The sequence below is a fragment of the Paraburkholderia sp. WS6 genome (assembly GCF_030464835.1).
Classification (GTDB): domain Bacteria; phylum Pseudomonadota; class Gammaproteobacteria; order Burkholderiales; family Burkholderiaceae; genus Paraburkholderia; species Paraburkholderia madseniana.
The window spans coordinates 343,760-399,885 of the sequence record NZ_JALQCK010000002.1 but is presented as its reverse complement, the minus strand read 5'-3'; the positions used below and the strand labels follow the sequence as shown (position 1 = coordinate 399,885).

At 59.8% G+C, this 56,126-nt stretch carries 55 protein-coding genes and 2 pseudogenes (2 of these 57 running past the window's edge); 39 read left to right on the top strand and 18 right to left on the bottom strand.

Annotated elements, in window-relative coordinates:
- The 4 genes from M0D64_RS04310 to M0D64_RS04295 all read left to right on the top strand — a co-directional run.
- Nucleotides 1-996, top strand: partial view of a DUF1479 domain-containing protein gene (locus M0D64_RS04310; RefSeq protein ID WP_266256746.1) — the 3' portion only. It extends 249 nt beyond the left edge of the window; only the last 996 of its 1,245 coding nucleotides appear in the window; its start codon lies beyond the left edge, outside the window; its stop codon occupies nucleotides 994-996.
- Nucleotides 997-1,144: 148 nt separating this feature from the next.
- Nucleotides 1,145-2,347, top strand: a complete 1,203-nt coding sequence (locus tag M0D64_RS04305) for an ABC transporter substrate-binding protein (protein ID WP_266256778.1) — start codon at nucleotides 1,145-1,147, stop codon at nucleotides 2,345-2,347.
- Nucleotides 2,348-2,412: 65 nt separating this feature from the next.
- Nucleotides 2,413-3,441: an aldo/keto reductase gene (locus M0D64_RS04300; RefSeq protein ID WP_266256744.1), complete on the top strand. Its 1,029-nt coding sequence runs from the start codon at nucleotides 2,413-2,415 to the stop codon at nucleotides 3,439-3,441.
- Complete coding sequence (locus M0D64_RS04295; protein ID WP_266256743.1) at nucleotides 3,428-3,679, top strand: hypothetical protein; 252 nt, start codon at nucleotides 3,428-3,430, stop codon at nucleotides 3,677-3,679. Before M0D64_RS04300 ends, M0D64_RS04295 begins: the two co-directional genes overlap by 14 nt.
- 286 nt (nucleotides 3,680-3,965) lie before the next feature.
- Here M0D64_RS04295 and M0D64_RS04290 read toward each other — a convergent pair whose 3' ends face one another.
- Entirely contained in the window at nucleotides 3,966-4,517 is a 552-nt protein-coding gene (locus tag M0D64_RS04290; RefSeq protein ID WP_266256742.1) for an NYN domain-containing protein, read from the bottom strand.
- 46 nt (nucleotides 4,518-4,563) lie between these two features.
- Here M0D64_RS04290 and M0D64_RS04285 point away from each other — a divergent pair, with 46 nt between their 5' ends.
- The 13 genes and pseudogenes from M0D64_RS04285 to M0D64_RS04225 all read left to right on the top strand — a co-directional run bounded on the left by M0D64_RS04285 (nucleotide 4,564) and on the right by M0D64_RS04225 (nucleotide 19,280).
- Nucleotides 4,564-5,577 carry an Ldh family oxidoreductase gene (locus tag M0D64_RS04285; protein ID WP_266256777.1) on the top strand — a complete coding sequence of 338 codons (1,014 nt, stop codon included), beginning with the start codon at nucleotides 4,564-4,566 and terminating at the stop codon, nucleotides 5,575-5,577.
- A 248-nt stretch (nucleotides 5,578-5,825) separates the two neighbouring features.
- Nucleotides 5,826-6,962 carry a porin gene (locus tag M0D64_RS04280; protein ID WP_266256741.1) on the top strand — a complete coding sequence of 379 codons (1,137 nt, stop codon included), beginning with the start codon at nucleotides 5,826-5,828 and terminating at the stop codon, nucleotides 6,960-6,962.
- Nucleotides 6,963-7,123: 161 nt separating this feature from the next.
- Nucleotides 7,124-8,533 (top strand): MFS transporter, encoded by a 1,410-nt coding sequence (locus tag M0D64_RS04275; protein ID WP_266256739.1) that lies wholly within the window; start codon nucleotides 7,124-7,126, stop codon nucleotides 8,531-8,533.
- A gap of 9 nt (nucleotides 8,534-8,542) precedes the next feature.
- Entirely contained in the window at nucleotides 8,543-9,088 is a 546-nt protein-coding gene (locus tag M0D64_RS04270) for a GAF domain-containing protein (RefSeq protein WP_266256738.1), read from the top strand.
- Between the two features lie 164 nt (nucleotides 9,089-9,252).
- Nucleotides 9,253-10,401 (top strand): branched-chain amino acid ABC transporter substrate-binding protein, encoded by a 1,149-nt coding sequence (locus M0D64_RS04265; protein WP_266256737.1) that lies wholly within the window; start codon nucleotides 9,253-9,255, stop codon nucleotides 10,399-10,401.
- Nucleotides 10,402-10,461: 60 nt separating this feature from the next.
- A complete protein-coding gene (locus tag M0D64_RS04260; protein WP_266256736.1) occupies nucleotides 10,462-11,736 on the top strand; it encodes an FAD-binding oxidoreductase in 1,275 nt (424 codons plus the stop codon).
- Between the two features lie 72 nt (nucleotides 11,737-11,808).
- On the top strand, nucleotides 11,809-12,711 hold the full coding sequence (locus tag M0D64_RS04255) for a dihydrodipicolinate synthase family protein (protein ID WP_266256735.1): 903 nt from the start codon (nucleotides 11,809-11,811) through the stop codon (nucleotides 12,709-12,711).
- A gap of 46 nt (nucleotides 12,712-12,757) precedes the next feature.
- Entirely contained in the window at nucleotides 12,758-13,756 is a 999-nt protein-coding gene (locus M0D64_RS04250; protein ID WP_266256734.1) for a 4-hydroxyproline epimerase, read from the top strand.
- A gap of 46 nt (nucleotides 13,757-13,802) precedes the next feature.
- Nucleotides 13,803-15,038: an amidohydrolase family protein gene (locus M0D64_RS04245; protein ID WP_266256733.1), complete on the top strand. Its 1,236-nt coding sequence runs from the start codon at nucleotides 13,803-13,805 to the stop codon at nucleotides 15,036-15,038.
- An 88-nt stretch (nucleotides 15,039-15,126) separates the two neighbouring features.
- Nucleotides 15,127-15,849 carry a GntR family transcriptional regulator gene (locus M0D64_RS04240; RefSeq protein ID WP_266256732.1) on the top strand — a complete coding sequence of 241 codons (723 nt, stop codon included), beginning with the start codon at nucleotides 15,127-15,129 and terminating at the stop codon, nucleotides 15,847-15,849.
- Nucleotides 15,850-16,220: 371 nt separating this feature from the next.
- Nucleotides 16,221-17,123, top strand: a complete 903-nt coding sequence (locus M0D64_RS04235) for a dihydrodipicolinate synthase family protein (protein WP_266256731.1) — start codon at nucleotides 16,221-16,223, stop codon at nucleotides 17,121-17,123.
- Nucleotides 17,124-17,156: 33 nt separating this feature from the next.
- Nucleotides 17,157-18,725, top strand: a pseudogene (locus tag M0D64_RS04230) (aldehyde dehydrogenase (NADP(+))); the annotation flags it as partial.
- A gap of 168 nt (nucleotides 18,726-18,893) precedes the next feature.
- Nucleotides 18,894-19,280 carry a cupin domain-containing protein gene (locus M0D64_RS04225; protein WP_266256776.1) on the top strand — a complete coding sequence of 129 codons (387 nt, stop codon included), beginning with the start codon at nucleotides 18,894-18,896 and terminating at the stop codon, nucleotides 19,278-19,280.
- A gap of 80 nt (nucleotides 19,281-19,360) precedes the next feature.
- Here M0D64_RS04225 and M0D64_RS04220 read toward each other — a convergent pair whose 3' ends face one another.
- The 3 genes from M0D64_RS04220 to M0D64_RS04210 form a co-directional block, all read right to left on the bottom strand.
- Nucleotides 19,361-19,831, bottom strand: coding sequence for a DUF126 domain-containing protein (locus M0D64_RS04220; RefSeq protein WP_266256730.1), 471 nt, complete (start codon nucleotides 19,829-19,831; stop codon nucleotides 19,361-19,363).
- A 10-nt stretch (nucleotides 19,832-19,841) separates the two neighbouring features.
- Nucleotides 19,842-21,098 carry an aconitase X catalytic domain-containing protein gene (locus M0D64_RS04215; protein ID WP_266256729.1) on the bottom strand — a complete coding sequence of 419 codons (1,257 nt, stop codon included), beginning with the start codon at nucleotides 21,096-21,098 and terminating at the stop codon, nucleotides 19,842-19,844.
- A gap of 211 nt (nucleotides 21,099-21,309) precedes the next feature.
- Nucleotides 21,310-21,750, bottom strand: a complete 441-nt coding sequence (locus M0D64_RS04210) for a MarR family winged helix-turn-helix transcriptional regulator (protein WP_266256728.1) — start codon at nucleotides 21,748-21,750, stop codon at nucleotides 21,310-21,312.
- Between the two features lie 48 nt (nucleotides 21,751-21,798).
- On the opposite strand from M0D64_RS04210, the gene M0D64_RS04205 reads away from it, so the two are divergent.
- Both M0D64_RS04205 and M0D64_RS04200 read left to right on the top strand, forming a co-directional pair.
- Nucleotides 21,799-22,164, top strand: a complete 366-nt coding sequence (locus M0D64_RS04205) for a hypothetical protein (protein WP_266256727.1) — start codon at nucleotides 21,799-21,801, stop codon at nucleotides 22,162-22,164.
- A gap of 164 nt (nucleotides 22,165-22,328) precedes the next feature.
- Nucleotides 22,329-22,781 carry a GNAT family N-acetyltransferase gene (locus tag M0D64_RS04200; protein WP_266256726.1) on the top strand — a complete coding sequence of 151 codons (453 nt, stop codon included), beginning with the start codon at nucleotides 22,329-22,331 and terminating at the stop codon, nucleotides 22,779-22,781.
- A gap of 184 nt (nucleotides 22,782-22,965) precedes the next feature.
- Here M0D64_RS04200 and M0D64_RS04195 read toward each other — a convergent pair whose 3' ends face one another.
- Nucleotides 22,966-23,805, bottom strand: coding sequence for an SDR family oxidoreductase (locus M0D64_RS04195; protein WP_266256725.1), 840 nt, complete (start codon nucleotides 23,803-23,805; stop codon nucleotides 22,966-22,968).
- Nucleotides 23,806-23,943: 138 nt separating this feature from the next.
- Between M0D64_RS04195 and M0D64_RS04190 the strand changes: the two genes are divergently transcribed.
- Entirely contained in the window at nucleotides 23,944-24,891 is a 948-nt protein-coding gene (locus M0D64_RS04190; RefSeq protein WP_266256724.1) for an AraC family transcriptional regulator, read from the top strand.
- Between the two features lie 381 nt (nucleotides 24,892-25,272).
- On the opposite strand, the gene M0D64_RS04185 is transcribed toward M0D64_RS04190, so the two are convergent.
- Nucleotides 25,273-25,557 (bottom strand): cupin domain-containing protein, encoded by a 285-nt coding sequence (locus tag M0D64_RS04185; RefSeq protein WP_266256723.1) that lies wholly within the window; start codon nucleotides 25,555-25,557, stop codon nucleotides 25,273-25,275.
- Between the two features lie 263 nt (nucleotides 25,558-25,820).
- The gene (locus M0D64_RS04180) at nucleotides 25,821-27,038 is read right to left on the bottom strand and encodes an FAD-dependent monooxygenase (RefSeq protein ID WP_266256722.1); all 1,218 of its coding nucleotides are present in this window, start codon (nucleotides 27,036-27,038) and stop codon (nucleotides 25,821-25,823) included.
- 173 nt (nucleotides 27,039-27,211) lie between these two features.
- Between M0D64_RS04180 and M0D64_RS04175 the strand changes: the two genes are divergently transcribed.
- The gene (locus tag M0D64_RS04175; protein WP_266256721.1) at nucleotides 27,212-28,156 is read left to right on the top strand and encodes a LysR family transcriptional regulator; all 945 of its coding nucleotides are present in this window, start codon (nucleotides 27,212-27,214) and stop codon (nucleotides 28,154-28,156) included.
- Between the two features lie 54 nt (nucleotides 28,157-28,210).
- Here M0D64_RS04175 and M0D64_RS04170 read toward each other — a convergent pair whose 3' ends face one another.
- Entirely contained in the window at nucleotides 28,211-28,828 is a 618-nt protein-coding gene (locus tag M0D64_RS04170) for a glutathione S-transferase family protein (RefSeq protein ID WP_266256720.1), read from the bottom strand.
- Between the two features lie 39 nt (nucleotides 28,829-28,867).
- On the bottom strand, nucleotides 28,868-29,635 hold the full coding sequence (locus tag M0D64_RS04165; RefSeq protein ID WP_154560240.1) for an SDR family NAD(P)-dependent oxidoreductase: 768 nt from the start codon (nucleotides 29,633-29,635) through the stop codon (nucleotides 28,868-28,870).
- Between M0D64_RS04165 and M0D64_RS04160 the strand changes: the two genes are divergently transcribed.
- The gene (locus tag M0D64_RS04160; RefSeq protein ID WP_266256719.1) at nucleotides 29,634-29,825 is read left to right on the top strand and encodes a hypothetical protein; all 192 of its coding nucleotides are present in this window, start codon (nucleotides 29,634-29,636) and stop codon (nucleotides 29,823-29,825) included. The two genes, M0D64_RS04165 and M0D64_RS04160, sit on opposite strands and share 2 nt — an antisense overlap.
- 19 nt (nucleotides 29,826-29,844) lie before the next feature.
- Complete coding sequence (locus tag M0D64_RS04155; protein ID WP_266256718.1) at nucleotides 29,845-30,777, top strand: LysR family transcriptional regulator; 933 nt, start codon at nucleotides 29,845-29,847, stop codon at nucleotides 30,775-30,777.
- 35 nt (nucleotides 30,778-30,812) lie between these two features.
- Here M0D64_RS04155 and M0D64_RS04150 read toward each other — a convergent pair whose 3' ends face one another.
- Nucleotides 30,813-31,769, bottom strand: a complete 957-nt coding sequence (locus tag M0D64_RS04150) for a LysR family transcriptional regulator (protein WP_266238739.1) — start codon at nucleotides 31,767-31,769, stop codon at nucleotides 30,813-30,815.
- Nucleotides 31,770-31,900: 131 nt separating this feature from the next.
- On the opposite strand from M0D64_RS04150, the gene M0D64_RS04145 reads away from it, so the two are divergent.
- Together M0D64_RS04145 and M0D64_RS04140 are read left to right on the top strand one after the other, a co-directional pair.
- Nucleotides 31,901-32,731 (top strand): class I SAM-dependent methyltransferase, encoded by an 831-nt coding sequence (locus M0D64_RS04145; protein WP_266256775.1) that lies wholly within the window; start codon nucleotides 31,901-31,903, stop codon nucleotides 32,729-32,731.
- A 152-nt stretch (nucleotides 32,732-32,883) separates the two neighbouring features.
- Nucleotides 32,884-33,408: a hypothetical protein gene (locus M0D64_RS04140; protein WP_154560242.1), complete on the top strand. Its 525-nt coding sequence runs from the start codon at nucleotides 32,884-32,886 to the stop codon at nucleotides 33,406-33,408.
- Between the two features lie 22 nt (nucleotides 33,409-33,430).
- Here the strand turns inward: M0D64_RS04140 and M0D64_RS04135 are convergent, their stop codons facing one another.
- Nucleotides 33,431-34,204, bottom strand: a complete 774-nt coding sequence (locus M0D64_RS04135) for an SDR family oxidoreductase (RefSeq protein ID WP_171926501.1) — start codon at nucleotides 34,202-34,204, stop codon at nucleotides 33,431-33,433.
- A gap of 130 nt (nucleotides 34,205-34,334) precedes the next feature.
- Here M0D64_RS04135 and M0D64_RS04130 point away from each other — a divergent pair, with 130 nt between their 5' ends.
- Nucleotides 34,335-35,255 carry a LysR family transcriptional regulator gene (locus M0D64_RS04130; RefSeq protein WP_266256717.1) on the top strand — a complete coding sequence of 307 codons (921 nt, stop codon included), beginning with the start codon at nucleotides 34,335-34,337 and terminating at the stop codon, nucleotides 35,253-35,255.
- Between the two features lie 64 nt (nucleotides 35,256-35,319).
- Here M0D64_RS04130 and M0D64_RS04125 read toward each other — a convergent pair whose 3' ends face one another.
- A complete protein-coding gene (locus tag M0D64_RS04125) occupies nucleotides 35,320-37,005 on the bottom strand; it encodes a phospholipase C (protein ID WP_266256716.1) in 1,686 nt (561 codons plus the stop codon).
- 505 nt (nucleotides 37,006-37,510) lie between these two features.
- On the opposite strand from M0D64_RS04125, the gene M0D64_RS04120 reads away from it, so the two are divergent.
- The gene (locus tag M0D64_RS04120) at nucleotides 37,511-38,191 is read left to right on the top strand and encodes a MarR family winged helix-turn-helix transcriptional regulator (protein ID WP_233464844.1); all 681 of its coding nucleotides are present in this window, start codon (nucleotides 37,511-37,513) and stop codon (nucleotides 38,189-38,191) included.
- Nucleotides 38,192-38,319: 128 nt separating this feature from the next.
- Here M0D64_RS04120 and M0D64_RS04115 read toward each other — a convergent pair whose 3' ends face one another.
- Nucleotides 38,320-39,471: a porin gene (locus M0D64_RS04115; RefSeq protein WP_266256715.1), complete on the bottom strand. Its 1,152-nt coding sequence runs from the start codon at nucleotides 39,469-39,471 to the stop codon at nucleotides 38,320-38,322.
- Between the two features lie 276 nt (nucleotides 39,472-39,747).
- On the opposite strand from M0D64_RS04115, the gene M0D64_RS04110 reads away from it, so the two are divergent.
- The 8 genes from M0D64_RS04110 to M0D64_RS04075 all read left to right on the top strand — a co-directional run bounded on the left by M0D64_RS04110 (nucleotide 39,748) and on the right by M0D64_RS04075 (nucleotide 46,765).
- Nucleotides 39,748-40,302, top strand: a complete 555-nt coding sequence (locus M0D64_RS04110; protein ID WP_266238745.1) for a bacteriohemerythrin — start codon at nucleotides 39,748-39,750, stop codon at nucleotides 40,300-40,302.
- 32 nt (nucleotides 40,303-40,334) lie between these two features.
- On the top strand, nucleotides 40,335-41,327 hold the full coding sequence (locus M0D64_RS04105; RefSeq protein ID WP_266256714.1) for a PDR/VanB family oxidoreductase: 993 nt from the start codon (nucleotides 40,335-40,337) through the stop codon (nucleotides 41,325-41,327).
- Between the two features lie 44 nt (nucleotides 41,328-41,371).
- A complete protein-coding gene (locus M0D64_RS04100; RefSeq protein WP_266256713.1) occupies nucleotides 41,372-42,673 on the top strand; it encodes a Rieske 2Fe-2S domain-containing protein in 1,302 nt (433 codons plus the stop codon).
- Nucleotides 42,674-42,697: 24 nt separating this feature from the next.
- Nucleotides 42,698-43,969 carry a Rieske 2Fe-2S domain-containing protein gene (locus M0D64_RS04095; RefSeq protein WP_266256712.1) on the top strand — a complete coding sequence of 424 codons (1,272 nt, stop codon included), beginning with the start codon at nucleotides 42,698-42,700 and terminating at the stop codon, nucleotides 43,967-43,969.
- 10 nt (nucleotides 43,970-43,979) lie between these two features.
- Nucleotides 43,980-44,804, top strand: a complete 825-nt coding sequence (locus M0D64_RS04090; RefSeq protein ID WP_266256711.1) for an SDR family NAD(P)-dependent oxidoreductase — start codon at nucleotides 43,980-43,982, stop codon at nucleotides 44,802-44,804.
- A gap of 84 nt (nucleotides 44,805-44,888) precedes the next feature.
- On the top strand, nucleotides 44,889-45,758 hold the full coding sequence (locus M0D64_RS04085) for an alpha/beta hydrolase (protein ID WP_266256710.1): 870 nt from the start codon (nucleotides 44,889-44,891) through the stop codon (nucleotides 45,756-45,758).
- 108 nt (nucleotides 45,759-45,866) lie between these two features.
- Entirely contained in the window at nucleotides 45,867-46,478 is a 612-nt protein-coding gene (locus tag M0D64_RS04080) for a MarR family winged helix-turn-helix transcriptional regulator (protein ID WP_266256709.1), read from the top strand.
- 29 nt (nucleotides 46,479-46,507) lie between these two features.
- Nucleotides 46,508-46,765: a hypothetical protein gene (locus tag M0D64_RS04075; protein WP_233468820.1), complete on the top strand. Its 258-nt coding sequence runs from the start codon at nucleotides 46,508-46,510 to the stop codon at nucleotides 46,763-46,765.
- A gap of 2 nt (nucleotides 46,766-46,767) precedes the next feature.
- On the opposite strand, the gene M0D64_RS04070 is transcribed toward M0D64_RS04075, so the two are convergent.
- Nucleotides 46,768-48,972, bottom strand: a complete 2,205-nt coding sequence (locus tag M0D64_RS04070; protein ID WP_266256708.1) for an OsmC domain/YcaO domain-containing protein — start codon at nucleotides 48,970-48,972, stop codon at nucleotides 46,768-46,770.
- Nucleotides 48,973-49,224: 252 nt separating this feature from the next.
- On the opposite strand from M0D64_RS04070, the gene M0D64_RS04065 reads away from it, so the two are divergent.
- Both M0D64_RS04065 and M0D64_RS04060 read left to right on the top strand, forming a co-directional pair.
- Nucleotides 49,225-49,710 carry a hypothetical protein gene (locus M0D64_RS04065; protein ID WP_266256774.1) on the top strand — a complete coding sequence of 162 codons (486 nt, stop codon included), beginning with the start codon at nucleotides 49,225-49,227 and terminating at the stop codon, nucleotides 49,708-49,710.
- A gap of 338 nt (nucleotides 49,711-50,048) precedes the next feature.
- Nucleotides 50,049-50,279 (top strand): annotated as a pseudogene (locus M0D64_RS04060) (DinB family protein); the annotation flags it as partial.
- Between the two features lie 199 nt (nucleotides 50,280-50,478).
- Here M0D64_RS04060 and M0D64_RS04055 read toward each other — a convergent pair.
- The 3 genes from M0D64_RS04055 to M0D64_RS04045 all read right to left on the bottom strand — a co-directional run bounded on the left by M0D64_RS04055 (nucleotide 50,479) and on the right by M0D64_RS04045 (nucleotide 53,855).
- Nucleotides 50,479-51,744, bottom strand: coding sequence for an MFS transporter (locus tag M0D64_RS04055; protein WP_266256707.1), 1,266 nt, complete (start codon nucleotides 51,742-51,744; stop codon nucleotides 50,479-50,481).
- Between the two features lie 196 nt (nucleotides 51,745-51,940).
- Nucleotides 51,941-52,867: a LysR family transcriptional regulator gene (locus M0D64_RS04050; RefSeq protein ID WP_266256706.1), complete on the bottom strand. Its 927-nt coding sequence runs from the start codon at nucleotides 52,865-52,867 to the stop codon at nucleotides 51,941-51,943.
- Between the two features lie 13 nt (nucleotides 52,868-52,880).
- Complete coding sequence (locus M0D64_RS04045) at nucleotides 52,881-53,855, bottom strand: LysR family transcriptional regulator (RefSeq protein ID WP_266256705.1); 975 nt, start codon at nucleotides 53,853-53,855, stop codon at nucleotides 52,881-52,883.
- A 183-nt stretch (nucleotides 53,856-54,038) separates the two neighbouring features.
- Between M0D64_RS04045 and M0D64_RS04040 the strand changes: the two genes are divergently transcribed.
- A complete protein-coding gene (locus tag M0D64_RS04040) occupies nucleotides 54,039-54,242 on the top strand; it encodes a 4-oxalocrotonate tautomerase family protein (protein ID WP_171926473.1) in 204 nt (67 codons plus the stop codon).
- Between the two features lie 29 nt (nucleotides 54,243-54,271).
- Nucleotides 54,272-55,345, top strand: coding sequence for a nitronate monooxygenase family protein (locus M0D64_RS04035; RefSeq protein ID WP_266256704.1), 1,074 nt, complete (start codon nucleotides 54,272-54,274; stop codon nucleotides 55,343-55,345).
- Nucleotides 55,346-55,386: 41 nt separating this feature from the next.
- Here M0D64_RS04035 and M0D64_RS04030 read toward each other — a convergent pair whose 3' ends face one another.
- Nucleotides 55,387-56,126, bottom strand: partial view of a TolC family protein gene (locus tag M0D64_RS04030; protein WP_266256703.1) — the final stretch only. 844 nt of this gene lie beyond the right edge of the window; only the last 740 of its 1,584 coding nucleotides appear in the window; its start codon lies off the right edge, out of view; it ends in the stop codon at nucleotides 55,387-55,389.

Genomic DNA, 56,126 nt, shown 5'->3' with positions numbered 1-56,126 from the left:
ATCCGTAATGTCTTCCCCCGTGCGCTGGTGCAGAGCTGGGACGAGGATATTGCCAACTATGTCGAGCGCAATAATCTCGACAAGCACCTGGAAAACCGCGCTGAAGACAAATACTTTGGCCAGCTCGCGTCCAGCAAACCGCAGATCTATGGGGTGTACTGGTCGAAGCCGCAAGTGCTGGCCCGTCAGTCGGCGTCGCTGACCGAGGCACGTGTGTTCCTGAACCGGCTGTGGCGCAATGAGAGCGGCGGCCAGGTGCACTTCGATCCGGAGCGCGTGCCTGTCTATGCCGATCGTCTGCGTCGCCGGCCGCCAGGCTCTGCGTCGCTTGGCCTGTCGGCGCATTGCGACGGCGGGTCGGTCGAGCGCTGGATCGAAAGCAATTTTCGGAAGGTGTACCGCCACGTGTTTGCCGGGAACTGGCGTGACTACGACGCGTTCGACGCGGCTTTCCGACCTGACGTGCAGGAGATCGCGTCGCCGGCCGTATGTTCGATGTTTCGTACGTTCCAGGGCTGGACTGCCTTGACGCCGCAAGGCCCGGGCGACGGCACGCTGCAACTCGTGCCCATCGCCAATTCGATGGTGTACATCCTGCTGCGCGCGCTTCAGGACGATGTCGCAGAGGACGACCTGTGCGGTGCAATGCCCGGACGGGCGCTGTCGATCAAGCCGGAATTTCATGCGCCATTGTTCGAGGCACTGTCATCGATTCCCAAAATGGAAGCGGGTGACACCGTATTCTGGCACAGCGATGTCATCCATGCGGTCGAAGACGAGCACAAGGGGGCGGGCTACAGCAACGTGATGTACATCGCCTCGGCGCCCGCGTGCGCCAAAAACGACGCTTATCTGAAGCGCCAGTTGCCGAGCTTCCTCAAGGGTGAAAGCCCGCCCGATTTTCCTGCTGACCATTTCGAAGTGGATTTCAGCGGACGCGCCACGGCCGACGATCTGACACCGCTCGGCAAGGCGCAACTTGGGTTTGACCTGTAGATCGGTAAAGACGTTTGACACGTATGAAAACGGGCACGCATGCGCGTTCGACCTGGCCTCGAACGCGTCGCTCGATCAAATAACGAAAACTTCGGAGACTGCAATGAAACGATCACTCACGTCGGTTGCGACGGGTATTACGCTGCTCATGGCTGGAACTCATGCTGGTTTGGCCGCCGAACAGCTTTCGGTACTGCACTGGTGGACCTCTGGTGGCGAATCGAAAGCGATCCGGGTGCTGAAGGACGATATGACCAAACAGGGCTACGAGTGGAAGGACTTCGCCATAGCGGGAGGCGCGGGCGCGGCGGCCATGACGGCGCTGAAGACCCAGGTCATCTCGGGCAACGCACCATCGGCCGCGCAGATCAAGGGCCCTCTGATTCAGGATTGGGCCGATCAGGACATGTTGGTCAATGTCGATCAGTCCGCTACCGATTGGAAAGCGCATTCGCCGTCGCAGATAGATAGCTCCATGAAGGCAGGCGGTCACTATGTGGCTGCGCCCTTCTCGGTACACCGAATCAACTGGTTGTGGATCAACAAGGCCGACCTCGAAAAAGTCGGGGGCACGGCGCCCACGACGTGGCCGGAATTCTTCGCGCTCGCCGACAAATTTCGCGCAGCGGGCATCACGCCTGTTGCGCATGGTGGCCAGCCCTGGCAAGACATGACCATCTGGGAGACGGTCGTGCTTTCCCAAGGTCCGGATTTCTACCGGAAAGCCCTTGTTGACCTTGACCAGAAAACGCTGACTTCGCCGCAGATGGTGCAGGTGTTCGAGGTCGTCCAGAAGATCCGGAGTTACTTCGATAAGGGCTACCACGGCCGTGACTGGAATCTCGCGACGGCAATGGTCATTTCCGGCTCGGGCGGCATGCAGTTCATGGGCGACTGGGCGAAGGGCGAATTCGCCAATGCGAACAAGAAGCCAGACGCCGACTATATTTGCGCGGCCGCGCCGGGGACGTCGAATGCCTACACGTACACCGTGGATTCGTTCGCGTTCTTTCAGCAGAACGGTAAGAAGCAGGCGTCGCCCGGGCAGCTTGCGCTTGCCAAGACGATCATGTCCGTCGATTTCCAGCAGCAGTTCAGTCTCTACAAGGGTTCAATTCCTGTTCGGCTGGACGTTCCCATGGACAAGTTCGATAGCTGCGCCAGGAAATCATTCGCCGACGAGCAGGCCACGATTAAATCTGGCGCGTTCCTGCCTTCGTTGGCCTTCGGCAATCTTCAGTCGCCGGTTACTGCTGGCGCGATTACCGACGTCGTCACGAATTTCATGAACTCGAACGAGGACCCGAAAGAGGGGGTGCGCAAGCTTGCGGCTGCAGCGAAGATCAAGTAGACGGGCGTTGCGTGTCAATCAGTCTGGAACGAATGGCTTCACTCCCATCGACAAAGGAGATAAAAATGAATCCGGTAGCAAAGCGTAAATGGCCGCGTTCAGGGCTCGAGACAAGCGTGATGGGTTTCGGCGCCGCGCCGATCGGCAACATCTTCAGGCCGATCAGTGAAGAGGATTCGGCTGCCTTGATCAAGGCAGCGTGGGACGCGGGCGTGCGCTACTTCGACACCGCGCCGATGTACGGGCACGGGTTGAGCGAGGCGCGCTGTGGTCAGGGGCTGCGCTGGTATCCGCGCGACCAGTTTGTGCTGTCCACCAAGGTTGGGCGTCTGCTGAAGCCGCGCAAACGCGCCGAGATCAACTTTGAGCCATGGGTTGACGGGTTGCCTTTCGAACCCGTTTTCGACTACAGCTATGACGGCACGATGCGTTCGATCGAAGACAGTCTGCAGCGTCTGGCGCTGGAGCACATCGATATCGCGCTGATTCACGACATCGACGTCTTTACGCACGGCGAGCGTCAGCCCGAGATGTTCGACGCGGCGATGGCTGGTGCGGCGAAAGCACTGCTGAAACTCCGTGACGAAGGGGTCGTGAAAGCGGTGGGGCTCGGCGTCAACGAATGGCAGGTCGCACACGAAGCCATTCGCCGGCAGGATTTCGATTGCCTGCTGCTGGCCGGTCGCTACACGCTGCTCGAGCAGGACGCGCTGGACGGTTTCCTGCCGCTGTGCGAAGAGCAGCAGGTGTCGGTCATTCTCGGTGGCGGCTACAACAGCGGCATTCTCGCGACGGGTGCGGTGCCAGGCGCGAAATACAACTATTCGCTCGCGCGGGAGCCCATTCTTGAACGCGTGCGCAAGATCGAGCAGGTATGTCAGGAATACTCGGTGCCGCTCAAAGCGGCGGCGCTGCAATTCGTTCTCGCCCATCCCGCGATCTCGACCAACATTCCCGGCGTGCGTACGGTTGCACAACTGGAAGACAACCTGCAAACCTTCCGGGCTGAAATTCCGCCGGCGTTCTGGGCCGAGTTGAAGCGCCGGGAGCTGATCCGGCAGGATGCGCCGACTTCTCCTGTTGACGGTGATTAAGTCGCAACTCGTCGAAGTCGATGCGCAGCACCTGTTCGCAGACGAAACGATGCTTGGCGACATTGTGGTTCGCGTGGTGCATGAAATCGAACCGCTACCTGGCGGGGGCAATCGCATCACCTACAAGATCGACGTAGTCGGAGAAAATGCTCACGATATTTGTGCTGGCGTTTCTTCCGATTTCCCTGAAGTCTTGTTGGCGCTGGTCGCTCAAGCGGAAAGTCGGACAACGAAATGAGTCAAGCATGGCTTGGCGTTGGCTGGTTCATCCGAATGTGCGAAACGTACTCCCGCACACCTGCATGAACTGTTCGACCAGCGCTGACCGCTCGCCGTTAATGGCCACGCTCGCGACTACTGGAATCGCGATTTCTGGCGCAAGCGGCACAACATTCAGCCCTTGAGCGCGTGCGGAAAGTGCCGCGATCTCGTCGACGATGGGAGGGTATGGCTGTCGATGCGTTGCGGCTTGCTGTTCAAAGCCGAGAGCCTTTCTGTACGCATAAGGTGGTGTAGCGGCGGTTTCAACTGTCGAGCCATATCACTCTGTCCGCGAATGATTCCAGTATCGCTGCGCGTTCGCTGTGCGCAATGTAGAGCCAGAGTTCTTTCGAATACCGGAGCCGGACAGCCGAAATTGCCGGCTCCAAGGCCGCGTCGGCAGCAGTCAAGACAAGACGATCACAATCACTTTCCGCGGCGAACCGTATGGCTTCGACCGCCGTTTCGACTGCGAGCAGCCTGCGAGCGTCGCAGCAGGCCGCCTCGTTTGCTGCCACTGGCAGAGGAACCAGACGCACATCAAACGGAGTTCGCAATCTGTTCGATCGCAGACAACTGAACAATGGGCCCGCCAGATCCTGATCGACGTCGCGAGACAGATCGAAATATAACGAGTGTTTCATGGGGGCGCTTTGCGCCGCGACCAGTTCCCGCTCCATGTTCGCGATCATCTCGATGGATGCGCCTTCGCTCAGGGCGGCCGCCAGGTAGGTTCCGTCGACGATCCATACTGAATTCATATGATGGTCCTTGGACGCTCGCAAAGTGTCTTTGTTTGACGACGATAGCCACAACGATTATCCTCGGCATCTGAATATTGTATCCAATAAAGGGTTGCATATGGAAAAAGTCCGCTTGTCTCTCGAAGAAGTGAACGCGTTGTCCATGCGCGTGCTCACGTCCAATGGCATGGCCGAAGATCATGCTCGCGCGATCGCGCGGGTGATTACGGCAGGTCAACGGGACGAGTGCCACTCGCACGGAATTTACCGTCTGCTTGTTTGCGTCAGGTCTCTTCGGGAAGGCAAGCTCGTGGGCGACGCGAGACCTCAGCTCAGTGAGCTCTCGCCCGCGATTGTTCGAGTCGACGCCGGATTCGGATACTCACAGCTAGCCTTCGAATTGGGCAGCAAGGTCCTTGTTGAAAAGGCTCGGAACGTTGGCATCGCGGCACTCTCGATCAACAACTGCTTCCACTTTTCGGCTCTCTGGCCCGAGGTGGAGGCTATTGCGAGCGAGGGACTCGCCGCTGTAGCGATGACCCCTAGTCATAGCTGGGTTGCACCGGCGGGTGGCACCAAGCCGGTGTTCGGGACCAATCCGATTGCCTTTGCGTGGCCACGGCCGGGCAGGTTTCCATTCGTTTTCGATTTTGCGACAAGCGGGATCGCCCGTGGCGATATCGAGTTGCACAGAAGAACAGGAAAGGAAATCCCCCTTGGCTGGGCCGTCGACGAGGCGGGGCAGCCGACGACGGACCCGGCTGCGGCGATGCGAGGCGCAATGCTCACATTCGGTGGCCATAAAGGCTCTGCCCTGTCGGCGATGGTCGAACTGCTTGCTGGCCCTCTGCTCGGGGATCTGACCAGCCTCGAATCGCAGAAATTCGACGAAGGTGTGGGTGCCACGCCTTGCCATGGCGAACTTGTGCTCGCCTTCAATCCTGACATATTCGCCGCTGGAAAGCGCGCGCAGGGTGACCAGTACGCAGAAGCCATGTTCGATGCGATTGCGGGGCAGGGTGCGCGGCTGCCGTCGCAACGGCGATTTGAGGCAAGGGTTCGAAGCGAAGCAAATGGCGTCGAGGTCAGCGCCCAGCTCTACGCGGACGTCAAGGCGTTGATCCGAAACTAACCGCGCTCTTGTGGTCGCATACAGCATATTTTGGCAGTTCCCGCCATAGGCGCACGCCCGAGCCCCCCAACATAACTAGAAATGCTGCGGGAACTGCTTGACCGATTATATTGGATCCAGGATATTGTCGACGAATAAGGGTCGTGGCGGAAACTTTCACGGGCCGCGCAGACATGTCTGATCCCGGGGGATTCGACAGGAGATCTCGTTTTCCATTCGTAGCATTACTTACTAAAAAGGAGATCAAGATGAAGAAGGCGGGTATGGCGGCGGCGATCATGTCCACCGCGGTCGTGTGTCATGCGCAGAGTTCCGTCACGTTGTACGGCGCGCTGGACGATGGGATCACCTATACAAACAATCAGGGTGGCCATTACAACGTTCAGGCCTCCAATGGCGCATTAGGCAGCACCAAATGGGGGTTTCTGATCAACGAGGATCTCGGTGGTGGATACTGTACGGTGGCCCGTCTGGAAAGCGGCGTCGATATCAATACCGGAAAGATGAATAACGGCGGGCGTCTGTTCGGCCGTCAAGCCTACGTTGGCCTCGGGTCGCCCTTCGGTACCGTGCTGATGGGACGCCAGTACGACCTGGTGCTCGATTCGCTGATTGGTCTTTCAGCGTCTGGCCGGTTCAATGGAATTCTGGCCACGCACGCAGCAGACGTCGATAACGTTTGGGGCAACTACTCACTGAGCAATTCCATCAAGTACATCTCGCCCACGTACGCCGGGTTCAAACTGTCGGGGCTTTTCAGTCTGGGGGGTGTGGCGGGTGACTTTTCCAACGGCAAGAAGGAATCAATCAGCCTCAGTTACTCGAACAACGCGCTCAGCGCGAGCGCTGTATTTTCGCGAATCAATAGTCCCGCGACGTCCATCTACGATGCGACGGCAAACCCTGTGGCCGGTGGCACGTTTGTGAACCCCATCACCAATCCGACTTACAGCGGGTACACGTCAGCCCGGACCCTGCAGGTTGCAGGCGCTGGCATTAACTACCGTCTCGGCGCGGCGCTGCTGGGTTTCACCTACACGAATACGCGCTTCGAAGACGTGGTGCGGACTTCGTCGACGCCATTTTCGGGGACGGCCACCTTCAATAACTACGAAGCGCTGGCAACGTACAACGTCACGCCGGCAGTTCTGCTGGGTGCCTCGTACGACTATACGAAGGCCGAGTCGGCGAAATATCTGCAGCTCAACGTGGGAACCCAATTCAGCTTGTCGAAGCGGACATTGCTCTACGCGACGACCTCCTGGGAGCGGGCGACAGGCATCGATTCGACGGGCAAGTCTGCTGTTGCTGCGTTGTCCTTCCTGACGCCGTCGTCCACGAATAGCCAGGTCGCCGTCCGCGCGGGCATTCGCCATACGTTTTAAGACTTCCGAGTCCTGATTCCGGCTGCCGCGTCCCGGGCGGACACAAGCGCACGCAAAGGTTTACCCGGCCTTGACTCTGGATTTTGGATACAGGATATTGTGACCACACTTCGATCCGGAACATTCTGGATCGGTCGATCCCTCATTTTGGGAGCAATGACATGTCACCGATTGCAGCCCGGCTCGAACGCCTTCCGTTCAGCCGCTTTCACTTCAAGCTGCTCCTCATGGGCGGTCTGGGCTTCATGTTCGAGGCCATCGATGCAGCCATCATCGCGTTTATCCTGCCCGTCGTTCGTACCAAATGGCATCTGACTAGCTTCGAAACCGGGCTGCTTGGCAGCAGCACCTACGTTGGCTTTCTCGTCGGCGCACTATTCGCCGGCCTGCTGGGCGATCGCTTTGGCCGCCGCGTCGTCATGATGTGGGCGCTGACCTTCTTCTGCGTGCTTACGTTTGCCAACGCGTTTGTGAACGACTGGCACACGTTTGCTCTGTTGCGCGCAATAGCAGGTATCGGGATGGGCGCTGAGGGCGCGATCATTGCGCCGTTCCTGGTGGAGTTCGTCAGTAACCGCTATCGGGGCGCCTTTACCGGCGCACTGGCCGGCTTCTTCTCGTTTGGTTTTGTAGCGGCGGCGTTGATCGGCTACTTTGTGATCCCGCTGAACCCGGAAGGTTGGCGCATCGCGCTGGTGATCGTCTCCGTACCTGTCGTTGTGCTGCTCTGGTGGCGGCGTTCGCTGCACGAGTCCCCGCGGTGGCTGGAGACTCGCGGTCGTCATGCGGAAGCCGAAGCCGTCGTGGCCGATATTGAGCGGCAGGTCGAGCGTACAGGCGTAACGCTATCTCCCGTCGTGCCTGTGGCAGGCGCAGCGGCCAGCTATGAGCACTCGGGCTCCTTCTTCGGAAACCTGAAGCTGCTGTGGAAACCGCCGCTCGCCAGGACGACGCTGATGACCTGGTGTCTGTGGCTGTCGGTGACGTTCTGCTCGTACGCATTCTTCGTCTGGATCCCCGGCTTGCTCGTGCAGCATGGCATGACCATCACGAAGAGTTTTTCTGTCTCAATCTTTATCTACCTCGCGCAGATTCCGGGCTACTACTCGTCGGCATACTTTTGCGAGAAACTGGGCCGCAAGACGACGATCGTTACTTACATGGGATTGGCCTGCCTTGCAGGTATCTGGCTGGCCAATGCGGGCAGCGATACAACGATCGTCCTTGCTTCAATCTTCATGTCATTTGCGATGAACGGCGTCAACGCAGGCGAGTACGCCTATACGCCTGAAGTGTTCCCGACGCATCTGCGCGCGACGGGAATGGGCACGGCGTCAGCGTTCGGCCGTATCGGCGCAATCTGTTCGCCGATGCTGGTCGGCTACGTTTATCCGTTGTGGGGTTTCGCCGGCGTGTTCGGCATGACCACTGTCATCCTGCTGATCGGCGCTCTCGCTGTGATTTTCCTGGGCGTCTCGACGACCGGAAAGACGCTAGAGGAAATTTCCGAGGCGGAGTATGGCTCCATGCGTCCCGACGCGCAAAGCGCCGAGCTTCGGACCGCGAAATAAGGAGTTTTCGTGACGAACACAAACCGCGCACTCATTTTCCGGGCGATCGAGCGTCTGGCCGCGATTCAACAGAAAGATGGCAACGCCGACATCGTGTGGTCCGAGTTCGAGCGCTCCCTCACGGAGGTATTCGGCCAGCGGCTCTTCACGGTGCTGGCATATGACGAGGCGTCGAGCCGCCTGGGACGTCTGCATAGCAATCGCCTGGATATCAATCCGGTAGGCGGACTCAAGCGGGTGACGCAAAGTCGCTGGTCGGATGAGGTTCTTCGCCGCGGTGAGATCTTTATCGGCTCAACGCGCGAGGACATCAAGGCAGTGTTCTCGGAATACGAGGTGTTGTGGTCGATTGGGTGTGAGAGTGTGCTGAACATCCCCGTGCGCAAGAACGGTGTCACGCTGGGCACAATGAATCTGCTTGGCGAAGCTGGGCTGTATGACCATGCTGATATCGGACTGGCGCTGGTGTTCGCACAACTAGCGGTTTCGCCGCTCGAAGATCAGGTTCAAAGGCAGTGTGGGCTTGAGGATCCTGACGTTATGGAACAGGTGTAGGACTTGAGGCGGGGTGGCAGAAAACCGCGCTCCGCCAATTTTTTCGAACGCATTTGACAGACCCGCTGAAGGCGCGCATTATACGCAAAACATTTGGATATTGGATCCAACATAATGTTTTCGGCGCTCCCAACGCGGCTTTTATGGGTAGTAAGGAGACTGATATGAAAGTTCGCACCATCGCTTTTGCAGCCGTTGCTTCGGGATTTCTGCTTCTGTCCCTCGAAGCCGCACAGGCCGCCGAAACACAAACGGTCAAGCTGGGTCTGGCCGCTCCGATGACGGGCGCGCAGGCTCAGTATGGCAAGGATTTCGAGTCGGGCGTGCAACTCGCCATTGACGACTTCAATGCCACGAAGCCCAAGATTGACGGCAAGGAAACAAAGTTCGTGCTGGAAGCGCTCGACGATCAGGCAGACCCGAAGACGGGTACCGTCGTCGCCCAGAAGCTGGTCGATGACGGCATCAAGGGCATGCTCGGTCACTTCAACTCCGGGGTGACGATCCCCGCTTCGGCGATCTATTCGCACGCAGGCATTCCGCAGATTTCGACGGCAACCGCACCCGCCTATACGCGTCAGGGTTTCAAGACTACGTTCCGGATGATGACGTCTGATACGCAGCAGGGCAGTGTGATGGGCAAGTACGTCGTCGAGACGCTCCATGCGAAGCGCATTGCAATCATCGACGATCGCACGGCATACGGCCAGGGTCTTGCGGAGCAGTTCGAGACGGCAGTGAAGGCGGCCGGCGGTAACCTCATCGACCATCAGTTCACGTCCGACAAAGCGGTTGACTTCAAGGCGATTCTGACCGGTATCAAGTCGAAGAATCCTGATTTCATCTATTACGCAGGCGCCGACGCGCAATCCGCACCCATGGTGAAGCAGGCGCGCACGCTGGCGATGAAGGCGACGTTTGCCTCGGGTGAAATGTCGAAAACGGAAGACTTCATCAAGATTGCCGGACCGGCGGCGGATGGCGCGATTGTCTCGCTCGCGGGACTGCCGCTCGACAAGATGCCGGGTGGCGCGGGTTTTACGCAGCGCTACAAGGCCAAGTTCGGCTATCAACCGACGACCTATGCACCGTACACGTACGACGGCGCCATGGCCATGATGCAGGCGATGCAGAAGGCCAATTCGTCAGATCCGTCCGTCTACCTGCCGGTGCTCGCGAAGACTGACATGAAGGGTGTCACGAGCGACCACTTCGCATACGACCAGTTCGGTGATCTGCGCGACGCAATCATCACTGTCTACAAGTGTGAAAACGGACAGTGGAAGCCGATAACGGTACTCGGATCCAAGTAACCGAAACCACGGTGGACGACAGGTTTGCCGTCCACCTACGCAATACCTCGACTCACGGAAATGACTCAGCAAGCTCAAAACTCCCGGACGACCCCGGACGTTGTGGTTATCGGTAGCGGAATCGTCGGTCTCGCCTGTGCGTGGTCTGCACTGCGCGACGGCGCTACCGTCACCATCATCGATCGCGACTTCGAAGGCGACCGTACGTCGCACGGAAACGCGGGCGGTATCGCCGTGACGGAGAGCACCCCCATTTCGGTGAACGGGTTGTACATGAAGGCTCTGAAATGGCTGTTTGATCCTCTGGGGCCGCTGGCGCTTGACTGGAAACATGTGCCGAGCGCCTTGCCCTGGTTCATGGAATTTCAGCGCTCGGGCAACAAGGACCGCTTCCGCGAAATTTCCCTGGCTTTGGCCCAGCTGAACAACCGCGTCTACGACGACATCGTCCCGATGTTTGAGGACATCGGCGCGATGGACAGTTTTTATCGGCGCGGCGCATTGACGGTCTACGAGACAGACGAAGCCTTCGTCGCGGATCAGCATGAATGGGAATTCAAACGGGATCTGGGTGTGCGCTGGCACGCCATGTCTGCCGACGAGGTTCGCGATTGCGAACCCTCCCTCGCGCCGGTTTTTCGTCATGGTGTGTTTCTCGACGACTGGTCGCACATCGGCGACCCGAAGCGTCTCGTGACGCAACTGCGTGAGCGCGTGAAGCAACTCGGCGCCACGTTTGTTGTCGGCGCGGTGAAGGCACTTGATCTCGCGGATGCACTTGCGCCAGCAGCCGTCACCGAGACAGGCGAACGGGTGAAGGGGCGCCGCCTCGTTGTGGCGACGGGTGCATGGTCCGCCGCGCTTGCCGGATCGATCGGGGACCGCGTCCTGCTGGACAGCGAGCGGGGTTACAACACGACGCTTCCCGCGCATGGCATCAGCCTGTCGCGCGAAGTGATTTTTGCCGAACGCAAATTTGTCGCCACGCCACTTGATATCGGTGTGCGCATTGGCGGTGCAGCCGAGTTCGCCGGTCTCAAGGCGCCACCGAATTACAAACGCAGTGACGCGCTGCTCGCGCTCGGAAAGCGTTTCCTGCCTGGTATCAACGATAAGGGAGCCGTGAAATGGATGGGGCACCGTCCGGCCACGCCGGATTCGCTTCCGGTCATTGGCCAATCGCCGCGTGCGCCGTCCGTCATTTATGCATTCGGCCACGGTCACCTTGGTCTGACGCAATCGGCAACAACAGGTGCGCTTGTCGCGGACCTGCTTGCCAATCGAACGCCCGGAATCGGACTTGAGCCGTACTCGATCAGCCGCTTCCGCAATTAACGGGGCCCCCGCGACCTCGATCGACCCGCGGGACATCCCGCCTCTGATTATCATTTTTGGGAAGGTATAGCCATGCAAGTCAACTGGAAAGGTGTGTTCCCCGCTGTCACGACGAAGCTGAAGGACGACGGTTCTCTTGATCACGAAGCGATCAAGGCAGGTCTGAACCGCCTCATCGACAGCGGCGTCGGTGGCGTCGTCATGATGGGTATGGTCGGTGAGAGCGCCCAGCTCACGCCGGAAGAGAAGCGCACGGTAATCAAGCTTGCCGTTGAAACCGTGAGCGGACGCGTGCCGGTCATTGCAGGCCTCGCCGAAACCACCACGGCAAACGCAGTCCAGTACGCGAAGGACGCGGAAGCGCTCGGCGTTCAGGGCCTGATGGTTTTTCCTGGTCTCACGTACAAGTCCGACGCCCGGGAAACGATTGCCTTCTACAGGACCGTCGCTCAGGCGTCCACGCTCGCGATCCTGCTCTATAACAACCCGCGCGGATATGGCGTGGACCTGACGCCGGATGTGGTGGCGCAACTGCTGGAAGAGCCGACGATCGAAGCCCTCAAGGAAGAGTCGTATGACACAACGCGCGTCACCGATCTGATCAGCCGTTTCGGCGACCGCCTTGCCGTCGTGTGCGGTGTCGACGATCTGGTGCTCGAGTCGGTTGCACTGGGCGTGACTTGCTGGGTCTCTGGCATGGCCAACGCTGTTCCGAAGGAATCGGTTGAATTACTGAATCTGGCCGTTGCTGGCGACTATGAATGGGCCCGTAAGCTGTACCGTGCACTGATCGACCTGTTCCATCTGGATACGCACGTGAAGCTCGTTCAGTACATCAAGCTGGCTGAGAACATCACGGCTGGATATTCGGAAACCGTGAAGGCCCCGCGACTGAAGCTCGAAGGCGAAGAGCGGCAGAAGGTCATTGCAATCGTAGAGAAGACGCTTGCCAACGTACGTGCCCTGTCGAAGTAATGCGGATGGGCCTGATTTTGCATGAAATTCTGGATGGAGCAGGGTGATGAAATCGACATTCTTTTGCATCGACGGACATACGTGTGGCAATCCGGTCCGGGTCGTCGCAGGAGGCGCGCCGCGGCTGGAAGGAGCGAACATGATCGAGCGACGTGCACATTTTGAGCGCGAGTTCGACTGGATCCGGACGTCGCTCATGTTCGAACCTCGCGGTCATGAAGTGATGTCGGGCAGCATTCTCTATCCGCCGACCCGTTCCGACTGTGACGTTGCCATCCTGTTTATTGAGGTCAGCGGCTGTCTGCCGATGTGTGGCCACGGCACCATTGGGACGGTAACAACAGCCATCGAGCACGGTCTGGTGCGTCCGCGTGACCCTGGTGTGCTGCGTCTGGACACGCCGGCTGGTCTCGTGGTTGCGCGCTACAAGGTGGACGGAGACAACGTCGATTCCGTGCAGCTCATCAATGTTCCGTCATTCCTTCACTCGACGGACCTGACGGTTGACGTTGAGGGGCTCGGCGAAATCCGCTTCGATGTCGCCTACGGCGGAAATTTCTACGCGATCGTCGAAGCGCAGAAAAACTTCGGTGGCCTCCACACACTCAGGCCTTCGGATATCCAGCGTCTGAGTCCGATCCTGCGTCAGAAAGCAAACGAGAAGTATCAGTTCGTTCACCCCGAGAAGGCAGAAATCCGTGGTCTGAGCCACGTGATGTGGACAGGCGAACCGACGGTCGAAGGCGCAAGCGCACGCAATGCTGTGTTCTACGGTGACAAGGCCATCGACCGGTCGCCTTGTGGCACCGGGACGTCGGCCCGAATGGCGCATCTGGTCGGCAAGGGCAAACTTAAGATCGGTGAACGTTTTGTTCACGAAAGCATTATTGGAACGCTCTTCAATGGTGTGCCTGAAGAAGCGACCAGGGTGGGTGAATTCGACGCGATTATTCCGAGCATTGAAGGGTGGGCGCGGGTGACGGGACACAACACGATCTTTGTCGATGACCGTGATCCGCTCGCCAAAGGCTTTTTGCTGAAGTGATCTGCCGCGGCCCGTGGGTTGCTCAAAAATCAGCTGGGGAATTGAAATGTTGATCCTGAAAAACGCGCGCGTCCTGGACGTGAATCACGAAAACGACACGGCCCACTATTCGATTGTCGTGGACGGGGAGGTCATCAAGGACGTCACCCGCGAACCGGTGTCGATAGATGGCGCGCAGGTTATTGACGTTGGGGGCAAGACGGTCATGCCCGGTATGATTGACTGCCATGCGCACGTTATTGCATCGGTTGCGCACCTCGGTAACAACGGGCGTTTGCCGAACACCTTTGCCGTCTTGCGGGCAGTACCGATCCTGAGCGGTATGCTTAACCGGGGCTTCACAACCGTGCGGGATGCCGGCGGCGCCGACTACGCGCTCTCGCGTGCAATCGAGGAGGGAGTGATCGCCGGGCCGCGCTTATTCGTGGCTGGTAAGGCGCTGTCGCAGACGGGCGGTCACGGCGACTTCCGCGAGCGCTTCGACAACTCCGATCCCGACCCCTGCGGCTGTCACCGCAATCTCGGGGCAATCGGGCGTATCGTCGATGGCGTGGACGACGTACGCAAGGCCGTCCGCGAAGAGATGCGCGCCGGTGCGCACCACATCAAGATCATGGCGTCGGGTGGCGTTGCGTCGCCCACGGATCCGATTGGGAACCTGCAGTTTTCCGTCGACGAGGTCAAGGCGATCGTCGAGGAAGCCGCGTCGCACCAGACCTATGTCATGGCGCATGCCTACACAGGCAAGGCGATCGCTCGCGTCGTGAAGCTCGGTGTGCGCACGATTGAGCACGGCAACCTGATCGATGACGAGGCCGCGGCTGTCATGGCAGAGTTTGGAGCGTTTGCGGTGCCAACGCTTGTTACCTATGACGCGATGAACAAGGTCGGTGTGAAGGCCGGCGTGTCAGAAAGTGCTCTTGCGAAAAACGAGAACGTTCGTATTCAGGGCCTGAAGGCACTCGAGCTACTCAAACGTAACGGGGTAAAAATGGGTCTCGGCACGGATCTGCTGGGCGACATGCACGAGTATCAAAGCGATGAACTGACGATCCGTTCAGAAATTCTTGGTGCTTTCGAGACGATCTGTCAGGCCACGGCGGTGGGTGCCGAAATCGTTGGACAGCAGGGCCGTCTGGGGGTCGTCGCCCCGGGGGCCTTCGCTGACCTGCTCGTTGTTGACGGTGATCCGCTAAGAGATATCAGTGTTCTTACCGGGCAGGGTGAGCGCATCGCTGGCGTGATGAAAAACGGCGCGTGGGTAAGGAAAGCGTTGCAGTGACGCAGCGCCGGCCATTGGATTTTGTATCCGAAAGCCGGTGCCGTGGTAGCATGCTCACAGTATCCTGAATCCTTTACTGAAACTGATCATGCCCCCGGTAGCTGCCAAACGTCGTACCAAAGAGGCGTCCACGATAAGCGAAGTTGTCGCGGACGAAAGCACGCGCAAGATTGTCCGGCCAACTACAGTCGAACTCGTCACAACGGCGGTTCGGCAGCGAATCCTGAGCGGCGACCTGGCTCCGGGTGAGGCATTGCGGCAGGAAGCGCTCGCCGAGGAACTCGGCGTCAGCCGCGTTCCTATCCGTGAGGCCATCACCCGTTTGACGGCAGAGGGGTTGCTGACCAATGTCCCGCACAAGGGCGCATATGTCTCCGAACTGTCGATAGACGAGGTGAGGGAGACGTTCGACATCAGGCTACGTCTTGAACCGTGGATCTTTTCCGAAGCTATCCCGCGCATCAGCGAGGCCGAGATGGGCAAGGCGGAACGGCTTGTCAAGGAAATGGACAAGGCAGACTCGGGTGTGTGGGGGCAACTGAACTGGCGTTTGCACGAAACGCTTTATCTGCCTGCGCAGCGGGATATTACGCTGCAGATGTTGCGGGTGTTGCATGACCGCTGCGACCGTTATTTCCGCTTTCAGGCCGTGCAGGTGCCGATCCGCGAACAGTCGCATGACGAGCACATGGGCTTGGTCCAGGCATGCAGGAAGCGCGACGCGAAGCTTGGGGCCAAACTGCTGGAGCAGCACGTCAAGACGGCCGCGCAGCAGATCATGTCGGTTGTTGACGCGGTGGTGACGCGCTGATTCCGCTAGCCATCGTCTGTAATTCTTCATCCCGTCTACCTTAAGGCAAGCTGAGAGCGCGCATAAATTACAGAACGCGCTCTCTTCGCTTGTACGATTTATGGTTAGTTATCCATATTGAAAACGACTCACAGAACAGGCTTACGTTTTGAAGTCCATGCGTCGCAAACGCAGCGTGCCGTATAGGGTAAACCTCTAGAATTCTCGGCTTTGTTTCGTGCTTTAATTCTGCAGATTGGATCCAGGATACCATATCACTTTTCTTAAATGCTGCAGGTGTCGCAGCATTTTTTTAAGCGCCTTCTTTGGTTCCAATATACACAATTTACGCGAGGCGTCACGGACCCTCGACTTTAGAGAAGGAATGGATCATGGCTATCAATTGGCAAGGCGTCTTCCCCGCAGTTACCACCAAACTGAAATCCGACTTCACGCTCGATATCGAGGCTATCCGGGCTGGGCTTGAACGCCTGATCGTGAATGGTGTCAGCGGCGTGGTGATGATGGGCATGGTGGGCGAGAACGCACAACTCACACCGGAAGAAAAGCTGACGGTCCTGCGTACGGCGAAAGAGGTGATCAAAGGCCGCGTGCCCATCATCTCGGGCCTGGCGGAAACGAACACCGAGAACGCCGTGGCGTATGCCAAGGAAGCCGAAAAGATCGGCATCGATGGCTTGATGGTCTTCCCGGGCTTGACCTACAAGTCGGATGTTCGTGAAACGGTGGCTTTTTACAAGACCGTTGCGAAGGCATCCAGCCTTGATATCCTGCTGTACAACAATCCGCGCGGCTATGGGGTGGACCTGACGCCTGATGTCGTCGAGCAACTGCTCGCGGAGCCCACCATTGTGGCAATCAAGGAAGAATCGTACGAAACCACGCGTGTGACCGATCTGATCAGCCGGTTCGACGGTCGCCTTGCGGTGGTCTGCGGTGTGGACGATCTGATTCTTGAAAGTGCCGCACTGGGCGTAACGGCATGGGTCTCAGGGATGGCGAACGCGCTGCCCAAGGAATCGGTCAACCTTCTGAATCTTGCAGTCAAGGGTGATTTCGCGACGGCACGCAAACTGTATGCCGCCCTGACCCCGCTGTTCCACCTCGACACGGTGGTGAAGCTAGTCCAGCACATCAAGCTCGCTGAGCACATCATCACGGGTTCGGCGGAAACCGTGAAGCCGCCGCGCCTCGATCTGGTAGGCGAAGAGCGCGAGACCACCATCGCCATCACGCACAAGACGCTGGAAGACCTCAAGGCACTCGGTTATTAACGAGGTCTCCGGTCCTTTTTTGAGGATATCGACATGACCATTACTGGCGAAATGCTGATCGGCTTTTCCGCGGTGCGTGGCACCGAAGGCAGCCAGAGCGCGTTCAATCCCGCAAGCAACTCGGAGATTTCGGAGCCATCTTTCGGTATGGGCGGTGCCGCGGAGGTGGAGCGCGCAGCCTCTCTGGCGGCTCAGGCATTCGACGTTTTCCGGAACGTCACGCTAGCGGAACGTGCCGCGTTTCTGGACGCAATTGCCGACAACATCCTCGGCATCGGAGATGAACTGATCGAACGGGCACATGCGGAGACCGGCCTTCCGATTGCGCGTTTGCAGGGTGAGCGCGGCCGGACCGTCGGTCAGCTACGCCTTTTTGCGAAGGTCGTACGGGATGGGCACTTTCTCGGTTCGACGATCGATCACGCACAGCCTGAGCGGCAGCCGCTGCCTCGTGCAGACCTGCGCCTTGCGAAAGTGCCGGTCGGTCCCGTCGCGGTGTTTGGCGCGAGTAACTTTCCGCTTGCCTTCTCGGTTGCGGGAGGCGACACCGCTTCGGCACTCGCAGCGGGCGCACCGGTTATCGTGAAAGCACACGGCGCGCATCTTGGAACGTCAGAATTGGTAGGGCGCGCAATCCAGAAAGCAGTCAGGGAGCATGGATTTCCGGAGGGCGTGTTTTCGCTGCTTTTTGGCGCTGGCCGCAAAATCGGGGAAGCGTTGGTCGCGCATCCGGTCATCAAGGCAGTTGGGTTCACGGGTTCCCGTCAGGGAGGCCTCGCGCTTGTGCGAATCGCGAACGCTAGAGCCGAACCTATTCCCGTCTACGCCGAAATGAGCAGTATCAACCCGGTGTTTCTGTTCCCCGGTGCACTCGCGAGCCGCGCCGAGTCGATCGGGAAGGCCTTCGCGGATTCGTTGACGCTGGGTGCCGGGCAGTTCTGCACAAATCCTGGACTGGTTCTGGCGATTGAAGGTCCGGACCTCGATCGATTCATTAAGGCGGCAGGTGAATCATTGGCAACAAAACCGGCGCAGACGATGTTGACACCCGGAATCTTCGATGCCTTCCGCAGTGGAGCGCAGAAGGTCGATGGGGTTCAGGGCGTGACGAAGGTGGCACAGGGCGTGTCGGCGGGCGAACTTCCGAATGCCGCGCAGGCTGCCCTGTATGTGACCGATGCTCAACGCCTGCTGGCTACGCCCGAACTCGAAGCAGAGATGTTTGGTCCGGCGTCTGTGGTGATTCGTGCACGTGACTTTGATGAATTGCTGTCGGTTGCGGAACACGTGGAAGGGCAGCTTACCGTCACTCTGCAGATCGACGCTGTGGATCATGCAGACGCGCAGCGCCTGTTGCCGGTTCTTGAGCGAAAGGCCGGCCGTATCCTCGCCAACGGTTTCCCGACGGGCGTGGAAGTCTGCCACGCGATGGTTCACGGCGGTCCCTTTCCGTCCACATCGAATCCGATGTTCACGTCGGTGGGCGCGACGGCGATCGACCGATTTCTGCGACCTGTGTGTTATCAGGATCTGCCGGATGCTTTGCTGCCCGCAGCGCTAAAGGAGGCCAATCCATTGGCCGTTTGGCGTCTGGTTGACGGCGAACTGACAGGCGAAGCACGCGACAACGAAGACTCCGTGGCAGGTCCAAACGACTGTGATAGCAAGCCTCAGTTCCTGATCGTCCATCCGCACAACGAGGAGAGCTATTGGCAACCTGTGCCGGCAAATGGCTATGCCGCCGTTCACGTTGCGCCCCATCTTGTATCGATGCAACGCCCGTTTTCGGCTGGCACGCAGACCGTGCCGCCGGGTGGCTTTGTTCGCCTGCACGCGCACGCCGAGTCTGAAGAGGTGCTTCACTTCATACGTGGCAAGGGCAAGGCGGTCGTGGAAGGGCGCGATTACCCGATCGAGCCAGGTATGACAGTTTTTCTGGGTCCGCAGCAATCGCATACGTTGATAAACGACGGAACCGAAGATTTGCACTGGGCGTGGTTCTTCCTGCCATCAGGTCTCGAGACCTTTTTCAAGGCCATCGGACGGCAGCGTAGTCCCGGCGACGACGCTCCTGATGCGTTCGAGAGACCTGAAAACGTCAGCGCGATTGAAGCGAGCACAGGGTTTTCGCCGGTGACCCCGAAGCGCCTGGGGTAGGGTGCTCGCGTCGACTGTTTTCTCTTACTTCTCGGGTACAACTAGTTTCGTTTATACGACCGAGCCGCATGCCGGAATCCCTATGGCTTGCGGCTCCCATCACGTTCACTGTCGGTGACGTAAATTCTTGCGGGGCGCGACGTATCGCCGGCGTCAATCTCCAGTGTTGCGGTGAAAGACGCAATTTGCGCGAACACGTCTTCGCCAACACTCACGACGGGTACGTTCAGGGCATAGAGTTCGTTGGCGGCAATAACACCTATGGCAAGAATCAGGTCGCGTTCTGCCAGTACGATGCCGCTGGGGCCAGTGCCGTTGCGCAACGCTTCAGCCAGCACGCTGCTGCTGGAGCTGGACCCGCGCGCCCGCGGCATCACAAGTATCCGGTCTTTCAGACTTTGTCCGTAGCCCGCATGTGTCTTGTCGATGATCATCCCGTTTTCAGCGTCGTAGCCGCCCCAGAAGCTCAGCGGGGGAAGCGCGATTGTGAGGCCGCGTGCTCGCCCCGGCACGAGGACCTGGCCGTCAAGCGCGAGAGTGGGTGGGATCATGGTCGTAGCTCTAGCCGGCCAGTTCATCAATGCAAACTCTCCCTTCGAAGGCGGAACGAACACATTCGGTCATGCTCCCGAACGCGACTGTGACGCCGATGTTCGCAGGCGCATAGTGAGCCCACTTCCCTGAGTTGGTCATTACCAGTCCGTTGATCTGTTTCATCACGGGAGTGATGTAGGTACATGTGTCCACCACAATCTGAACGCCGCGCGAGGCCAGTTGCTGGGCGAGTCCTTCCTCTTCGATCTGCCAGAGAACATAACGGCTCGTATTGACATAGAAGTCGCATCGGAGCGGCCCTGTGTGTGATTCGAACAGTTTGGCGAGCCGGTGGAACTCGTCGACCGAAAAATGCGGCGTTCCCAGACTGATCGCGGCGAGTGGCCCGCTGGAGCGAGCATCGTTCCACTTACGATGGAGCGCAACAAGGTCCGCCTCGCTGACAATAATTGTCTGTTCCGGCTCGCCGCCCTGTAGCGCGGCGTCAAGCGTCGGAGCTTCCGGGGTAATTCCTACGGCGTGGAAGAGCGCCACTGAGCCGCTGGATGCGGCCGCAGCGCCAAGAGATTTCAATTCGTCTTCTGTCGTGTCCGCAGGTAATCCAGTGATCGCGGCTACCGTTGCTCCGGCTTTAAGGCCGAGGAGAAAGCCGAGAGCGGCGAAATAGGCGTCGCGCCGCGGTGAATCACTGAGGTTGGGCGCGGCGAGCACAAGATGGGCTGCCCGGTTTTCAGTGACATGCAATCCGGCATACGGGACGCGGCCAGTAATTGCCGCCGCGAGATCAAGAAAATCGCCGTAGCGACTCGTCCGGGCGCCCAAAACTGAGTTGGCGAAAACGATCGCATTCGATTCAGCCCACGCGATCTGGTCGCCCAGGCGTGGGCGGTGCTTTAGCTGGTACGGTGCGCATGTGAAGGTAGCTTCGCACCCGAGTTCGAGATGTGCCTCCATAAGGCGCTTTGCTGCGTTCGCAGTTTCCGGTTTGCCGCGATACAACTCCGGGTGTATGAGGTCGAGCGATCCGACATTAAGTGTGGTCGGAACGGCGACCCGCGTTCCGGATGCGACAAAGCGCTCGACGAAATCGAGACTCACGGATCCGTGGTACAGACATCCGTCGATATGAGCGGAGGAAATGTCGACAAGTCTTTGAGCGTTCATCACATGCGCCGTCGCGACGACTATACGCATCGCAAGCGCTGCACCATCACCCAATTTACCGTTCAGCATCGCTTTGTCACGAACCGATAGTTCAAGCACTGTCGCCTCTTTGTTGTGGTCACTCGCAACAGGAATCAGGATACCCCACGTTCGCATTGACGAGCGCGTATGGCCAGATGGGCGTTCACCGAATTTGATGCCGCGTATCGAGCTTCCGGGTTCGGACAGGAACGAACGCTCCCTGGCGGTTTCATACGACAACTCGAATGGCAGAGATGCTCAAAAAAGCGGACTGTGGCGGACAAGGATGTCAGCTTTGCTGCGACGAGCGAGTGGCCAGCTTTTTCAACAGTTGATGCAGCACATCTCGCTCGTTTTTCCCAAGAGAATCGAGTATTGCGTCATCTACCTGTTGGGCGAGTGCTGTCGCTTGCTGCAGCATCGTCGCGCCTTTTTCTGTAAGTTCGATCGCGTATCGACGCCGGTCCGTTTCATCCGCGATCCGATTGATTGCACCTAGCGCTTCCAGATCGTCGATCATTGTGACGATCGCGCTCGGCACGAGGTTCAAAGCCTGCCCGAGCGCCAGTTGCGATGTCATCGGCATGCTGCGGATGGCTGCGAGCAGGCCGCAATGCTTCGGACGAATCCCTATCGAACGCAACCGTTGGGCGAACTGCTCGGTCACTGCCTGTCCGAGCTTGCTTAACATGTATCCCGAAGTATCGGTCAGGTGGCTTGACGGTTTCATCTGTGCATATTACATTGCCCATATAATTCACAGAGAGAACTATTCTTTATGAGCACAAAATTCGCGTTCTGTGTTTGCGCAACCATAACCTGTGTCAACGCGCCGGTCAGCGCAGCGTTCTCGCTGGCAATGGTCATCGGGCAACCGGCGGTTCAAATTGCAGCAATGTACGGCGTCGCCCGTAGCGTACCTCTTGCTATTGCAGCGCTGATTGCGTTTGCCATCCGCTCTCGCTCAGGTGTCACCGTTCTGGCGCTGCTGTTGGGATCCATACAGATCTGCGATGCACTAGTCGGATGGTTTTCACATGACGTCATGAAAACGATCGGGCCGGTGACGCTTACGGTATTGACCATCTTGTCAGTGATAATTCTCGTTCGCACGATCCGGCAGAATTCCAGTGTGCCGGGGTGAGACCCGCGAATCTGCCTGGACTTAGAAAGGGATAAGGTGATCGAACTTCGCAGACTCCGTTCGGAGTGCCATCAATTGCGTAACGCTGGATCGGTGCTTTGGCTCATGAAAGAGCTACTATATTCACGACCGCACCTTCGGTCGAATACTTGCGAAATATGACAATGCATCCCGATCCTCGCCTCGCCGTTCTTGCCGACCTTGAAGCTGTCGAGGAAATCGTTCGACAGGCCTACTCGCCTTATATCTCTCGTATCGGGCGGCCGCCGGGACCGATGCTGGATGACTATGAAGTCTTGATCGGCAAGGGCACGGTCTATGTTGCAGAGCTGGAAGGCGCCATACAAGGCATTGTCGTGCTCATCCCGGAGCAGGACGCGATGCTACTGGACAACGTGGCCGTAGCACCTTCCGCCAAGGGAACAGGACTGGGCCGCAGCCTGCTGGAATTCGCTGAACGCTCGGCCAGAGCGGCCGGCTATCGCGTTATCAGGCTCTACACGCACGAGGCCATGACGGAAAATATCGCGCTTTACTCGCGCATCGGCTATGCCGAGACGCACCGGGCGGAGGAGAAAGGTTTAAAGCGGGTATTCATGGTTAAGCACCTGGCCTGATCATTGATGACGTTGGTCCCACGTGAATACTTCGGGAACCTGTGAGCGGGTGGCCCGAAGCGAACGGTCGTTGGGACCGGTGACCGCCGCGCCGCCCGACGTGCATACTCCTAAACGTCGATTTAGCCGTTTCCCCCTGGCGCTGAAGTGCCGTGACGACCCCCAGTCCCGTCGCGCTGCGATGCTACATGCCCGCCGGAAAGTCGGTCGAGAAGGCGAGTTCTTTCTGTGTTTCCAGCGCAGCAAGACGATCGCTCAATTGCTTGCGCATGACGTTATAAGCGTCGCTACCCAGCGCTAAACGCCTGGGGGCCGGCTGTTGGTCGACGCTGTCAATCATGATCGCTGCCATCTTCGCCGCATCGCCGATCGGCATGTTGGTTCCGTCCTCGATCATCCGATGCGCCATGCGCGCAGGCGACGCATCGTAGACATCGAGCTTTGACGAGAGCCTGGCGCTTTGATAGCGAAAGTTGGTTCGCGCCCCGCCCGGTTCGACCAGCGTGCAACCAATGTTGAACACGGCCACCTCCTGCGCGAGTGCGTCAATGAATCCCTCGATACCCCATTTGCTCGCGTGGTACAGCGATCCGCCCGGAAACACCGCCTGTCCACCCATCGTGGACAACTGGATAATCCGTCCGCCGCCTTGGCTTCGCAAATGCGGAAGCGCGGCGCGGACAGTTTGAATGGAGCCAAGCAGATTCGTGTCGATCTGATGTGCGATCTGCTCATCGGTCATTTCTTCGGCCGCGCCGAACAGCCCATAGCCTGCGTTGCTCACGACGACATCGACATGCTCAAGTTCGCCGAACGCCAGGTCGACGACCCGGCGAATGGCGGGCGTGTCTGTCAAATCGAGCTTTGCGAGCCAGAGCGCATCGCCATGACGAGCCTTGAGATCGGCCATCGACTCCAGATCACGTACCGTACCGGCGATGCGGTCTCCTCGAGCAAGGAGTTGCTCTGTCATGTGGCGGCCGAAACCACTATTAACTCCAGTAATAAACCAGGTGCGCTTCATGATGTTGAGATCCTCTCCGATCTGATCGGGTTACGGTTCTATCCGGCAGCGAGCCAGGCAGTGAACGCAGCTTAAGACGGCGTGCTCAGATTTTGAATGCTTGAAAGTCAGTATTTCTTGCGTCAGAATCTGGCGATCATGCTCGATCCCTTCTCCGACTTTCTGAGCCTCATGAGTGCGCGGTCCATCATTTCGGGTGGACTTGTTGCCGGCGGCGCCTGGGCAATCAATTTTCCGCGCGCGGACACTGTCAAGTTCTGGGGTGTGGTGCGGGGAGGCTGCTGGCTGCTGTTTGAAGACGACAAGGCGCCCATTCGCATCGAATGCGGTGACGTATTTTTGCTCTGCGCGCCGCGCGCACATGTCCTCGGCAGCGACCTGGAAGCGAAGCGCGTCGATCTCGCAGACGTCCTCGAAGGGCGCGTCGGCGCGGTGGTTCATCATGGAGAGGGCGACGAATTTTTCATGATTGGCGGCAAGGTCGAATTGAGCGCCGCCTCCAGCCAGTTTCTGCTAGATGCGTTACCGCCCCTCATTCACGTGCGCGCGACATCTCAGCAGGCGCAGCCCCTTGGCTGGCTGCTCAATCAACTCGTTCAGGAGCGCAATGAGGCGCTTCCCGGAGCGCACATTGCATCGAATCAGCTCGCGCATCTGATGTTTATCCAGATACTGCGGGCCCACTTCGCGACAGGCGAATTCCAGCCTGCCGGGTGGCTGCGCGCCCTGAGCGACAGGCGTCTCGTGCCGGTACTCCAGCTTATGCATGGGGACCCGGGTCGCGCCTGGCAACTTCGAGAACTCGCACAAGCAGCGGCGATGTCACGTGCGACGTTTGCTGCTTACTTCAAGACGGTCGCCGGAATGTCACCTCTTTCGTATCTGACGAAATGGCGGATGCACCTTGCGCAGCGCGCTCTTCTGGAGAGCCGGACGCACGTCAATGTGCTTGCGCGCTCACTTGGCTACTCTTCCGAGAGCGCATTCAGTAATGCCTTCAGGCGGATCGTCGGACGCTCGCCGAAGGACTTCCGGCTACAAGCGGTGAAGGAAGTTGCGATTGAGCGTGAGGTCGAAAACCAGTGATCTGCGATAGAGTATTTCATTGCGTACATAGCTCCTTAGACAAGGACAAAAAACCGGCATCCCCGTTTTGCTGATCTACTGTATGGAATCAACCAGGAAAAAGGACGAATGATGCTCAAGTTCCTCAAGCGCCTGTTCAGCAACAACAAGCGGAATCGGTTGGGGCCGTCGCAGACTCCCTACTTACCGATGGTGGATTTTTCGACGCCGCCCAACACGCACGTGTCCGATCATTGCCGCACAGACTCGTCGGCCCACGGTGGCCAACACTCGTCATCACACTCGTTCGACTGTCCGTCCGATGGTGGGGGGCACGGCGGCTAGGTCAGGGAGAAATGGTTTAAAGCGGGTATTCGTCTGTGCCTCTTGTCAAGCGCTGCCTCAGCGAATCTCCACCTCGATAAATACCACGTCGTGGTCGGTCGCGTTGACGACGTTGTGTTCCACTCCCTTCAACCCAGCGTAACTGTGCCCGGCGCGCAGTTGCAATTCCCGGCTGCCTTGTGCTGTCTCGAGGAGAAGTTGACCGTCCGTTTGCGGTACCACGACATAGTCATGTCCATGAACATGCCAGCCGGTCTCAGCACCGGGTGCAAATCGCCACTCGGTGACGATCACGCGTTCATTCAATACCTGCTGCGTTGGAACTGCCTGCGGACGATCCATGAGAGTTTTCTCAGTGAAGTGGGATACGAGGTTCGTCGGATAGCCGTCACGCCGCATCGATAGGCGCGCTATCGCCTGATAATGGCGACTCCACCGTGCGCCAACATGCTTCCGGGCTCAATACATCTCTTAACCATTCTGAAGCTGAAGCCTTTCGTTTGACATGTACAGTGCCTTTGCGCCTACCAACACAGTTGCATTCGCCTATGCGATACAAGACGGGCGGCTCCTCCGAGTGCTATCAACCGTAAAGCAGGACTTACTCAAAGCCAGGTACCACCCTGCCGTTCACTCGGCTCTTCCGTCAGCGCATCGAAATCGTGAATCCAGTCCAGGTGATTCAGCACGCTGTCGCGCGCGCCGAGGCGGGCGTTGCGGGCCTGCGCCACCGGCCCGTCGGGCAAATGCAGCACGTCCGCAGTGGTGATCGACGCGTACTGCACCTTGCGCGTGCGGCCCCGGCGCAGGCGCTCGTAGGCTTCCTGCGCCGCGCGCCAATTGCCTGGACCCGCCGCGGCCAATTGAGCGGCCAGCACCACGGCATCTTCAATCGACTGATTGGCGCCCTGGCCGTGATGCGGCACAAGCGCATGCGCGGCATCGCCGATCAGCGTCACGCGGCCTTTGCTCCAGCGGCCGAGCGGGGGACGGTGGAACAATCCCCAGCGCTGACTGACCGGCACAGCCGTAATCATCTGCACGACGGCCGGATGCCAGTCCTTGAACAGACGGAGTTGTTCGCCCTCGCTGGCGGGCATGACCCAGTCGCGTAACGGCCACGGCGATGGTTGCCGCTCGACCAGCAGGAAATTCTGGTCGCCTTTGTCGCCGATGGGATAGTGCAGCAGATGGCCGCCGGGTCCGACCCAGAACTGGATGGTCTCGGGATCGGGCAGCAGATCCATGCGTTCGGCCGGCACCACGCCGCGAAAGCCCGAGCAGCCCGAATACAGGGCGTCGTCATAGCCGAGCATCCAGCGCCGCGTGATCGAGCGCGCCCCGTCGGCGCCGATTACGAGGTCGGCGTCGATGCGCTGACCGTTATCGAACGCCAGACTCACGCGATCCGGGTGCTGCACGAGATCGACCAGCCGATGGCTGAGCTTGATGCGCTCAAGGCCGACGGCTCTGGACAGTACCGCCTGCAGATCGGCACGATGAATGCCCCAGTACGAGCCGCCGAACAGCTCGCGAGAACTGGGCGTGCCGCGATGGTGACCGATGACCTCGCCGCTGCGTCCGTCGCGATAGACGAGGCCCGGCACCTCCGCGCACACCTTCTCGAAGTCCGCGCGCAGTCCCATGCGCTCGTAGAAGCGCGTCGCGTTAGCCGAGAGCGCGACGGCCGCGCCCACTTCGCGCAGCTCTTCGGTTTGCTCGTAGAGTTGCGCATCGATTCCGTGCTCGCGCAGCGCGAGCGCAAGCGTAAGGCCGCCGACGCCGGCGCCGACGATCGCAATCTTTAGATCCGTCTGCTTCATGACTGTGTCTCCGATATCCAGATTTATGGGTGTGGGCCGCCATCGCATTTCCGGGCGCCATGGCGAATGCGCGTGCCGTGTCAGTATTTTCAGCACTAGACCTTCATTCCTCAATAAGATGAAATGAATCTGCTTCATCACTGGATTGAATGAGACCCGGATATGCGTGAGTTATGGAACTGAGCGAAATCGACCTCAATCTGCTGCTGCTCTTCCAGCGGCTGATGCAGGAACGGCGCGTGGCGACCGTCGCCGAGCAGATGAACATGAGCCAGCCCGGCGTCAGCAACGCGCTCGCCAAGCTGCGTCGCCGGCTTGGCGATCCCTTGTTCGTGCGCGGGCCGGGCGGCGTGGTGCCCACGCCATTCGCGCTGCGTCTGGCGGAACCGGTCTCGCAGGCGCTCGCCACGCTGCACGCCGCACTCAATCCGGTGACGGGTTTCGATCCGCTGCGCGCGATGCGCACCATGACGATCGGCATGACCGATATCGGCGAAGTTGTTTTTCTGCCCGCGCTGCTCGAACGACTGTCGCGCGTCGCGCCGGGCGTCGCACTCAATACCGTGCGCGATACAAGCGTCAATCTCAGCAACGAGATGGCCGACGGCCGCGTCGATCTGGCCATTGGCTTGCTGCCGCAGCTCAAGGGTGGTTTCTATCAGCGCCGCCTGTTTGATCAGCGCTATGTCTGCCTGTTCAGGCGCGGGCATCCGCTCGAGGACGCGCCGCTCACGCTCGCTGCGTGGCGCGAGGCTGAGCATCTTGTAGTCGTGGCGGCCGGCACTGGCCACGGGCAGGTGGACGAATGGCTGAAACGGCGCGGCGTACAGCGTCAGGTGCGACTGACGGTGCCGCACTTCATGAGCGTGGGCTACATCCTGCAACGCACCGATCTGATCGCCACGGTGCCGGAGCGGCTTGCCCTTCAACTGGCAACCCCTTTCTCGCTCAGCCTGCGCGCGCTGCCCATGACGCTGCCCGCCGCACCGATCCATCTGCTTTGGCACACGCGAGTCCAGCAGGACGAAGGCAATCGCTGGCTGCGCGGGGTCGTGATCGATCTGTTTGCGGACACGGCAACGCCTGTCCGCAAAGCACGGGAGCAGCAAAAGAAATAGCACGCGCGGCCGAAGCCGCGCGCGCTGTCCCTATCCCTATCCCTATCCCTATCCCTATCCCCTGAAAGGTAGCGTACTGGAGAACGCGTCTATTTCCATCGCGCGCTCGGCCAATCGGGCAAGCTTGGGGAAAGCAGCCGGATGAACGACGTCAGGCATAAACGCCAATGATGCGGATTGCCAGGTAATCACGACCATCACATCGGCTTGAGACAGCGCATCGCCCACCAGCCAGCCATTACCGGCTCTCGATTCGAGCATTTGAAATCCCGCCAACGCCTGCTCGCGCAGCGATGCGACGATCGTGGCGATCTGATGCTCGGGGGGGCGGATCGACTCGTCATACATATCGCTGAGCTTTCCGTAGATCGCGGATGCGATACCGATGAACTGCAAAGCGTCGCGCCGATTCACGCCGGAGGGCGCGAGCAAGGCGCGCTCTGCTCCGACTTCTTCGTGCAGATATTCGATGATGCCTGTGCTGTCGTAGAGAATCGTGCCGTCGTCGAGCGCAAGCGCCGGCACCTTCACCATTGGGCTGTACGGACGGATAAGATCCTGCTGCTCATAGGCGTGATAGGGCAGATGCTCGAACGGCATGCCGAGCAGCTTTAGCGTGATGCCGACCCGGCGGGTATAGCCGGAAAACCATGGACCGATAAGTTTCATCATTGACTCTTCGAAATTGACTGTGTTGAGGTTCGCGATCGTTTAGAACGCTTCTTTGAAGGGGCGCAGATCGAGTTCGTGCGTCCACGCGGAACGGTGCTGGCGGTGAAGCGACCAGAATGCATCGGCGATGGCGTCGATATCGAGCAGTCCGTCGAGGCCCTTCCGTTCGACATGCTCGGCGAAGCGCGTATGCACCCGTTCTCCGTCGATGCCACCGTCGATCACGACATGGGCAACGTGCAAGCCGAGCGGGCCGAATTCGCGCGCCATGCTTTGAGCAAGCATGCGCAAGCCGGCCTTGCTCGACGCGAAGTGGGCGAAGTTTGGCAAGCCTCGAAGCGCGCCCGTCGCCCCGCTGAAAAGAATCGACCCTCGGCCGAGGGGCACAAAGCGCCGTGCGGCCTCGCGACCCACGAGAAACCCGCCAAAACAGTTGAGCCGCCAGAACGATTCGAAGACGTCCGCTTCCATCGTTCGCAGATCCAGAGGCTGGTTGTTACCTGCGTTGTAGGCAATGAGGTCGGCACTGCCGCCACGCTCGTCTGCCTGCATCGCGATGTCGAACAACCGGATCACATCCGCTTCGTTCGTCACGTCCATGACGACCGTGCTCGCGGAGCCGCCCGCCTCGACAATGCTCTCGCGTACCCGTTCGATCTTCGCTTCGGTGCGCCCCGCGATGATGACGTGACGCCCCTCTGCGGCGAATCGGCGAGACAGGCCCGCGCCGAGACCTTGCTCCGGCCCGACTCCGATAACCACCGCTTTCGGGCGGTCCGAGACATGCGTTTCTTTGGTGATAGACATGGATATTTCCCTGTTCAAGATGAACTTCAGCGTAGCTGCGAAAGCAGGGCGAAGACCGCTTGGGCCGTTCGATGCGCCGTTGAAGTTCGTGTGGCGATGGGTGAACGATACCGAGAACGTGCAGGCGGATAAATCGCTGCTACGATTCCACATTGTTTCTTCAGTGAAACAATCAGGCAGGCCGGGATAGGACAGCGAGGAGTCAGACCGTGGACAAGTTTCACGCCATGCAGGCGTTCATTCGAGTGGTCGAAAGCGGCACCTTCACCAAGGCTGCGCAGGTGCTCGACTTACCGAAGACGGCCGTCAGCCGTCTGATCGCGTCACTCGAAGCCGAACTGGGCACAAAGCTGCTCAACCGTACGACGCGCAAGGTCTCGACGACAGCGGACGGCGCCGCGTACTACGAGCGCGCGCTACAGTTGATGAGCGATCTCGCGGAGCTTGAAGGCACGATGTCGCGCGCGAAGACCAACCCACGAGGACGCTTGCGCGTCGATCTGCCGGTGCCATTAGCTCTGTCGGTGATACTTCCCGCGTTACCGGCGTTCGTCGAGCGTTATCCGGACATCGAGATCGAGTTCGGGATCAGCGATCGTCCGGTCGACCTCATAGCGGAAAACGTCGATTGCGTCGTGCGCGCGGGGGAAATCTTCGATCAGTCACTCGTCGCGCGACAGATCGGCGCCGTTAAACAAATCCTGTGTGCGACACCAGCGTACTGGGACAGGCACGGACGGCCTTCGCATCCTTCGGACCTTGAGCATGGCCACGTCGTCATCCGAACCATCGCCTCGCGAACCAATCGACCGTTTCCGATCGTGGTCACGAAAGATCGTGAACGCGTGGAAGTGCAGAACCGGCGCGGACTGACCGCCAACGACATCATGGCGTGTCTGACCATTGGCCTGGCGGGTCTCGGCGTCGTCCATGCGTTGACGTTTTCTGCCACAACACACCTGCAAAGCGGCGCACTCGAAGCGGTCCTGAGCGACTGGGTATCGGATCCCGTTCCCGTTTTTGTTGCCTATCAACCCAATCGGCACCTGAGCGCGAAAGCTCGCGTGTTCATCGATTGGCTTACCGAACTGTTTGCGAACAACGAATCGACGGCCAAGGGCAAGCGCGTCGCGAAGACGTAACGGATGTCACGCGTTGAAGGGATGTGTCACCGTAGCTATGTCGACGATGGAAGACCAGGAGCTGACGTCACGTTGCCTTGGCCCGCCGGGCGGCTCTTCACATGATCAATGAATGCGCGCAACTTCGGCGTCATCTGCCGGCGGCCTGGATAGTAGAGAAACACGCCCGGTATCACCGGCGCGAACGGCTCCAGCACGTGCACCAGTTTTCCCGTCCTCAACCCTTCAGCGGCCATCGGCTCAGGCAACTGGGCAAGGCCCATACCTTCGACCGCCGCACCAAGCATGGTGGAAAAATCGTTGGCGATGAGCGGGCCGGATACGGCGATCTCGATCGCGTGGCCGTTGTCGTTGAATGACCATAGCGCGAGCGCACCGCTGGATCGTCGCCACCGCAAGCATGCGTGCTGGCGCAGATCGTCCGTGTGCATGGGCCGGGTGCGCCCTGCGAAGTAAGCAGGGCTGCCCACGACGATGAGACGAAACGGCGGCGTCAACGGTACCGCGACCATGTCGGCGTCGACGAACTGACCGAGCCGGATTCCGGCGTCGAACCCTTCCGCTGCAAGATCGATCAGCTCCTTGCTGGTGGCGATCTCCACTTCGACCTCGGGATAAGCCTGGCAGAAGGATGCAATGAGTGGTTCCAGCAGGATCGGCACCACCGCGCGCGGCACCGAAAGACGCAACAACCCGGTGGGCCGTTGACCCAGTCCGCGCGCAACCTCGCTAGCGGCGACAAGCTCGTCGAAGGCGGGCTTTGCGTGCGAAAGAAACCGTTCGCCAGCTTCGGTGAGGCCGACGCTACGCGTGGTGCGTATGAAGAGCGCTGCGCCAATGCGCGCTTCAAGTACACGCACTGTCTGGCTGACGGCGGACGGTGTCACTCCGAGTTCCGCGGCTGCCCGGCGAAAACTGCGATGCTGGGCAACGCTCAGGAACACCTCCACGCCATCGAGCGCGCCTTGCCTGACTGTGAAGTTCTGCTTCATAGCCCGTCAACATTGTGATGAATAGTCGCTCGCGAGAGGCCATGGTACACCTACACCTGCAGACGAGGGGTCATGCCGATGTCGACTCGCAAGCCCTGAGCAATCCGCTAAGACCGTGGAGGAACTCCGCAATGACTGATGCACTTGATGGCGTGCGAGATCACTATCGCGCGACCGGCCTGACCGAGCGGCTGAAGATGGCGCTCACGGTCTTTGGGTCGGAAGATCAGCGGCTCACACCGCAGCAACTGGGCACCCTCGACCAGTTTCACACACGTGGGCTTGCCGCCACCACCGAGCTTGCCAAATTGGCCGGGATCACCGCCGATATGTCGGTGCTGGACGTCGGTTCGGGCATTGGCGGGCCGGCCCGTTTTCTGGCGGCAACCTATGGCTGCCGGGTGACGGGCATCGACCTCAGCGAACCGTTCGTGGATGCCGCACGCTATCTCACCCGGCGCACAGGGCAGAGCGAACAGGTTTCGTTCCATACCGCCAGCGCGCTGGAACTTCCTTTCGAAGGCAGCCGTTTCGACGCCGTATTGCTGCAGCGCGTGGCGATGAACATCTCCGAGCGCGCACGTCTTTACCGCGAGATCGAACGCGTGCTGAAGCCATGCGGCAGGTTTGCGACGTTCGACGTGGTCGCAAACGGCAGCGAACCGTACTACCCCGTTCCCTGGGCGCGAACGCCGACAGCAAGCTTTCTCCTGACGGCCGATGCGACGCGCGAAGCGATCGAACAAGCAGGTTTCCGCACACTGGCATGGCAAGACGACACCGAGACCGCAAAGGCCTGGTTTACCCAGCAGCGCGCGTCAGGGCCGCTGCCCTCGCCAAATCTCGGCGTGGTGATGGGGCCGGACTTCGCAGAGCTTTTCACCAACCTGGCGCGAAATCTCCTGGAAGGCCGACTCGGCATTCTCACCGCGGTGTTCGAGGCCGCATCCACGAAGCCCTGAATTCACCTGGAGAACCGCTGATGGCCGCCACCCCTTGGTGCCAGGCTCGATCCTGCTGCACGCGCTCTCGCTGCGCCAGTTGATCCGACGACGCGCCGGCTGATCTCCTTCCTATCCTTCAACGCGCCCGACAACACCTGACTGGAGGCAACATGTCACCGGAACTTATCTTCCAAACGCAGCTTGTTCTGGGCTATGTCGCCTGGCTGCTTTGCTTTCGCGTATACATCTGGCCCAGGCTCAAGTCGATGGATCCATTCGAAGCGCAACGCGCCATCGCCACCTTGCACAGCTTCCGTTTCTTCGGGCTGGTCTTCATGCTGCCGGGCGTAGTCAGTCCCGACCTGCCTGCCAGCTTCGCCGCGTTCGCCGCATACGGCGACTTCGCAACGGGCGTTCTGGCGATGCTGGCGCTACTCGCAGCAGGAAGACGCCCGCTCTTCTGGTTGTTTGTCGTGGCCTTCAATCTTGTGGGAACCACCGACCTCATCGTCGACTACGTCCACGCTATCCAGGCCGATCTTCCTGCGCGTGCAGGAGAGTTTTTTCGCACTACGTACGCGATTCCGATCATCTACGTGCCTGTGCTGATGATTACGCACGTTGCCGCCTTCTATCTGCTGCTGCGCTCTCGGCCTAAGGCGGCTCTGAGCTATTGGTCTTTCCGTAAGTCATGAATTTGGCCCCTTACTTGGTCGCTTATTTGGTCGTATAGCCACCGTTGATCAGAATGGTCTGCCCCGTAATCCACCACCCGTCGCTGACCAGATGGCGGATGAAGGGCACCACATCCCCTGGATCGGTCAAGCCAGTCGTGGAGAACGGTGAAAGTGCGGCGGCGGTCTTGTGGTAAGCCACCGCGTCCGCGCCTTCGGCGGGATAGAAGAACGGCGTGTCCATGGGGCCGGGTCCGATGGCTGTCACCGAGATGCCACGCGCGCCGAATTCCTTGGCCGCCGCGCGCGTGAAATGCTCGACCGGCGCCTTGGTGCCCGCATAGGCAGCGTAAAACGGTGTGAACGCGCCAAGCAGCGACGTGACGAGCGTAACGATCTTGCCGTTGTCATTGACGTGCTTGCCCGCTTCCTTGAGGAAGAAGAACGCAGACTTTGAATTTACCGCCGTCATTTCATCGTACTCAGCCTCGGTGATGTCCACGAACGGCTTCTTCAACACCTTGCCCACGGTATTGATCGCAATATCGGGGCGGCCGACGGCGGCGACGACATCCGAGAACAGCTTCTCGATCGCGCCGGCCGAGGTCAGATCAGCCTGGAAAGCGACCGCCTTGGCGCCTGCCGCCTCGATCGCGGCAAGTGTCTCGTCTGCTGCGGCCTTCGAACTCGCGCTGTTGTAGTGGATCGCCACTGCCTTGGCGCCCTGTGCGGCGAGATCCCGCGCAATCAGTCCACCGAGATTTTTCGCCCCGCCGGCAATGACGACGGTTTTGCCTTTGATGCTGTGGTTTGCCATGGTCCATCCCCAGTACCGAAGCCGCCCGATGCAGCCTCTCACTCTGCTGGATGATATATTCCAGGAAAATCATTTAAACCTACTGTTTCTGACATCACTGGTCAGAAAAGTCGAACAGTGGAAAAGGACCGTGGATCGTATTGACCTGTTTCGCGTGTTCGCGCGCGTTGTCGAATGCGCGAATTTCACGCGTGCGGCGGACACGCTCGGCCTGCCTCGCTCGTCGGTATCCGCGGCGATCCAGGAGCTGGAAGGGCGGATCGGCGCCCGGCTGCTGCATCGGACCACGCGTAAGGTGTCGCCGACTCAGGACGGCGCCGCGCTCTATGAGCGCTGCCTGCGCCTGATCGCCGATGTCGAGGAAACCGAGAACCTGTTCCGGCAGACATCGGTAGGACCGAGCGGCGTGCTGCGCGTCGACGTGCCGGGCCGTATCGGCCGGCTGATCATCGCACCCGCGCTGCCGGAATTCCTCGTCGCGTTTCCGAAAATCGATATCGAGCTGGGCCTGACCGATCGCGCGATCGACCTTGTCGAAGAGCGCGTCGATTGCGCGCTTCGCGTGGGCAAGCTGCACGATTCCGGCACGATCGCGCGACCCATCGGCAATCTGCCGTTGATCAATGTTGCGAGCCCACGCTATTTGTCCCAGCGCGGCACGCCTCGCACGCCCGGCGATCTGGTAACCCACCAGGCCGTCCACTATGCGTCGCCATCGAGCGGCCGTATCGCGCCCTGGGAGTGGCTCGATGGCGAAACCGTGAGGGCGTTGACAACGCAAGGCCGCGTGAGCGTCAACAGCGCCGAGGCGTATATCGCGTGCTGCCTTGCGGGACTCGGCTTGATCCAGATTCCTGCGTACGATGTGCAGCAGCATCTGCGCGCCGGCGAACTCATCGAGGTGATGCCCGAATACCGGGCTGCGCCGATGCCGATGACCTTGCTCTATCCGCACCGGCAGCATTTATCGCGCAGGGTTCAGGTGTTCGCCGACTGGCTCGAGGCGCTGCTGAAAGGGCAACTCGTTGGCGATTCAGGCGGAAGAAAATGAAGCAGCCCGGCGATAGCGGGCTGCGGCGCAAGACATTCATCGTCGCAAGGACAAGCGTTACGTGTCAGATGGATGGAGGCGTCTTGACGGGCAAGCCGGAGGTTGGATCGAGGTAGAGCCTGGTCTCCCGGTGCTCATCGTGGCGGCGGTTGAAATCGAACATACCCGTGATACTGCCCGCCTTCGCGTCGAACGAGCCGCCTCCGATCCGGTTGCCATCAAGCCAGTTGTCTTCGATGAAACGCACTACTGACGACTGATCGATCGGCGTATGGTCGACGTAGTTCTGTTTCGCCCATGGCGAAATCACAACAAACGGGATGCGGGTACCGGGACCGCACCGGCCGTTCACCGGTTTGCCATTCAACCCGTCGGGTCCGGTGCCTGAGCCGCAAATACCTGGGCCGGTCAACTGATCCGCGACCGAGTCGAATGAAGCGCTCGTCGGCAGCGCGTATGCGTGGTCGTACCAGCCGTCGGAGTCATCCCATGCCACGATAACGGCCGTGTCACGCCAATCCGGTTGCTGTTGCAGGAAGTTGACGACCTTCGTAACGAACGCCTGCTCGTCAAGCGGGTCCGAGTACCCGGCGTGACCGTCCTCATAGGCAGGCGCCTTCAGGAAGCTCACCGCAGGGAAATTGCCAGCTTGAACAGCACTATAGAAATCGTCGATATCGTACTGGTGATTCGCGGGATCGACGGTCGAGCGATGTGCCCCGTACGTATGCCCGATGGCCGACACCGAACTGGGACGCAAATGCTGCGGGTTTGACGTCGACGCGTAGTACTGGAACCAGTTGTGGTGCGGAATGTAGTCGGCCGTGGCGGCACCGACCACTTGTGACGTTGTGCTGCGTGTGCATCCTGTCGTTCCGTTGCTGTTCGTGGTCGACAGATTGAAGCCGCCCATGAAGCCGCCCCACGTAATGTTGCGCGCGTTGAGCAGGTCGCCGATGTTCTTACCGGTCATCTGCGCGGTATCGGTGGTACTCGAGCACAGGTCGAAGGCAGGATCGACGTCGTTGATCATCGTGAATCCGCCTTGGCCGTCGTTGACGTAATACGAGCCGGCCGTCGAGGGCTGCTTTGACGTCAGGACGACTTTCATGCCGTTGGACTGTCCTGAGACGACTTCGAGCGCGCCTGGCGTCGACGGACCATATGTCGATGTATAGGCGTTATCGCTCATCGCGAAGTTCTGCGCATAGTTCCAGAGCGCCGTGACCGTATTGCCGTCGTAGTAACCCATCACCTGGCCGGCCGTGCCGAACGCGCCGGCGCCGCCGCTGGTGCCGCGGCCCGTGTATTTCGGAAAGAGGTCTGCCTTGCCGTTATCGTATGCCTGCTGCTCAGCCGTATACGCATGGTTCTGGTCGGCTGTGGCCGCCTGCGTGCGATCGAGACGGAACGGATTGGCCGCGCCCGTGCCATTGGCGGAGTTCGTAAAGTTCGGGTTGGCCGTCAACAACGTGCCCGATAAGCCGTTCACCTCTGGCGTGCCGGCTTGCGCTGCAAACGCAGGTTCTCCAGGCGGATTTGCCGCATGCGGGTAGGTCGCGAAGTAGTGATCGAACGATACGTTCTCGCCATAGATCACTACCAGATGCTTAATGGGTGTGGCTGTATGGACTTCATCCCGCCGGGAGTCATGCTGGTCCCCGTCGTGGTCGTCGCTGGCGCTCCATGCAGCCGTCGTTGCAAGCGCAACAGCCGTGAGCGAAAAAAGGGCAATCCGACGCCAAAGCATTGTGTGGCTCCCAGTAGTGTTACGCAAAGATAACCGCGGCGCCCGGGACGGCTTATCCAACCTGCTTGACAACGCTGATCCGATCCGACAACAGGGGGCCACGCGGAGGTTGCATTACAACAAGCGCTAACCATTCAATCACGCACGTATGAATGATTGGCGTCAGGAAGCTTTCATGTTGTTTCGATTCGCGATCTGCGTATCGGGGAGCCAACTCGATCGTGGCTGGGAGGAGGTTAGTGATTGATCAGCATTCGGGCGGAGGCATTGTCAGATGCTGTGCCCGAACGTCGCCTAAAAGCGGTGAGTCTGGGAAGACCGCTCCTTGTGACGCACTAATCGCCGTTTCATCCTGCCTATTTACGGATCCGTCATTTCGATTTCGTCGAGGCAGGCGCTTGCGCCTCAGGCGACCAACGCCACGCCGCGAGGCCTTAACGTACAAGCTTCGCAACCCTTGTTACAATCGGTTGAAATTGTATGACCTTCCCAGGAAGCCTTCTAGATGAGCCAAACCGCCACGAAACGAGCCATGTCCGCTCGAACCCGCAAGAAGTCTGTCTCGACCCAGGCGGAGCCTGCCGTGCACCCACATTCTCCGGGTAGCAGCCATGTCGATTTCATCACCTTGCAGTGGCAGCGGGAATACAGAAATCTGGATCTTTCGAACTTCTTGCTCGCGATTTATTTTATGCGCCTCGGCACGCTTGTCGAACTTGCGTTTGACAAGATGACTCAAGAACTTTGGGGTGTCAGCGGGTCAGACATGCGTGTCCTGCTGGCGCTGCGTCGCAGCGGCCACCCGTATGCAAAGCGACCGACCGATCTGTATCGCTCGCTACTCGTTACCTCGGGCGCAATAACCAAGAAGATTGATCGGCTGGCGAGCCTTGGCCTGGTCGAACGCCAGTCCGATCCCAGTCACGGCGGTGGGTCGATCGTTCATCTGACCAGGAAGGGCCTGGACGTTGTCGAAAAAGCCATCGTGAAACTGGCGGAAGAGTCTTCCATCGCACCTGCGATGGCGCACTTTACGGAAGCCGAGCGGGCAAGCGGTACAGAGTTCTGTCTGCGCACGTTGGCCCTGTTAGAAGAATTGAACGCTCCCGCGATCGAAGACACCGAGAAGATTGCGCCGAAGTCTCGAACAAAAGCGGCGCGACAGCCATCCCGCAATAGTCGATAGTTGCACTGTTGACGGATCAAACGTCCAGCACCAACATCTGATTCAACGCCCTCGAGTAGCAGGTCACTGCTGTTGTCGGGCGTGAATGGCCGACAACAGCGCGGTGACTTCAAGCGTCCACTAACCTTTTAGAACTGGTGGCGAATACCCACCATCGCACCCGTTTGATTTACACCGGGCAATGGGTTAGATGCCGGTGGGATCACACCGCCGTCAATCGTGTACGCTCCGTTGCGCTGATTGAACACGCGACCCGCAGTAACATAGACAGAAGAGCGCTTGGACAACAGGTACGTCGCACGCGCTGCGATCACGGAGGCTCCCGCGGAACTGCCACCGTTCACTGATATGTGTCCGAACTGGGCATCCAGAGCAACTTGCGGAAGGGGGAAATAGGTCCCGCCAAGCCACCAGTAGTTGCTGACCGCATCGGAAAGGGTCGGCGTCTGCACCCCGTGATTGACTCGATGCAGGAATCCCGCACCGATAGTCGAGGTACCAAACTTCACGTACCCGTCGATAACCGCACGTGTATCGGTTTGCGCAGTCTTGGGCAGGGGCGAGCCGACTCCGCCGCCACCGTAGTTGCGGTCAAAGGCCGTCGCCACACCCCAAGTCGCCGCTTCATATTTCACCATGGCAGACATCGACTTGCAGGCCCGCCAGTCCGTCGGCGATTGCCCAGCGCATCCGCCGGCCGGCACAGGGTCCACCGCGTCACGCCCGAACGAATACGTGGCGCCCACCGTCAGCCCTGATCTTGTGAAGGTATAGGCGACAGCGTTGTCGAGTCGCGGTTGAGCCAGGTATGGGTCCAGGTCTCCGGCTGCATAGACATTCGGCCCCATCGTGTCACCCGGCATGGCCCAATAGATCTGGGAGTATTGCCGGCCCGCGGTTAACGTCCCCCAACGCCCAGAAAGCCCGACATATGCCTGCCGGCCGAACAGGCGGCCACCTTGATTCAGTGCGCCAGTCGACGGGGCGAAGCCCGACTCCAGGACAAAAACCGCGCTAAGGCCGCCACCCAGATCCTCTTTACCGCGGAGACCCCATCTCGAGGGTATCGATCCCGTGAGCGTCGGCATACGTACCACACTGGACTTTTGGGGACCGACATTTGTCACATACTCAATGCCGGTATCGATAATCCCATACAAGGTGACAGAACTCTGCGCCTGGGTTACCGCCGGCGCGCATACAGCAAGAAACGAGAGTCCCCAGCAAGCCACCTGATGCCGCGAAAAACCACGTCCCACCCGCTTCAACCCTGAACTCATCATCTGTCTCCCCCTGGTTAATTGCTTCCACGGAAGATAATTTTTGATCGTCTTCCTTGTCAAATTATTTGACGTTGGGAGATACCCGCACCCCATCGAACCAGGCCCATCTTGATCGCATATGACAAGTTTATTTCGTCACAAAATGTCTGTTTTTTATAGGATATTTTGTCTTATTGGCGTTTTCCCTATCTCGACATTTGATGAGTAAAACATCATCTTCCACGGAAGATATAGTTGGCCAGTGCGATAAACTTCGCAGGAGTACGTTGAAAAATGAACGATTTGGAAGACCGGCAGACAACTCACGATCATGGTGTCGCGCCATCACCGAACCCCACGGTGGGCTCAACAATGACCGGGGCAACGGAACATGTCCGCGAAGAGGACCGTGCCCGTCCTCGCTTTGCCTGGAGCGACGACTACGCACTCGGCCATCAGACGATGGACGAGACTCACCACGAGTTTGTGGCGTGCGTACATACGCTGCTGACAACGGAAGACGAAAATCTCGGGAGCGCACTCGAAGCATTTGCCGACCATGCGCGTCGCCACTTTGACGAAGAGGACGCCTCGATGCGCGAGACGGCCTACGGCTCAGCGGGCTGTCATATCGATGAGCACGCTAACGTGCTGCACTCGCTCGACGAGGTACGGGCTATGTTGGCCGAGGGACGTACCGACGTTGTTCGTTCCTTTGCCCGCGCGCTGGTGGACTGGTTTCCGGAGCACGTGCGTGTGATGGACCAGGGTCTGGCGCGCTGGCTGATTCAGCGACGGCTGGGCGCCTCGCCAATAGTCATCCGGCGTCGACTTCAGGTTGCCGCCTGACACGCTGTCCTCACTTTACTCAAGTACCTGTCATGAACAACCAATCATCCCCTTTGGACACGTTGCTGCAGGTCAAGGTCATCGCCAGGACATGGCTGGCCGACGACATTTCCGGCTTTGATCTCTCGCCATTGTCGGACGGCAACCTGCCGGCCTTCGAAGCCGGCGCGCACATCGATCTGCATGTGCCTGGCGGCCCCGTGCGTCAGTACTCCTTGTATGACTTGCCGGGCGAATCCCCGCGCTACCGGATCGGCGTGCTGCGTGATCCCCAATCCCGCGGTGGTTCCGTCAAGCTTCTCGATAACGTGCAAGCCGGCGACACGCTCACGATCAGCGCCCCGCGCAACCACTTTGCTTTGCATGACGATCAAAAAGACCGGTCGATCCTGTTCGCGGGTGGTATCGGCATCACGCCGATCTTTTGCATGGCGCAGCAACTGGCGCGCGAACACCGCCCATTCGAAATGCACTACTGCGGTCGCACGCTATCGCGCATGGCCTTTATCGAACGCCTGCAGCAGGCGCAATTCGACGAGAAGTCGCAGGTACACATGCACGTCGACGACGGTGCCCCTGATCAGCAGCTCGATGCCCGCTCCGCGATAGGCGCGCCTTCATCGGACAAGCACCTGTATGTGTGTGGGCCCACCGGCTTCATGGATCACATTCTGCAGACCGCGCGCGAACTCGGTTGGGACGAGGCACATCTGCACCGCGAATATTTCGCTGCGGCACCCATCGATTCGTCGGGCGACGAGCGGTTCGAGATCGAGATTGGCAGCAGTGGCCAGGTCATCGAGGTTCACGCGGATCAAAGTGCCGCACAAGCTCTGCTCGACGCCGGCTTCGACCTGCCGCTGTCCTGCGAGCAAGGTGTCTGCGGCACCTGCATGACCAAGGTGCTGGCCGGTGAACCTGACCATCGGGACCTTTATTTGACGGACGACGAACGGGCGCGCAACGACACCTTCATGCCGTGCTGCTCGCGCGCGAAGACTTCCCGGCTGGTGCTCGATCTTTGAGGCCATCAGTCACCCACTGCCAAACATCGTAGCGAGGGATCGACATGTTGAACAAGCAAGATAACGAATTGATGTGCCGTGTTGGCGCCGGTACCGCCATGGGCGATGCGATGCGCCGCTTCTGGTTGCCCGTGATCCAGTCGTCGGATATGCCGGAGGCGAATGGCGATCCGCAGACCATTGAACTGCTGGGTGAGCGGTTTGTCGTGTGGCGCGACCAGCAAGGCCAGCCCGGCCTCTTTGCAGAGGGTTGCCTGCACCGCGGCGCATCGATGCAATTGGCCCGCGCGGATGGCGACGGCCTGCGCTGCATCTACCATGGCTGGAAATTCGCGGTGGATGGAACTGTCCTTGAAACGCCTAATGTCGAGGACCCGAAATTCAAGCAACGGATCAAGGGCCGAACCTACCCGGTGCGCGAAGTGGGCGGCATTGTCTGGGGCTATCTGGGTCCGAAGGATGAAGAGCCGCCGTTCCCGCATTGGGCCTTCATGGATCAGCCGGACGTGCACCGCATCAACGCCCGCGCGGTCATCAACGCCAATTACGTGCAGGTGATGGAAGGTCTCGTCGATTCGTCGCATCTGACCGTTCTGCATAGTTCCGCACTGGCGAGGACTAACGACTCCGATCTCGACTACGCGAAGAAGACTTCGCATATGCAGTTCGACGCGGCTCCCAAAATCGAGGCAGACGAGACGGACTTCGGCTTCCACTACGTAGCCATCCGCGAAAGCCAGGGTCAGCGTATCGCACGCGTCACCTCGTTCATCGCGCCTTGCTTCATCGCCAACGCGAACGGAGATGTCTGGCTTGCGATCGTTCCGATCAGCGACGAGCGCTGTTTCCTGTACCACGTGTGGTGGGATGCCGAAAAACGCATTGGCGAAGAACCGTTGCGCAATGAGCAACTCACGTTCGTGGGCCTGGACGACCCGACGCTGCGCAAATACGGCATGACGATCGACACCTGCGACTCTCCGACTGCCATGTCGGTTGCCAATGGCTACCGCCAGGACCGCGCGCAGCAGCGCAACGGCCACTTCACGGGGTTTGACGGCATCACGCAGGAAGACGCCGCGTGCAGCGTGTCGAGCGGTGCGATTCGCGACCGGTCGCAGGAGATGCTCTCCACCGCCGACCTCGCGATCAGCCGTCTTCAGCGCTGCTTGCTGTCCTACGCCCGGGCGGCCCGTGACAAGCAGGAAATACCCGCGCTACGAGCGGACGCGGGCAGTGCAATTGGCGTGTCCGGTGAAATCGGTGCTGGCGAAGACTGGCGCACTCTTGTTCCCCACCATCGGATCGTTTCGTCTCATGGCGAGCGCGCAGAGCGCAGCCAATAACGAAAGTCAATTAAGGAGCTTTATATGTTGAGCCACAAAGACAACGAGACTCTCTGCCGTGTCGGCCCGGGCACGCCGGGCGGCGCCTTGATGCGACGCTACTGGCACCCCGTGTGCGCCTCGGTCCAACTGCCACATCCGGACTGCGCGCCGCTGCGAGTCCGCCTGCTCGGCGAGGATTATGTCGCCTTCCGCGACACCGAGGGCAAGGTAGGTTTTCTGGAAGAGCTGTGCATGCATCGCGGCGCGTCGCTCGCGCTTGGCCGTGTGGAAGAAGGTGGTATCCGCTGCCTCTATCACGGCTGGAAGTTCAGCGTCTCTGGTGCCGTACTGGAAACGCCGAACCACGCCGATCCGAAGTACGCGACACGGATGAAGGCACCCGCCTTTCCAGTGCACGAGGAAGGCGGCGTCGTCTGGGCATATGTCGGCCCGCGCGAGTTGCAGCCGGCGTTTTCCCGCTACGCGTTCATGGATGCGGACCCGAAACACCGCGTCGTGCTGCGCGTCAACGTCCACTGCAACTATCTGCAGCTGGTGGAAGGTGGAGAGGACAGCTCGCACGTCGGCGTTCTGCACACCAATATGGCGCGCCCCGGCTGGAAGGACGACGAGTTCACGCCGAACTCGGACGTAGTCAATCCCGCTGCGCTTGCGTCCAATGATCTGGAACCGGCTCTCAAGATCGAAGAGACAACCTTCGGTTTCCACTACGTTGCGTTGCGCAAGACAAATGATCCGAAAGTCCGGAACGCACGCGTGGTGCCATTCATTGTCCCCTACGGCCGCATCATTCCTGCTCCCGCGTTTCAGTTCACCGTCCTCGAGGTCCCTCAAGACGACACGCACACGAGCACCTACATCATCGTGCACGGCGACGCACCGGTGACTGAAGAGAAGATCATCGAGCTGCTCGGACTGAATGACCCTCGGTACTATGACCGCAAGAGTTGCCAGTTCACGGCAAGCGTGGCGGATATGTTCGGCCAGAACCGCGAACTGATGAAGGAAAACTGGACAGGCTTGCGCGGCGTCGAGGTAGAAGATGCAGCGATCGGGCTGTCTCAGGGCCCCCTCTACGATCGCTCGCGCGAACATCTGGTGCCCGCCGACCAGGCCGTCGTGCGCGTACGCCGTGTGCTTCTCGATGCCGTCAAGCGTGTGGCGGAGAACCAGCAACCACCCGCGCTCGGTCTCGACCTCCGTGGCGTGAGCGCCTGCGATCGGGAACTCGTGGACGGTACAGCCTGGCAAGAGCTGATTCCGTCGCATCGCAACATCGTGACAGCCGAATAAGGATACTCACGTGACCGATAATACCCATCAAGATGTTCCGGACTACCTGTCCCTGCTGCGACTTGACGGTCGCGGTTTTGTGGTGCTTGGCGCGGGGCAGGGTATCGGCGAACAAACCGTTCATGCACTGGCGCAGGCCGGTGCTCGCGTACTCTGCGTCGACCGTGACGAGACGCTGGCACGGAAAATTGCAGAGGCCGTGGACGGAATACCGTGCACGGCGGATGCAACATCTCGCGAAGACATGCAACGGGTGTTCGACACGGCGCACCAGCACTTCGGCCGCGTGCATGGCGTCGTCGATATCATCGGTGTGGCGGGGATCAAACCGCTCGCTGCCGTCGACGATGCGTCGTGGGACCAGCAATTCGATATCGTCGTCCGCCATGCCTATCTCGCGATTCAAATTGGCGGCGAAATGATGAAGGCCGATGGTGGCGGCACCTTTGCGTTTGTCGGCTCGCTCGCCGGCGAACTCGCGGTGCCGAACGAGGTTGCCTACGCATCCGCGAAGGCGGCATTGCATCACCTCGTACGCTGCGCGGGTGCCGAGTATGCCCCCCACAATGTGCGCATCAATGCAGTGTCTCCGGGCTTCGTCCGTACGCCGAGACTGAATCAGCGTCTGGACGAAGCGACCTGGACGAGAGTCGGTAACGCGATTCCGCTTGGACGGGCTGCCACGCCGGCAGAAATCGCGGGTCACCTGTTGTTCCTTGCGTCCGACCTGAGCGCTCATATGGCCGGTGAAATCATCGCTGTCGATGGCGGCCTTGGCGTCGTTGCCGCCATTCCCTCCATTACGTTCGCTCCCTCGTCAACCCCGACTCCCTGAAAACCAGCGATGTCTTCTTCTCCTCAAAACCACATCCACCCGTCGCTTCGGGCTATCGCTGCAAACGCCGCAGCGAAACCTGGTATGGCGGAGGTGAGCCCCGAAGAGGCGCGCGCGGGCATGGCCGCACGCACCGCAGCACGTGAGCCCGGCCCTCATATCGACAAGGTTGTCGATTTCATAGTTCCGGGTCTCGACGCCGGCATCCCTGTACGCATCTACCATCCGAAAGACGCCACAGGGGTCACGATGGCCTTTCACGGCGGCGGATGGCTGATGGGCAATCGCGACAGTTTCGACGCGGTATGCCGCCATCTGGCCAACGACTCCGGACTGGCGGTGGTCAGCGTCGACTATCGCCTCGCGCCAGAGCATCCGTTTCCTGCGGCGTTGGACGATGTATGGGCCGCGACCTGCTGGGTCGCCGAGTACGGGCACAAGCTGGGGCTTCCGTCCGAGCGTTTGACCGTGTTCGGCGAGTCGGCCGGCGGTAATCTCGCAGCAGTGGTATGCCTGCTGGCGCGGGAGCATGCCAAACCTCGCATTCTCGCCCAGGCACTCGTCTATCCGGCGACAGATGCCCGGCAGCAGGGGACCTCGCTATCCACCTACGCCGAAGGCTTCGTGCAGCGCAAGGTCGATGTCGAGCACGCATTTCGCACGTACGCTCTGGATCATGGTGTGACACCGACAACCTGGAAGCTCTCGCCGTTCCTCGCCGACGATCATGCGGGGCTGCCGCCGGCCATCGTTATCACCGCCGAGTGTGACGGCTTGCGCGACGATGGCGAAGCTTACGCACGGAAATTGGCCGAAGCGGGTGTTCCGACGACGTGCGTGCGCTACCTCGGCATGCTACATACGTTCTACAGTATGCGCGGTCAAGTCGACGCGGCGACCCTGGCTCAGCGCCAGATAGCCGACGCGTTGCGCCACGCGGTACAAGCGGCATAGCCATGCAAGCGCGGCGCCTCGAGCACGTCACTGTGTGCAGGCGCTGCGCCCTTCAGTTCGTAATCGGATCCTTTTAGCCTGCGCCCTTTAGCCAAGGAAGTCATCGAGATGAGCATCGCCGCCGCAAAGCGACCCGCGCCTCCCCCATCCCGCAAGCAGGCAGTAGCGGAGCACTCGAACGCTTCCGGGCCATCGAATGTCCCTCGTAACAGCCACGTTGAGTTCATCACGCGGCAATGGCAAATTGAGCATAGCGAACTCAATCTTTCCAACTTCCTGCTCGCGATCTATTTCATGCGGCTCGGCACACTCGTGGAACAGGCGTTCGACAAAATGTGCCAGGGCCTTGGCGATATTAGCGGGTCCGACATGCGTGTGCTGCTGGCACTACGTCGCGGCGGTCACCCGTACGCAAAGCGCCCGACCGACTTGTATCGCGCACTACTCGTCACCTCCGGCGCAGTGACCAAAAAGATCGACCGTCTCGTGAAACTCGGCATGGTAGGACGTCAGGCAGACCCGAGTCACAACGGCGGTTTCATCGTCCATTTGACCAGGAAGGGCCTCGACATCGTTGAAAAGACGATTGTCACGCTTGCGGAAGAGTCGTCGATCGCGCCTGCGATCGCCCACTTTTCGGATGCGGAACGCGCCGCGGGCAACGAGTTCTGTCTGCGGACATTGGCCTTATTAGAAGAATTGGTGCCTCCCAAATCTTGAAGAATCCGGCAATGCGTTGTTGAAGCCCCGTGTCAGAGGCGCGCAACGCTCGCCGCGCCATCGCGCGCAAGCGTGCAGCCGAACGGATGAAAATATGGCACGATCACATCGTGCCATTGCCAAAGCAGGCGATCGCTGTGCTGAACGAATCGCAGTCAATTACCGGTAAGGGTCGCTACGTCTTTCCGTCCCCAGCCCGTCAAAAGACTCCCCATTTACATCGTGATGCATTGAGCAAAGCGCTACGGGAGATGAAAGGCATCATCGCATCCAGCCATGACTCGTAACCCTAGCTGGCGGTAGCCGCCACATTGGCCCGCGCCTTATGCAATTTTTTGTAGCTGTCGATCAGACGCTGGTGCCTATCGAGCCCCTCCAGTTTCATACTCGTTGGCGATAACCCGAAGAAGCGCACGCTGCCGTCCACCGACCCCATTACCGTGTCCATCCGGGCATTGCCAAACATCCGACGGAAGTTGAGGGCGTAGTCGTCCAGTTCCAGATCGTCATCGAGCAGCACCTCCAGCACCACATTCAAGGCCTGGTAAAACAATCCGCGCTCGACCGTGTTGTCGTTGTACTGCAGGAACGCTCCCACCAACTCTTGCGCAGCCTCGAATTGCCGCAAGGCGAGATGAATCAGCAGCTTCAACTCGAGAACTGTTAGCTGCCCCCAGTCCGTATTCTCGTCAAATTCGATGCCGATCAAAGTGGCAATATCGGAGTGCTCGTCCAACTCACTGTTCTCCAACCGCTCAAGCAGAGCAGCCAGGCCGGCATCGTCCAGGCGATGCACGTTCAAAATATCGGCGCGGAACAACAGCGCCTTGTTTGTGTTATCCCAGATCAAATCCTCTACCGGGTAAACTTCCGAATAATCGGGCACCAGAATCCGGCAGGCAACAGCACCCAGCTGGTCATACACCGCCATGTACGCCTCTTTGCCCATGTCTTCGAGAATGCCGAACAAGGTTGCCACTTCCTCGGCATTGGAGTTTTCACCCTGGCCGGAAAAATCCCATTCAACAAACTCGAAATTCGCTTTGGCGCTGAAAAAGCGCCACGACACCACACCGCTGGAATCGATGAAGTGCTCAACAAAGTTATTTGGTTCCGTCACAGCGTTACTGACAAAGGTGGGCTGAGGTAAATCGTTCAGGCCTTCAAAACTACGCCCCTGCAGTAATTCCGTCAGACTCCGTTCCAGCGCCACTTCGAAGCTTGGGTGCGCCCCGAACGAGGCAAAGACACCGCCTGTGCGCGGGTTCATCAAGGTGACGCACATCACCGGATAGGTCCCACCCAGCGACGCATCCTTCACCAGCACCGGAAAGCCCTGCTCTTCCAATCCCTGAATCCCGGCCAGAATGCCAGGGTATTTCGCCAGCACTTCGTGCGGCACATCAGGCAATGCGATTTCACCTTCCAGAATTTCGCGCTTTACCGCCCGTTCGAAAATTTCGGACAGACATTGCACCTGCGCTTCGGCCAGCGTATTACCGGCACTCATGCCATTGCTGAGGAATAGGTTTTCGATCAGGTTGGACGGAAAGTACACCACTTCGCCGTCCGACTGCCGCACGAACGGCAGCGAACAGATACCGCGCTCCACATTGCCGGAGTTAGTGTCGATCAGATGCGAGCCACGCAACTCCCCATCCGGGTTGTAAATCTCCAGGCAGTACGCATCCAGAATCTCAGCCGGCAGCGCATCCTTACGGCCGGGCTTGAACCAGCGCTCGTTCGGGTAATGTACGAACTCCGAGTTGGCGATGTCTTCGCCCCAAAACGCACCGCCATAGAAATGGTTGCAATTCAGGCGCTCAATAAACTCTCCCAACGCCGACGCCAGCGCGCTTTCTTTGGTCGCTCCCTTGCCATTGGTAAAACACATCGGCGAGTGTGCATCGCGGATATGCAGCGACCACACATTGGGAACGATATTGCGCCACGAAGCGATTTCAATCTTCATGCCCAAGCCCGCCAAAATGCCCGACATATTGGCGATGGTTTGCTCCAACGGCAGATCCTTGCCCGCAATATAGGTGCTGGCGTCAGAAGCCGGCTTCAACGTCAGCAAGGACTGAGCATCGGCATCCAGGTTCTCGACCTCTTCAATTACAAACTCGGGTCCGGCTTGCACCACTTTTTTGACCGTACAACGGTCGATGGAACGCAAAATACCCTGGCGGTCTTTGTCGGAGATGTCCGCCGGCAACTCAACCTGAATCTTGAAAATCTGTTGGTACCGGTTTTCCGGATCAACAATATTATTCTGCGACAGGCGGATATTTTCGGTAGGAATATTGCGAGTTACGCAGTACAACTTCACAAAGTAAGCTGCACACAGGGCCGATGAGGCCAGAAAATAATCGAAGGGACCAGGCGCCGAGCCATCGCCCTTATAACGGATAGGCTGGTCGGCCACTACCGTGAAGTCATCAAACTTGGCTTCAAGGCGTAGCTTATCGAGAAAGTTGACTTTAATTTCCATGGGGAAATTCCAAAAATGGTGCTCAAGACAAAATACAAAACCCTGTACAAAAACAGGGCTTTAATAGTCAATCGACTAGCGAATGATGTTTCCTGGCGGGGATTCTACTCCCACTTGATAGACAACCAGCCTGTGCGACTATCGTGCGCACGGGCTGAGTTCCGTTGTCGTCGCTGCCCATCGAATATCTGCGACCGGCCACGCCGTGGCAACGCGAGCGGCAAAACCACGCGATCTAGACGCCGGTCAGCGCTGCAGAATGAACGTCCGCTTCGGTCCCAACCCGCTTCACGTTCACCTGTCGACGCACTCCAGTACGAAAAGCTTGCTTTGCAGGCATTCAATCTCTGCAACCGGCAATTGAGCCAACTGGAAACGCTTGTCACTTTTGCGGCCACAATATGTAGGAATCCTGCCATCACGATCGAGGAACGCCGACGCCAGAACACGTTGCTTGAATTACTCGTCCACACTGGCGAGCAGTATCAGCAGGATCTCGCTTGCGACCGCGAGCTGTTCCAGGTGATCGCGCTGGATGCGAAGGGTGTCGCTCAAAGCCGCATCACCGCAAACCGTGCGACGCGTCTTCTTGAAGAGTCCGCACAGATCGCAGCCGAAGCTCAAACCAAAGCCCAGCCTACGATAACGAAGGTCAGCCAGCGCAAACAAAAGCCCGCCAAAGACACGACAAGCGCAAGAGCAAAAACCGCCCAGCAACCGGTTGTCGCGCCGAACTGATCCGCCAGGAGCGACGGCAAGTCGCATAGACGCGCTGAAGAGACCATTGACGCGTTGCTGCCAAGCGTGGCGGCGCGTCGATGCCCCTTTGATAAAGAACGCCAACCGCGCGAAAAGCTATTGCAGCAGTTCGGGCAGCGCTAATACCGACCATGTCTGCGACATCGTTGGTCGTGAATTCCGGCGATCCTCGAGAGGCCAGAACGCGAGTTCGTGCCTTATCTATTGCGTCTACCGTAACTCGGGAACCTGCCTTGCATGGCTTCTCCCTTATCGCGGCTGCCGAGTCGGAAATGCGAGTAGACATGTATGGTCTCTCAGGAAATAATGCAAACCCCGATGGGGACAACGGGTATATGACGCGTGAAGAGATGCTGACCCACGTCGTGACCCATGGCGGTTATCACCGTGGTGAGGTAGGGCGAATTCTGGTTCAGGTTTCCAACGGATCGGAGCAGGGCATTAAATTGCCTTGGGACACCTACGCCGTGCATCTGCACACAACGGAGCCCTCACGCCGGCTTCGCGGCAGAGAGCCCTTTTCAGAGGCAGTTGATATCGGGCAATAAGCGACGAATACCGCTGCGCTACGAAGTCGCATACCCAAGGCGTTCAAAAGCCCTAAGGCGTCCCCGTTCGACGCCTGAAACAATCGCCCCAAGCAACACAGCATCCGTCCCAGTCGTCGAGACCGCCGGCGTTGTAGTCCGGTAGCGCGCGTACCCTGCGGCGGCATTGTTTCGACGCGGAAAAACACGCAGGAGGCCCTCATGCGTGCGTCGGCCGATTCCGCACGGCTTGACCGAGCACAGCGCAGGCAATCAACAACGAACCCGTGACAAAGAACACAGCGTGCAGACCGAGATGGACGCCGATCACGCCACCGATCAGCGGTCCGACAACCTGACCGGCGAATTGCGCCGACTGCAGATACCCGAGCATCGTTCCCGACTGACTTTCAGTGGCCGTGTGCCGGACCAGTTTCGCGATCGACGGCAGCAGACCGGCCAGCGTCATGCCCATCAACCCGCGCAGGGCCGCCAGTTGCCACCAGTGCGTGACGAATGCTTGCGGCACCATCACGAGCCCGGTCAACACGAGGCAACCGATAATCACGTTCCAACTGCCGATCCGATCCGCCAGTGCGCCAAGCCGCGCCGCGGTCAGCATGCTGCCGAACGCCGAGCACGCCATCACAATACCGGCGGTGCGGGCCAGATGGTCGGTCGGCACATTGAGGTGCGCGATATAGACGGTGATGATCGGCTCGATCGACATGTTGGCGAGCAGCACCATCATCGCGGTAAGCAGCAGCGTGACCATCACGGTACGGTTGGCCAGCTTCGGCGCCGTGGCGTGGGTTGAGGCGCGTGCTTTGGCGTCGGAGTCCGGGTGAAAATCTTCGCGTACGAACAGGATCGTCAGCAGCGCGGCAACGGCGATCATCGCGCCGCCGGCAAAGAACGTACTGCGAATGCTGATCAACGAGGGCAGCACACCACCGACCAGCGGACCCACGAGACTGCCGGCCAGCGAACCGGTCGACAGGATGCCGAGCGCCCATCCCGCACGTTCGCGCGGCGCCTGGGTGCCGATCATCACAATCGACGCCGAGGCATAGCCACCAATCAATCCGGCCAGCAGTCGCAGCACCACCAGTTCGGTCACGTTGTGCGCCATGCCGATCAGGGACATCACAATCGCCATGCCGACTGCCGCCCTCACGAGCATCGGCTTGCGCCCGTAGCGATCGGCCAGACGCCCCCAGAGCGGCGCCGTGACGGCCGTGCCGAGAAAGGTCGCGCCGAACGCCACGCCCGACCACTGCACGATCGCGGCCTGCGACGTCACGCCGAGTTGCTGCACGTAGAGCGGCAGAAACGGCAGCAGCATGCTCAAACTGACGAGCGTGGTAAACGAGCCGAACACGCAAATGAACAGGTTGCGGCGCCAGTAGAGTGTGTTTCGTGCGGCGTAGCTGACGGCGTTCGCGGGCCCGGCCCCGAGGGCCGCCACATTGGCTGACTGATTCATAACGCCCCCCGTGATCCGGCGTGCAACTGCGCACCGGCGATGAGCACCACGTTCCGTTCCGAGTCCATTGCCTGCTCCATGCGTTTGGCGTTGCAGCCAGGTTTGGCCGCAGCTGTTACCCATGGCAAGCAGTTTACGAACAAACACGCGGCGAGAGAATCGCCGCCGCGCGGCAGCTATTCTTCCGCGCGGCGGTTCAATCCGCGTCGGTGATCGCTTTGAGCGCGCTGAAATGGGCGCGCAGACGCGGTACCGCGAAGTCGACGAAGGCCCGGACTTTCGGCACCGCGAGACGGCCTTGCGGCGTGATCAGATGAACAGGGAGCGGCGCCTGCTCGTAGCCGGTGAGCGCGATCTTCAACGACGCTTCGCGGACCTGTTCGGCGACGTGATACGAAAAAAGCCGCGTGACGCCGTGCCCGTCGACGGCGGAGGCCACCGCGCCTTGCACGCTGTTGACGATCAGTCGTGGCGTGAAGTGCACCGTCTGCGGCGCGGCGGAATTGTTCGACGACGGAAAGCTCCACGAATCGACGCCGAAATGCGTCATCGAAATAATCCGGTGCTGGGCGAGATCGGCGGGTTCCTTGAGGCGCGGGTGTTTGGCGAGATAGCGCGGTGCGGCAACCACCACGCGGCGTACTTCGCCAACCGGCATCGCGATTAGCGTCGAATCGGCCAGGTGAGCAATGCGCAGCGCGACGTCGATCCCTTCGTCGATCAGGTTGGCGGGGCGGTCGAGCAGGTAAAGCCGCGCGGTGACTTCCGGATACTGGTCCACAAACTCGTCGAGCAGCGGACGCAGAAAGTCCTGACCGGCGGCCACGGGCGCGGTCAGCGTCAGCGTGCCGCGCGGCGCCGCGCGTTCGCCGGCAATCATCAGATCGGCTTCTTCGAGGTCGGTCAGGATTCGCCGGCACGAGGCGGCGTAACGCTCGCCGGCTTCGCTCAGCTTGATCGTGCGCGTGGTGCGATGCAGTAGCGCCATGCCGACGTGCGCTTCGAGAAACGCAATGGCCCGGCTCACGGCGGCGGGCGAGCGACCGAGGCGCCGGCCCGCCGCGGCAAGGCTGCCCTCGTCGAGGGCGCAGACGAATACCTTCATCGCATCGATTCGATCCATCGCCGGTCAGCCTTCAGGGGAGGGGCGAGGTGGTGTCGTCGCGCCGGGCGGAACCGAGCGTCTCGACGAGAAAATCGACGAAGCGTCGCACCCGCAAGGACACATGGCGCTTGTGAGGGTAGAGCAGCACGAACGGCCGCGAGGCGCCGCCGAACGCCGGCAACACTTCCACCAGACCGCCAGTCGCCAGGTCCCGCTCAATCACGAAACGATACGTCTGGAACAGTCCCGCGCCGCAGCGCGCCAACGTCACGCCACCGAGTACGTCGCCCGCGCTCGAATAACCGCCGTCGGTGAAATGCTCCTGCACCTGTTCTCCGCTTTTGAAGAGCCAGGGAATTTTGCGGCCACTGCTCGGCAGGTCGAACTGGATGCATTCGTGGTGCGTGAGGTCGTCGACCGACGTGGGCGTTCCGGCGCGCGACAGATAAGCGGGACTCGCCACCACGACCAGTTCCGCGTCTTCGAGCTTGCGGGCAATCAGATTCGATTCGCCCGGCGCGCTGCCACGAATCGCCAGATCGAAGCCTTCTTCGGCGAAGTCGATATTGCGATTGCTGATGTGGACGTCGACCCGCACCTGCGGATGTTGCTCGCGGAACGCCGGCAGGATGGGCAGCACGCGATAGTGCGCATAGGGGGTCGGCATGCTGATGCGCAACATGCCGGCGGCGGCAGACTGCTGGCCGGTCGCTTCGCGCTCGGCGTCGAGGAGTTGTCCGAGCGCCTCGCGGCAACGCTCGTAGTACGTCCTGCCCGCGTCGGTCAGCCGGATACGGCGCGTGGTTCTGACGAAGAGCCGCACCTCCAGGCGCTCCTCGAGCCGCGACACCGAGCGGCTCACCGCCGCAGGCGTGACGCCGGCGGCGGTGGCGGCGTCCGTAAAGCTTTCCAGTTCCGCCGCGAGACAGAACAACTCGATGCTGCCGAGCATCAAGTCGTCGAATTGGCGCTTACTGGTTCGTTCGACGATCCGCGGGTTATTCATTACTTGGCGTATCAAATGAATTCGACATGGGCGTATTTATCGACGCGAGTAGCATAAGTATAGTGAGTTACATGGGAGCCGGACAGACAGCGGGACGCCCTGCGGTACCTGTGGATGGCGGAACGACTGTCTGCCGCTGGTAGTACACCCCGTCGAACCTGGGGCAACTGAAAGGAGTGCATCATGCCGTACATCAAGATTGAGGTGACGCGCGAAGGTGTCACGCGTGAACAGAAGAACGAGTTGATCAAGGGCGCCACCGATCTTATGGTGCGCGTGTTGCACAAGGACCCCGCGGCCACTTTTGTCGTGATCGAGGAAATCGATACGGACAATTGGGGCTGGGGCGGCGAATCGATCACAGACATACGCGCACGGCAGCGCTGAGCGCGTCGCGATTTCAAAGGGCTGAGGACATGAAGGACTCTCCGAATCTGCTCGCCCGGTTGGGCGTCGCCTTGCCGATCATCCAGGCGCCGATGGCGGGCGTGGGCACGCCGGCGCTAGCGGCGGCGGTATCGAACGCGGGCGCATTGGGCTCGCTCGGTGTTGGTGCGATGAACGCGCAGAGCGCGCGGGCGGCGATCCACGAAATTCGTGCGTTGAGCAGCAAGCCGTTTAACGTCAATGTGTTTACCCATGCGCCGGCCATTGCCGATCCCGTTCGGGAGGCGCGTTGGCTCGAGTATCTGGCGCCGCACTTCGCGCGCTTCGGTGCGAAACCGCCCACGGCGCTGCGCGAGATCTACACGAGTTTTGTCGAAGACGACGCGATGTTCGAGATGTTGCTCGACGAGCGTCCGGCGATGGTCAGCTTTCACTTCGGCTTGCCGTCGGCCACGAAAATCGCGGCGTTGCGCGAAGCCGGGATCGTGCTGGTGGCGAGTGCCACCAACTTCGATGAAGCCGCTCAGATCCATGCGGCCGGACTGGACGGCATCGTCGCGCAGGGCGCCGAGGCAGGCGGTCATCGGGGCAACTTCGACCCGTCGGCACCGGACGAACTGCTCGGCACGATGGCGCTCGTGCGACTGATTGTTCGCGAGATTCCGCTGCCTGTGATTGCGGCGGGCGGCATCATGGACGGCGCGGGCATCGCGGCTGCGTTGGCGCTGGGCGCACAGGCTGCGCAACTCGGCACGGCATTCGTGGCATCGCCCGAATCTGCTGCCGATGCCGCGTATCGTGCCGCCCTGCTGAGTCCCGATAGCCGCACGACGTTCATTAGCGCGATTTCCGGAAGGGCGGCGCGCGGCATCAAAAACCGGTTCAGTGAGTTGGGCGATGATCCAGGGCGACCCGTGTTGCCTGACTATCCCATTGCGTATGACGCCGGCAAGGCGTTGCATGCGGCCGCGAAAGCGCAGGGAAGCGCTGAGTATGCCGCTCAATGGGCAGGGCAGGCCGTGCGGCTTTCGCGGGCGATGCCGGCGGCGGAACTGGTTGAGACGCTAGTTCGCGAGACCCGTGAAGCGCAAACGAATGGGTGACGCCGCGCGTTCAATCAGCACTCGCGTCCACAACTACGCGCTCACCAATTGTCCCGCATCGGAATCGAGTCAACCGAGCCAGTCGCCAGCGCAAGCGCCGCCGCTGCGGATAACGAACTGCTGTAACTATCCGCGTCCGCGTTCTTCGCCGCCAGCAATTGATTCTGCGCGAGCAACGCGTCGGTGACCGAGCCGACGCCGTGCCGATATGCGTCGAACGCGGCGTCATACGTCGTTTGCGCGGCAGCAAGCAACTCTTTGGACGCAGCCTGTGCGGCGAGACTCGTCTGCAGCGTATTCTGCGCGGCAACGATTTGCCGAACCGCTTCTTCGCGGCTTCGAGTGAGACGGGTCGACGCGCTGTCGGCATCGTTGCGTGCCTGCGCGAGCACGGCCGATCTCAGGCCGCCGTCATACAGCGGAATCGTCACGCCGACGATCACGCTGCCGCCGTAACGACCGCCGCTCAGGTTCACCGTCGGCAGTTGCTGGCCGATGGCCGGGACCGCCGAAATCGACGAACTGCCGGTGTTGTACGCGCCGTTCGCCGAGAGGAACACCTTCGGCATGAAGTCCGACTGGGCCGCCTTTACTTTCGCCAGATTGACCCGCTCGGCCGCATAGGCGCTCAACACGTCGGGGCGGCGAGCGATCGCGGACGACACGATCCGGTCGATCGAGTCGTTCGTGATCGCCGGGAGCGTGTGCGCCGGCATTTCCGCGATCCTGGGCTTCGACAGTGGAGAAATCCCCATCGCGGCGACCAGCGCGAGATAGCTGT

Excerpts from the sequence above, each read along its gene's own strand:
- M0D64_RS04305 (WP_266256778.1), top strand. The coding sequence starts at position 1,145 with ATGGCTGGAACTCATGCTGGTTTGGCCGCCGAACAGCTTTCGGTACTG.
- M0D64_RS04300 (WP_266256744.1), top strand. The coding sequence starts at position 2,413 with ATGAATCCGGTAGCAAAGCGTAAATGGCCGCGTTCAGGGCTCGAGACA.
- M0D64_RS04285 (WP_266256777.1), top strand. The coding sequence starts at position 4,564 with ATGGAAAAAGTCCGCTTGTCTCTCGAAGAAGTGAACGCGTTGTCCATG.
- M0D64_RS04280 (WP_266256741.1), top strand. The coding sequence starts at position 5,826 with ATGAAGAAGGCGGGTATGGCGGCGGCGATCATGTCCACCGCGGTCGTG.
- M0D64_RS04275 (WP_266256739.1), top strand. The coding sequence starts at position 7,124 with ATGTCACCGATTGCAGCCCGGCTCGAACGCCTTCCGTTCAGCCGCTTT.
- M0D64_RS04265 (WP_266256737.1), top strand. The coding sequence starts at position 9,253 with ATGAAAGTTCGCACCATCGCTTTTGCAGCCGTTGCTTCGGGATTTCTG.
- M0D64_RS04260 (WP_266256736.1), top strand. The coding sequence starts at position 10,462 with ATGACTCAGCAAGCTCAAAACTCCCGGACGACCCCGGACGTTGTGGTT.
- M0D64_RS04255 (WP_266256735.1), top strand. The coding sequence starts at position 11,809 with ATGCAAGTCAACTGGAAAGGTGTGTTCCCCGCTGTCACGACGAAGCTG.
- M0D64_RS04250 (WP_266256734.1), top strand. The coding sequence starts at position 12,758 with ATGAAATCGACATTCTTTTGCATCGACGGACATACGTGTGGCAATCCG.
- M0D64_RS04245 (WP_266256733.1), top strand. The coding sequence starts at position 13,803 with ATGTTGATCCTGAAAAACGCGCGCGTCCTGGACGTGAATCACGAAAAC.
- M0D64_RS04240 (WP_266256732.1), top strand. The coding sequence starts at position 15,127 with ATGCCCCCGGTAGCTGCCAAACGTCGTACCAAAGAGGCGTCCACGATA.
- M0D64_RS04235 (WP_266256731.1), top strand. The coding sequence starts at position 16,221 with ATGGCTATCAATTGGCAAGGCGTCTTCCCCGCAGTTACCACCAAACTG.
- M0D64_RS04225 (WP_266256776.1), top strand. The coding sequence starts at position 18,894 with ATGCAACGCCCGTTTTCGGCTGGCACGCAGACCGTGCCGCCGGGTGGC.
- M0D64_RS04220 (WP_266256730.1), bottom strand. The coding sequence starts at position 19,831 with ATGATCCCACCCACTCTCGCGCTTGACGGCCAGGTCCTCGTGCCGGGG.
- M0D64_RS04210 (WP_266256728.1), bottom strand. The coding sequence starts at position 21,750 with ATGAAACCGTCAAGCCACCTGACCGATACTTCGGGATACATGTTAAGC.
- M0D64_RS04205 (WP_266256727.1), top strand. The coding sequence starts at position 21,799 with ATGAGCACAAAATTCGCGTTCTGTGTTTGCGCAACCATAACCTGTGTC.
- M0D64_RS04200 (WP_266256726.1), top strand. The coding sequence starts at position 22,329 with ATGCATCCCGATCCTCGCCTCGCCGTTCTTGCCGACCTTGAAGCTGTC.
- M0D64_RS04195 (WP_266256725.1), bottom strand. The coding sequence starts at position 23,805 with ATGAAGCGCACCTGGTTTATTACTGGAGTTAATAGTGGTTTCGGCCGC.
- M0D64_RS04190 (WP_266256724.1), top strand. The coding sequence starts at position 23,944 with ATGCTCGATCCCTTCTCCGACTTTCTGAGCCTCATGAGTGCGCGGTCC.
- M0D64_RS04185 (WP_266256723.1), bottom strand. The coding sequence starts at position 25,557 with ATGGATCGTCCGCAGGCAGTTCCAACGCAGCAGGTATTGAATGAACGC.
- M0D64_RS04180 (WP_266256722.1), bottom strand. The coding sequence starts at position 27,038 with ATGAAGCAGACGGATCTAAAGATTGCGATCGTCGGCGCCGGCGTCGGC.
- M0D64_RS04175 (WP_266256721.1), top strand. The coding sequence starts at position 27,212 with ATGGAACTGAGCGAAATCGACCTCAATCTGCTGCTGCTCTTCCAGCGG.
- M0D64_RS04170 (WP_266256720.1), bottom strand. The coding sequence starts at position 28,828 with ATGATGAAACTTATCGGTCCATGGTTTTCCGGCTATACCCGCCGGGTC.
- M0D64_RS04160 (WP_266256719.1), top strand. The coding sequence starts at position 29,634 with ATGGATATTTCCCTGTTCAAGATGAACTTCAGCGTAGCTGCGAAAGCA.
- M0D64_RS04165 (WP_154560240.1), bottom strand. The coding sequence starts at position 29,635 with ATGTCTATCACCAAAGAAACGCATGTCTCGGACCGCCCGAAAGCGGTG.
- M0D64_RS04150 (WP_266238739.1), bottom strand. The coding sequence starts at position 31,769 with ATGAAGCAGAACTTCACAGTCAGGCAAGGCGCGCTCGATGGCGTGGAG.
- M0D64_RS04145 (WP_266256775.1), top strand. The coding sequence starts at position 31,901 with ATGACTGATGCACTTGATGGCGTGCGAGATCACTATCGCGCGACCGGC.
- M0D64_RS04140 (WP_154560242.1), top strand. The coding sequence starts at position 32,884 with ATGTCACCGGAACTTATCTTCCAAACGCAGCTTGTTCTGGGCTATGTC.
- M0D64_RS04135 (WP_171926501.1), bottom strand. The coding sequence starts at position 34,204 with ATGGCAAACCACAGCATCAAAGGCAAAACCGTCGTCATTGCCGGCGGG.
- M0D64_RS04125 (WP_266256716.1), bottom strand. The coding sequence starts at position 37,005 with ATGCTTTGGCGTCGGATTGCCCTTTTTTCGCTCACGGCTGTTGCGCTT.
- M0D64_RS04120 (WP_233464844.1), top strand. The coding sequence starts at position 37,511 with ATGAGCCAAACCGCCACGAAACGAGCCATGTCCGCTCGAACCCGCAAG.
- M0D64_RS04115 (WP_266256715.1), bottom strand. The coding sequence starts at position 39,471 with ATGAGTTCAGGGTTGAAGCGGGTGGGACGTGGTTTTTCGCGGCATCAG.
- M0D64_RS04110 (WP_266238745.1), top strand. The coding sequence starts at position 39,748 with ATGAACGATTTGGAAGACCGGCAGACAACTCACGATCATGGTGTCGCG.
- M0D64_RS04105 (WP_266256714.1), top strand. The coding sequence starts at position 40,335 with ATGAACAACCAATCATCCCCTTTGGACACGTTGCTGCAGGTCAAGGTC.
- M0D64_RS04100 (WP_266256713.1), top strand. The coding sequence starts at position 41,372 with ATGTTGAACAAGCAAGATAACGAATTGATGTGCCGTGTTGGCGCCGGT.
- M0D64_RS04095 (WP_266256712.1), top strand. The coding sequence starts at position 42,698 with ATGTTGAGCCACAAAGACAACGAGACTCTCTGCCGTGTCGGCCCGGGC.
- M0D64_RS04085 (WP_266256710.1), top strand. The coding sequence starts at position 44,889 with ATGGCGGAGGTGAGCCCCGAAGAGGCGCGCGCGGGCATGGCCGCACGC.
- M0D64_RS04080 (WP_266256709.1), top strand. The coding sequence starts at position 45,867 with ATGAGCATCGCCGCCGCAAAGCGACCCGCGCCTCCCCCATCCCGCAAG.
- M0D64_RS04070 (WP_266256708.1), bottom strand. The coding sequence starts at position 48,972 with ATGGAAATTAAAGTCAACTTTCTCGATAAGCTACGCCTTGAAGCCAAG.
- M0D64_RS04055 (WP_266256707.1), bottom strand. The coding sequence starts at position 51,744 with ATGAATCAGTCAGCCAATGTGGCGGCCCTCGGGGCCGGGCCCGCGAAC.
- M0D64_RS04050 (WP_266256706.1), bottom strand. The coding sequence starts at position 52,867 with ATGGATCGAATCGATGCGATGAAGGTATTCGTCTGCGCCCTCGACGAG.
- M0D64_RS04045 (WP_266256705.1), bottom strand. The coding sequence starts at position 53,855 with ATGAATAACCCGCGGATCGTCGAACGAACCAGTAAGCGCCAATTCGAC.
- M0D64_RS04040 (WP_171926473.1), top strand. The coding sequence starts at position 54,039 with ATGCCGTACATCAAGATTGAGGTGACGCGCGAAGGTGTCACGCGTGAA.
- M0D64_RS04035 (WP_266256704.1), top strand. The coding sequence starts at position 54,272 with ATGAAGGACTCTCCGAATCTGCTCGCCCGGTTGGGCGTCGCCTTGCCG.